We start from the raw sequence: 41,396 nt of genomic DNA, 5'->3' as shown, positions 1-41,396 counted from the left end.
TTCGAGCACTATAACGAGCATCATCCCCATAGCGCGCTGAAATACCGTTCGCCACGCGAATTCCGGCGCAGGACCGAATCATCAACTCAAGTGTGAGGCGGTGTCCGGAAGTACGGGGGCAAATCCACGTTTGCACGTCTCTTCCGGATACTCGTCAAAGATTTTCCTTACGTGCACTACGACGATGAACCTGGGCACGTTGTGCGAATCCACGACGACACCGTGCTCCTGGAAAACGACAGGAACGGTGACGTGGTCGCGAGGCAAGGGCTGAAGGTGCTCAGGCTTGAAACCCCAGATGACGGGACCCTACTCGCCTGGTACGACGAGCTTAAGGCGACGGTGGAGGCATAGTCATGACGACGTTCGTCGGAGGAGCTACCCGCACCGGTAGGTGCGGTAACCACTACCACGTTGACCGATGAGCGAAGCAGTTTTTGACGCCATCGCTGCGAAAATCACTGAAGAGCCGCGCTTGCACGGTGCGACCAAAGCCGTCCAGCAGGCAGCGTATCGCGCACGCCGAACTGGCCTGAAGGTACTGGAAAAAGCGGCCCGGGAGCGGGAGTTTGATGAATCCGTGCTCAAAGCAACATTCGCGCGCTATGGAATGCGCTTGGTTCGCAGCGCGAGTGAATACAGCATCGTCGCGGACGGCGACGGACTTGATATACGACGGAACATCGTGAAAGCGCTGCGCGTGTATTGTCGCTCGCGCTACATGAGTGCACACAATGCCGCCCGGCCGAGTGCGAATAGGGCTCGCGCGGACCGTCGCGCCGAGCTGGCTGCAATGGGCATTGACCTGGCTCGCTTTCGGGAAGTGTGCGAGGTCATCGACAGCACGCCGTAGCGTCGTCGCCAACGTCGCGGACCCATCGTCGACTGATGGTTCCGCAGGGTTCGTTCGCGTGCCTAGATTGCGACGGGGTTTTGATACTTGCGGTGAAGCCAGTAAGCAATCAGCGCTGCTTCGCACCTATCGATGCGGCACCTCGTGGGAATGGCATCGCCGAACAGCTCACGTGCACGCGTTCGGCTCGTAGTCTTGTCAGCCGTGACCCCGATGCTCCGCTTCCATACCGATGCAGTCGGAAACTCGACCGACGCCCCGAGCGCCACGGCTGCACCATAAGCACCTCCAGCTGCGAGACTGAGCGTCACGAGCGACGCGGCATTGTCGATGCGAAATGCCAGAGGCCGCTCGATAGCAACAGCAAGCCGCCCATGCGTTGATTCCTCTCGAATCACCCGAATGACGGCCCCCGCTCCTAGCTCTTCCTTGCTTCCGGCATCTACCAGTCTGATTAGTTCGCCAAATGCATCGAGCACCGCAACGGCACCCTTTCTTCCAGGGTCGACGGCTATGTATCGCTGAAAATCTAGAGGGGGCGAGCGGTAATCAGAAGGCTTGGGTGGCATACGGTCTTCGGCAAGCTTTTTCCCGTATAGGAACTCGTCGGGCGCCTGTGGGGACGATAGACCGAGCCGCTGTCAACCCGGCTGTTGCGTTGCGAATCGGGGCAAGCGTATGAACAACTAAAGCTGGTGCCCGTTATCCGTTTGTCCGGGGCGCTATGCCGCCAACATATGCTCGTAATACGGCCGCTCTCGGTCGTCCAGAATGGCGTACAGCGCCGCGAGGTTGCCTGCCTCCGGTTGAAGCCAGCCGTCGGCGTTCTCGGGCTTGATTGGAATGATGCAGCGGTCATGGCCGGCTGCGGCGACCTCGGGCGGAGGCTCATCGGTAATGGCGGCAAACGAAAGCAGGTCGGGCTCGCCTTTCCCCGACCAGCGCGACCACAAGCAAGCCACCAACATGTCTTCTGCCGGCCTCGGCTCGAATCGCAAGACGACGTTCTCGTCCTTTTCGCCTTCCTGGAGTGTCCGGCCCTCGAGCTTCGCCCGACTGACGTTCTCAAAAAATGCCGTGGCGACCAGTAGGCCGTGCGAGTAACCGAACAACTGCTTCCAAAATCCTTCGAGGTTGTCCCTACGTGCGTTGTACGTACCCGGAAACTTCTTGTCGTAGAAGGCGGGCTTGCCGGCAGGTCGGCACTGGTAGCGCATTGGCTTCACGACGCGCTCGCCGTTCTCCCTGACGATGACCGGGGCGTAGTGGCCTGGAAATATTCGAGCGTCTCGTTCCAGCAGTTCCGTTCGGCGCAAGTCATCGAGTCGGCGACGCAGCGCCTCAACTTTGTTGGTTGCAATTCGTTTGCTTTCTGTTGCGGCCTTCGTCACCTTCGCTAGAAGTGCCCGTTCAGCGTCGGCGAGGCGTGTGCGTTGCTTAAAGAGCTCTTCCTCGACCTTTGCTGCCTGCGACCGATTGAACCGCTCAATCATCTCCTTGATGCGCTGCTCGTCGGGTATCTGCGGCTCAAGGAACATTGCGTCGACGGCCTTTGGAATTAAAAGGGCGGTACCTTGCTCTCGCGCCCAATACAGCTTGGTGAACTCTTCGAGGTCGATACGCGCGCCATAGGTCCTGACGAAACTTCGGTAGTCCGCTTTGATTTGGGCCGAGTAGCACATCTTCGCCTCCCGCTCGTCGACTCCGTCATAGTACGGCCTTTACTGATACCCACACTAGGGCGGGGGTGGGGACAATCGGCACCGGCACCAGTATGGCACCCCGTGTCCATGTTGGGGCTGGGAGCCCCGGGGGATTAACATACCGGGGAGACATCGCGCCCTTACCGACGCGACGGGCGTTGGCGGCAGAAGAAAACTAAGCGAAAACCCCGCTTGGCGGGGCTCTCGAATCATCAAAGCAATGCCTGAACGCCATCCTTTTGGAGGGCTTGTCGCAGCTCCGGTGCAGCCGTCAGACTGATATGCATCGCGCCTGTGGTGCGGCGTACCGTATCGGAAATTTCCACAATCTGGCTTTCGTGCCCGTTGAACGCCGCGTCATAGCGCTCCAGGACCTTGCGGCACGCCTGCATCACGCCGTGAAAACCGTTTGCTTCAAACGCCTCTTGAATCAGCCCCTCGAGGCCCTCCAGCGCAACCCGTTCAGCGGCGCGACTCATGCCAGCCTGTTCTTCATCGTATTCCACGACCATTTCCCCTTTACCAGAAATAGCACAGTGAGCGTGCCAGTTCGTCGTTATCGACCGCTTCCTCAATTTCTTGAGGGCCGGGCCGTCCTATTTGTTCACAAGCGGAACGCCTGTGCAAAGTGTAGCCACGGTCTTGCGAAAAACCGTAGAACTGACTTTGCCCCTGTTCGAAGGCAACTACAGAGGTGCCGTGCAATAAACCTCCAAGGGGAGCGACGCTCGGCCAGCCTTCGTCGAGTATTGCTCCGCGATGACTGGCGGTGGGGCAATTACACCCGTATCCAAGTTGTTGGCGACGAACATCACGCTGCCCCTCAGCATTTGCGGGCCCGTTCGAGAAAGTGCGCGAATCCGCCAGGCACTTCCGAACAGAACTCTCCGAGCGCGGCAAGCGCGTCCGCATCCGTGGCGCCGGCCCCGAGGCGCGCGAGGCCATCAAGAAATACGAACAGGTCGCCTTCCTCCATTACATAGCCGGACTCAATCACTCGCTTGGCCCGTTGTCTCCAGACTTCGATTGCGTGCTCGATTGCCTTGCCGTAGGCTATATGCCGCTTAGCCCTGCCGAGTTTTTTGGCGGTGCTTCCTCGAACTAAGCCGTGTGCGGGGCCGACGTTACAAAGAAGGTCGAATCCATAGATGAGAGGCGCCGACGAGACAAACTCGATAATGATTTCGGCATCCTCTTCGTCGACGAATTGCATACAGCGGGCGACGAGCGCGGCGACTGCACGGCTAAGGCTCCGTATCGACGTCCGTTCCGTCCCTTCGTCATCTGCGCAATGAACCGTGAGTTGGTCGATGAACCCAATGGCATCAATCTGAGTGGCAACGTCCAGGTGACCGGCAAGTGACTCGATTATGCCTGCCGTTTCGGCGGAATCGAACTTGCTCAACAAATCTGCTAGTCCATCGGGGGCGCTTAGCAAGAGATGTATGTCCGCCTCTCTCAAATCATTGGCGCTTCGTTGAACACGCCTGCTGCTAACGCTCGCTGAGACCATGCTTACCCCCGGTGTTCGCTCGTTACGTCCTTGAAAACGGACTCACCATGATGCGAGCGTTGTACAGCTTACAATTGCCGCAGCGCAGAGGGCCAAGACAAGCCCTCTGCTTGCTTGCCGGTTCTCACATTTCGGGAAACTGAGCAACTCCGTACTAGTAACGCTCACCAGCTAACCATAGGTTCCCTCGACTACCGGAATAGTCGCGGATGAGCGCTCGCTTCGTGGGGAGTTCGCCTCGTTCGCTCGCCTATAGAAGCTCGGGCGTGTGATTGCGTGTAAGCGCTTCACCCACCGTTATTTCGTTCTGCCATCCGTCTAAGCTTCCGCAGTTCAGCCAAAGGCCCTTCTTATTGATACGCCCGAATACGACATCTCTCATGTTGTTATCGAAGATTTCCGTCGGTCCGAATCTATAGGGGTTGTCCATCAGCTCGCCACTGAGCATTTTATCGAGCACGTCTGGCTCACTAAAGGGAGCGTAATCGGGCGCATACCGCGTTGGAGTCAGTGTGGCCAGTACAAGTTCGCCACTGGCCCCGTAGCGAGCTCGTCTAAAAGCCGTCAGATGCCATCCGCCGGCGAGCAATCGGCTGGCGATTGCTGGCCAGATGACTTGTTCAATGACTTTCACGGGCATCCCGAATTGATACTCTATCTTCGCCTCGACCATCGACGAATCGATTTGACGTAATGCCTCTCTGACCGAGCTGACGGACCAGGTGTCCTGCTTAAACGGAAAAATGTATGCAATATGCTTCGCGGCCCAGGAATAGATGGGCTTTAAATCATTTTCTTTTGGCCATAGGTAAACGCGCACGTCTTCATGTGGAGTTCGATACCCAAAATCTGCGCTGAGCCAAATATTTCCGTTGCCAGCGGCATATCGAATTGCGGGAATCGGATTTTCGGAAAACTGAAACATGTCTTCCCCTTGCGCTTCCGAAACGAGCTCGTCGAGCCCGAATTCATTCGTGCTTGCGCGTTGCCACCCGGTCGCAGGGTGCCGTCGCATTCGACACCTGTGCCACTCGCGAAGTTTGCTGACAATCCACTTCTCCGTCTTGACCAGTTCGCCGGTGGTATAGCGGTTGATTATTTCATCTGGCTCGACGATGCGCTGTGTAAGCACAACGATTGGGGCGCTGCTAGTGCCGGAGAAACCTTGAACGCAAGGCGGTGGGCTGGCCTGTTCGCATTCGGCAGTCATTTCCAAGGTTATATCGTTTTGTGCATCTTTATTGCAGTCGTGTAGAGCAAAGCAAGAATCATGGGTCGCCCCCGCAGTTGTTGACGGCGCTTGCCGGACAATTTCCTTTGTCCTCACGTTGGGGCAAAAAAGTGATGCGCCGGTTTGTCGTACAGCGTCTCTAAAGACCGTCCTCGGCAACTTATGCCTGCCGTTCGCGCTGACTATGAAATGACGCGCCTTCAACCACGCCGAGACCTCATTGCATGCTATGTCGCGCTCGAAATATAGACGTCCCCCGTGGTGCGGAGCTTTGACGACGTCGCAATGGAGTCCATTCGGATACTTGCCAGCAAGATAGGTCCAGTTTTCCAGGTCGCCGGCGAGGAGGATTCTGCGGTAGTGCCGACCGTCCAAATTTGCGGTAATGCGCACAACGAGTGATGTGTCGTTCAGGACGGAATTTCCGAAAAATTCTGGCGCAACTCCAGTAGCCTTGACGAACTCATTTTTTATTTTTTGGGTTGCCTGAGGAGTCAATGGCACTATTGGAGGCAGTCGGGTTGCTTCATCGACGGCGACGTAGCCGGAGGCTAGCGTATGGCTTAATGCCGCAGGGACGATTTCACCATCATTTCCACCTTCAACCTCCGGGAGAAGCAGGTATTGCAACGGCATCGGTGATGTTTCAAACAGATGCCTCACGTCTTCGAAGCGAGGGGCAGTGAGGAGCTCACGTATCACGCGCCCCGGGGGGCTAAGCACTTCAATAAATAGTTTTCCGGTTGCGTCTCTAAGCGAAAAATTTTCGACCGGATTGATAATTGAGACTTGCTTTTCCCGAAGCTTGGCCTCGAGGTCGCCCGCGCGAGCAATTCCTTTGGCAACGCGAGCCTCGAACAGCCACTCATATCGCTTAAAAGCTGCCAGGCAGGGCCCCCAATAGGCGCCAATCTCAAATTTTTCTACGACCTCTTCCATGCCGCCAAGATGGTCGTCGTCCACATGGGTCAGAACGAGTAAGTCGATTTTGTGTGGTTTGAGGATAAGCTCATCCAGTTTATTGGGATATCTGGCCCCGGCATCTATCAGTATGCGAAATGGTGGATGCAATTCTGTTGAAAATTCAATCAGCGTGCATTCCCCATGCCCAACAGCGAGTGACTGTACTTTTACTTTATCCATGGTCTCTATCAGGGTTAGTTGCTAGGCGATACGCAAGACATATTAGCCTTGCCTTGCCATATCATCTACCAAAGACTGTCTTTCGAACAGGGAGCGCCCCTTTTCCATAACGGTCACCGCTCCATGAACTGTGGCACAAAGCCTTGGTCTACGAGTCTTACTTCGATAGCGTTTGCGAGCCTGATATGGTCGGGGTTGTCGGCCGAAAACGTTTCATCTGTGACGCTGACGATAACAGTGCCCTTTCTCTTCTTGCCATCCATTACGGGTACGAGCGCGCCAGCTTTCGGCACTTGGTCGACCGTCAACGTTTGGGGTAAATAGAGCATCCATGCAACCCCGAGGCGATGCTCGAAGACCTGTTGTTGCGAGAAGTACTTGTAGGGTCCCACCTGGATGCTTGAAGCGGGCCAGATGGAAGTAACATCGGCGACAATCTGCGCAACTGTATCCGACTCTTGCAGCCCGGGGATACCGTCCGGGTCCAACTCGCATGTGCATAAGCCGCCGACGGTCGGCATGTCCGTGAACACGATACCGCCATCGTCTTCGATACCGTTCCATGCCCCAAGGCTCCGGAGGCCCGGGTAGGTCTCCCCCTTTGCTGTTGCCATTGCCACAGCTGCAGCGGTTGGTCCAGCCGAGTTGAATGACTTATTCAACATGGAAGCTTTCGGAGTCTCGGCAGGCGGGTACTGACTCAGCTAACAGGTAGCGCATGCCTCGCGCGCCGTTTCGTGATGACGAGTAATCCGCGTACTCGATGCACTACATCCATTCGGACTTTGTCGCGCCCAAAAACGCTTCCAAAATTCGGGTCACGATGGGGCGTGCCCGCGCTCGGTAAAAGGGAAGGTGAACGGAGAAGAATCCGAGGATGTCCGAGCGCTTCTGAGGGTCCTGCTAGGATATTTTGCCGTCGAAGCTCCAGCTCGTGGTCATTTCGCCCTCGACATCGAGCAGTTCAGTTGCGGTACCGCGCCCGACAAGTGGGTCATCTAACCGAGCGAGGCGAAGGACGGCGCCGACCGATACACGCGATTTCGGGGCCTAACCGCAAACGAATTCGCGCAACAAATTGTCGCCGAGTGCGAGGCCAAAACTGGTTGCTCAGTCGAGACTTTGGTGCATGCCTCTCGCAGGGCCCTTCCTTACCACGAGCGGTACGGCGGAGCCGCAATGCGAAGGTTCGCACATGCACCGCTTTCGATTCATGCCTCAAAGCATTTTGGGGATGACTTCTCTTGAAACTTGGGAGAATGGAGTTGTAAGCCATCTTCAAGTAAAAAGTGCTTGATTCGACATGACCATTAAATGAACACGCTTTCATTCGGTATAAATTTCCGAGGAGGCGGTCGGCGGCTTTGGGATTGTTTGGAAACAAGCTATGTCACTGTAAATGCTTGGATTTTTAACTTATGATTCCCCTCTTTTAATTTGCCTGTGCAGTTTGAGAGGGGTTAATCGATATGGGTAGGTCCGCTCGCTCACTCATGCTCGAGACCGGAATCGAGCAAGCTAACAGAGCGCTGATATTGGAGTCTCCGTTGGGGTCCCAGGTGCTCTTACCACAGCGAGTCGTGGGCGAGTCGCGTATCGGGCGCGAGTTCGACATGACGGTCGACGTTGTGTCCCGCGAGCGAGCTATCGAGTTGAAGAAACTGATGGCGAAGTCCGTCACGTTATGGGTCCGCCAGCGTGACAACACCTACCTTCCCTATCACGGGTTCGTTTTCGCGACGAGAAAACTCGGTTCCGATGGGGGCATGACTTACTACCAGCTTTCGTTCTCGTCGTGGATGCGATTCTTACAGCATCGGAAGGACGCGAGAATCTTCCAAAACCGCACGACAGCGGACATTCTGGCCCAGGTATTTGAAGGCCACTCCCATGCGCGCGGGCACTACCGATTCGATTTGCATGGTCGCGGCGCGACGCATTCGTACTGCACGCAGTACGACAGCGACCACAATTTCGTCCATCGACTGATGGAGTCCGAGGGATGGTTCACGTACCTAGAGCAGGCAGAGGACGGGAAGTCGCATACGGTCGTCATCACCGACGACATGTTCCGCTTCAAACCGCTTGACACGCAGGACGTCGCTTTTTACCGCGCTGACAGGAGAACTGGCGCCGATGCTCTCGTGGAATGGAGCAGCGAGCGCATTCTCCAAAGCGTTGCCTACGGTATGCGCACGCCCGACTACAAGAGGCCGAGTTGGCCGAAGGAACGGTCGGGTAAATCGACGGACGAGCACGGCGACGTTCCTAGTGAACTTGAGGTCTACGAGTACGCCGGGCACTACAGCTTCCCTCCGGCAGAGGGGGGAAATGACCGGGGCTCGCTCGCGGTCCAGTACCGCCTTGAAGAGTATGAGTCGCGAACCAAGCGCTTCTTTGGCGTAGGAAGCGTGCTATGCATGGATGCGGGGCGGTGGTTCCACCTGAAGAACCATCCCGAACACGACTCGGATAAAGCACAAGACCAGGAATTCGCCACTATCGCGGTCGCGTGGTGCATTCAAAACAATCTGCCCTTGGGCAACAGTCGTCCGTTTCCGCACAGCTTGCAACGCCAAATGGCGCGCGTGAGAGCTGAATACAAGGACATGCAGTCGCTGTTCACGTCCAGAGACGAGAACGGCAACGAAAGCTTTTTCCTGGTCGAAATCGAGGCGCAACGCAGACGAGTACCGTATCGCAGTCCCTTCGAGCACACGAAGCCCGTTATGCATATGCAGACGGCCACCGTTGTTGGTCCCGCGAACGAAGAGATATTCACCGACGAACTGAATCGCGTGAAGGTTCAGATGCATTGGGACCGGCTCGGAAGCAACGACCAGTCGTCCTCATGCTGGATGCGGGTCGTCTCGCCGAATGCTGGGGGCGGATTCGGCGGCGTCTTCGTGCCTCGAGTCGGCCACGAGGTCGCAATTGATTACGTCGACGGCGATTGCGACCGTCCGGTTATCACGGGAGTGCTGTTCAACGGGCTCAACACGCCTCACTGGCATACGAATGGCCTGCTATCGGGTTTCAAGTCGAAGGAATACGGCGGACGAGGCTTTAGCCAGTTGGTTTTTGACGACTCGACGGGGCAAAATCGCGCGCAAATTTATAGTTCGACGGCCAATTCGTACCTGCACATCGGGTACCTCATTGACCACACCGGTAATACTCGCGGGAGCTATCTCGGCACGGGCTTTGACCTTAAGACCGACTCTTGGGGAACGTTACGGGCAGGACAAGGGCTTTACGTTTCGACCTACGCGCGGGGCGGCACATCTAGCCAACTGCTCGACGTCAATGAGGCCACTCAGCATCTAATCGACTCCGGCGGCGTCATTCAGCGGCGGTCGCTCGCAGCGGTCGACGCGAAAGCGGAAGGACTCGACGCAGCGCAAGGCGCTATCAAAGACTTCGCGTCGGCCACACAAAGCCAGGTTCAAGGTAGCCAGAGCGGCGGTCGCACGGCGGGCGGCGGTACCGGCGCAGCCAACGGTTTCTCGCAGCCCATCATGCTGCTAGCCAGCCCTGCGGGTATGGGCTTGTCGACTCAGCAGTCGCTGCATGCGGCGGCGACCGAACACGTCAATATCGTGAGTGGTTCGAGCACCTACATCTCGACCGCGAAATCATGGATTGCGAGCGTCGGCGAGAAGTTGAGCTTCTTCGTGCAGAACGCTGGAATAAAGTTGTTCGCAGGCAAGGGCAAGGTCGAGGTGCAAGCGCAGTCGGACAACATTGAAATCACGGCGGATAAGACGGTCAAGGTTGTTTCTACCGCCGATGCAGTGGACGTGATGGCGAAAAAGGAAATCACGCTTAGAGCCGGCGGCGCAACCATCCGGCTCTCGGGGGGAAATATTTACGTGCACGCGCCAGGGACGGTCGAGGTCAAGGGGGCGCAGCATGTCTTCGACGGGCCCGCTAGCGAGAATGCTTCCGCACAACTTGCACCGGCCAAGTCGTGCGCCCAGCAGATGGGCGCTGCTGCGCAGTCCGGCGCCGCACTCGTATAGGCCACCAATGGTTCATTACGTCATCGTTGAACCCCTCAACGGGAAGCTGGAGCTTTCCGATATTCCGGCGGTCTATCCCGTCGGCGAACTCGTGCCGGAAGAGAGACCGGAATTGGCCGGTAATGCACCGGTTCTTCATTGCGCCGAACATCCCGACGAACAACTGCCGACGCTGCGCGAGCGAGCTGAGCATGCTCTCACCTCGCGAGCACCGCCTGTTATCTGCGCCATCGTTGAGTGCGACAAGGCGACGCATCGGCTGCATGCCCATCTTTCAACTCGCCTGGCGCTGCCAAAGCATGATGGCGGGACGGCGATTTTCCGCTTCTATGACCCCCGTGTTTTCGCGCACCTCCGATGGATACTGAAACACGAGCAGTTGGGAGCGCTGATGGGCCCGGTCAGACGGTGGACCTATCTGGACCGTCAGGATGGATGGGTGACGGTGGAGGGCGCGAAGGTCCCGAGTGATGACTTTGCGCTGACTAGCGCACAGTACGCACAAGTGGGCCGCATCGAGGTCATCGAGCGTGCGCTCGAGACGCTACGCAGCAATGGTGCGGCAATCAAGCCCGATATGCCCTCGCTGATTGACGCCCAACTGGCGAAGGGGGAGACATACGGCCTGTCCGGTGGCGACCTGCTCGCTTTCGCCCTTCATGGCACCGTCGTCTCTCCATATTTCGACCGCCATCCGCGAGTGCAGGCCGTGCTGCAGCAACCGGAAAAGCAACCGTACGCGGAAACCGTCGCGCGTTGGGCGCAGCCCGACTGGGAAGCCATTGCGCGAGAGAGCATTCGGTACCAATGACCGCCGCGACGTCCAAAATGTGAATCGAAAAAGAAAATGGCCTACGACTTCGACTTCTCGAGTATCAGTCAACTGACCACATCGGCGTTGCAAGCGCCAACGCGTGAGTCTGGCAGCTGCAACATGTGCAAGAAAAAGGGTCTTCCCATCTTGCCGGTCCGTTACTCCGCATTCGCCGACACCAAGGCTCATAGTGCGTCCGGCGCGGTGCGGCTCATGGGCGGCAAATTCGGCGATGGCGTGATGAGCGTCGCATTGAAAAGGGCGAAGTACACGCTGCGCACGCTACGTTACGGGTACGTCTACGTGTTCTATCCGAAGACTGGCCGCTGGCAGGCGTATGCCGTTACGGCAGAAGGGAATCTGTACGAATTCCCGCCAGATATGAACATCGACCGTAGCCTAGAGCAGCCGTTTCACTGTAAGCAAGCAGGACACGCCCAGCTCGCGCAGTGCATAACCATCGAGGATGCGCAAAAGGCTGGTGTCGTCTACATCGCCTTCAGCGACGAGCGGTGGACGAAGAAGGTTCGTGACGCTTACGCGACAAACATCATGGGCTGCCGCGACAAACGGATGCAAAAATTCGACGCGGCAGGTTGGTTCAACGGAAACACAAAGCAGCCTCATGCTGACAATGTGACGAACGTTGCGGGCCTTCTGTGCGAGTACAAGGGAAGTCCACCGGACGCCTTGACGACTGCCTGTTTCGTATATCACGACCGCTCAGGGCAAGGACCAGACCTCAAGAAGGCGATGGACTCCATTACGCCCGACAAGGGGCTGATGTTTGCATTGTGGGACCCGGCCGGCATCACGCAGGAATTGAATTTTGAGCAACGGGCAGCGTTTGGCGCTGTCCTGGCGCCCTATGGCCACGGCATTTGGACGGCTAGCGCAATCGACGCGATGCGGAAATCCATCATCGCCTCAGCCAACGAAGACGTGGAAAGTGGCGCTCGTCTGATGGAGTTCGGTGCCTATGACGGACTAGGCAACTCCGCTGTATTCGATGGAGGTAAGCTACTCGAAAAGCAGCTGAAAAGCATCGAGGAGATGAAGAAGGCGGACCTCGTATCCGCCGGCACCGACGCATGGAGGCCATATACATATCACTACCGACCGACCGCGATTACCGATTTTCAAAGCCAGATGGCTGATGCGTTGAAGCAAGAGCAAACGAATACGCTTGTCCCTCTATCGCAGGACCATCAGGCATGGCTAACCAGTTCAGCGCTACTGGACGTCTTTCAGTTCGATTATGAGGCCGGAGATTGTCGCAGCGGTGTCGGTTACACAAACCTGCTTGCTAGTTGCATTGAAGGTGCGGCCGACCGCGCAGAGGCGGTCGATGTGCTTGTCAAATGGGCGAAAGGCGATGTCACAGACACTCGCAACCCGCTGCTGCGTGGGTTGGTCTTGAACCACCCGATACTAGCCGACAAGGTTAAAGAGGCGGCAAGCTATAGCTACAGCGACCCGTTACGAGAATTTGTTGCCAAGCTCATCGAGTCCTATAGTAAGGTGACCGAAGTCGCGAAACACGCAGACCACGGCATTGCACGCGCACTGTCCGGTTCATTCGCAAACCTCTTGCAAGAGGCGGGTGGCCCGATTGTCGAAACAGTAACTCAGAATGTGGATGCGGCGGCGGCAAAAGTCATCTACGCGGCAATGTGCATGCGAACGGGAAAAGCATTCGAGTGCAGGCCGGTGTATGGCTCACCCGCACAGTGGGTCAGTTACATCGCTCGGCAAATGCAGGTGATGTTGCCTGGACGACAGCAAGCCGATGTACAAGACCTGCAAAAAGGGCTACAAGAAAAGGCCGCACCCGCCGGCGAAACCGATTGGGAGGTCAAGGCGAAGCAGTTCGTTCCGGTCGAGACCCTTCCGGACGAAGCAGCCGCTATGGTCGGCATCAAAGTAGGCCCTGGAACGTCGACAAAAATGGCAGCAGCGACGCTGACGCCAGAAGTCGTCGAAAAGATTTATATGCCGAAGTTTCGGCTTTTTGCCCGAGGGGAGCCAGCTTATGCTGGCATTGGAGCAATATTCAACGCTATCAACTTGCGCCTTGCTCGCGCCGAGTTGAAAAAATCGAATAGCTTCAACGGAACCGAGAACGACATCAAATTCAAAAATGCGTGTGCGGGGCTTGTGGCAAGCGTCGCACAATACAGTTCGGCGACGATTGAGCAACTCGAGAAGGGCGGCATTAGGATTTCAGAGGGATTGCTGAAATGGGGTGGTCGCTTTCAGTTCGTGGGGATGTATGGCGGCGCAATCGTTGGGCTCGTTGCGGCCGCCATCGACGGATATCATGCGTACGACGAAGTCAAACATGGTAACGTGCTGCTGGCCGGTTTATACACGCTGTCAATGGGCGTAGGGATTGCGTTGGCGGTGACTGTATTTCTTCCCGCTGCAACCGCAGCCATCGTGGCCCTGCCGTTGCTTATCCTTGCGGCAGCGATAGGGGTGGCCATTAGCTACTTCAAGCAGCGAGAAGTCTACGAGTGGCTCGAGCAGTGTTATTTCGGAAAAAAGGCCCCAGAAGAGAGATTTCAGACTCTGGACGAGGACTGCAAAGCGCTCGTTGCGGTAGTCTCCTAGTGGAGTGAAGAGATGGCATTCGACGGACTGTCGTGGTATAGGCTTAATCGGCCAGTAACTGAGCGGGAGAGCGCTGCGCGCCTCTCGACCACAAAGTCGTGTTCCGAGACGGCGATGGATGGCGATACGGTCTTTTCGATGAGCGACGCCTGCCTAGAAGCTTCAGACGGCAACTACCGGGACAAGGGGCGAGGGCTTGTCATCTTCGCATTGCCGGGAATGGGGGCTTTCGCAGCTACTGCATTCGTGTTGTGGGTGATACTTTCTCCGCCGGAAGCGGTGAGGGAGCATGGGCAATCCGGCTACGTGTTGCCGGTGTTCGGTCCACTATTGCTGTTCATGCTTTGCCTATGCGCGGTTTGTGTGTGGGCGCTGACGAGAGCGTGCTTCGGCTACACGCGAAACCCCGTGCGCTTTAACCGCGCCAATAGAATGGTGTACGTATTCCGGCATAACGGCTCAGGAGGTGTCCTATCGGTCCCGTGGGACAAGGCGTTTTTCTACGTCGAAAGAGGGTCAAGGGCGGGGCTAACAAGAACTGCGCCGTACGTCGTTCGCTGTCTTGTGCTGGATGACAATGGAAAAGTCGTCGATACATTTTCGGTGGGACGGCGATTTGTGCTCGCAACGGATGAGAACAGCCCTCTTGGTCAGAGAGTGATGGGCCAGCTCTATGGCTGCTTTGAATACTACAGACGGTTCATGGAAGAAGGGCCGACCGCCGTACCACCAGTGACGCAGTATCTCGATACCAAAGTGTCATTGCGGAACTCGCTGAAGCTACAGTTCGAGGACGCGCCCGACATCGTCAAGTCAGGTCATCCTGCATTGTGGTTGCTTCTACTCGTCACTGCGCTTCCGAGTTTTATCGAGGGAACAACGCACTACATTGCCCAGCTGACCTGCCGGGAACCCCGCTGGCCGGAAGACGTCGAGCGCGCGTGCAATTCGTCGGCGACAGTGGCGCAGGGAGTTGCATCGTAAGCCGCTGTGACGATGGAGACGCGTCAAGCTCCTATGTAGAGTCCTACCAGCCGGAAAACAGAGAAATACGCGAGCCCCAACATGCCCGAGCCGCGTTGTTGTGACGGCAAAGAACCAAGGCGTTTTGGAACTCGGTGGCGGCTCGCTGGATGAACGCGCCGAGGACCCCCGATGCTGCTGAAACAAGAGATTGAAATGAAGCGACGATTCATCCGCAAAGGCGACACCACAGACCGAAACGGTGTTGTCATCGACGGCGTTGCACAGTCGATGTTCCAAGGCGAGCCCCTGGCTTATTTGGGCGCCTCGGTGCAATGTCCTGCCTGTGGGATGCAGGGGGTAATCATCAGCGACGGCTCGCCGCGCACTATGACCGTAATGGGAAAGCAGGTGGCTCTCGAGAACGACCTTTGCCAGTGCAAATGCGACCCGCTACCGAAGCTTATCGCATCACAGGCCATGGGTTCCATCACGACATAGTCTAGATTCGCTTCACCCAAGCCTTGAGAGCGCGTCCTTGTGGTGCAGAAAAAATGGCATTTGATGGACTATCTTGGTATCGGATGAACAGGCCGGTCGCAGAAGAGGAAGTGGCCGCGCGTCTTCAGACGTCCGAGTCGTGCTCTGATGCGCCCAAGGATGGCAACACTGTCTTTTCGATGAGCAACGCTTACCTTGAGGTTTCGGATGCCAACTTCAGGGAAAAGGGTTGGGGTCTCCTGGGATTCCTGTTGCCGGGCAGCTTCTCGTTAGCAGGCACCGCTGGCATATTGCGGATGATGACCCACATCCCGCCCGTGTACGAAGAGCGCGGACAACTGGGAATCATTCACGGACTCCTTGGCTTCTTTTTGGTGGTCATGCTTTGCCTGCTCGGGGTGGGTATCTGGGGCCTGACGCGTGACTGCTTCAACTACACGCGAAAGCCTATTCGTTTCAACCGACTGAATCAAACGGTGTATGTGTTTCGTCACAACGGCCCTGGTGGCGTACTGTCGATACCCTGGGACAAAGCGTTCTTCTACGTCGAGCGCAAACCACGCGCGGGGCTCGCACGGACCGCTCCGCGTCTCATCCGATGCCTTGTTCTGGACGGCAATGGACAAGTCGTTGATACGTTCTCGGTCGGACGGCGTGTCGTGCTGACTGCTGAGGAAACCAGTGCGGCAGGCCAGCAAGTAATGGATTTGCTCTATGGAAATTTTGAATTCTATCGGCGGTTTATGAAGGATGGTCCGTCATCTGTGCCTCCGGTGACCGAGTTTTTAAGCACGAAAATATCGTTCCGGAATTCCTTGAAGATGCAGTTTCAGGACGTCCCCGACATCATTCAGTCTCGAAATCCAGCATTTTTGTTGCTACTCGCCGTGACAGCACTTCCTAGCCTCATTCAAGCGACAGTGCACTACCTAGCGCAACTGACCTGCCGTGAGCCCGTGTGGCCCGAAGACGTCGAGCGCGCGTGCAATTCCTCCCGGAAGCAGGCAACAGGAGTCGCTTCGTGAATCGCCGATTCATTCGAAAGGGAGACAAGACGGACCGTGACGGAGTCGTCAAGGATGGTATCGGAAATTCGTCACTACAGGGCCAGCCCCTGGCCTATCTAGGAGCTCCAGTGGACTGCCCTGCGTGTGGTGCGGAGTGCGTCATCATCACTGACGGCTCGCCGCGCACGATGACGGTGATGGGCAAGCAAGTCGCCCTAGAGAACGACCTCTGCCAGTGCAAATGCGACCCGTTGCCGAAGCTCATCGCGTCACAGGCGCTTGGCTCGATAGCAACGTAATCGCCGCTACCCCGGGTCCGTGACCCATGTCGGGCGCGGCCTGCATGTGTCCGATAAGTAGAGTCGCCCGAAGGCGGCTCTAGCGTCGGAGCAGCGCGCCCGCAGTGTCCATTCAAAGCCGACACCGTAGGATTCGCGCGCCTAGTATCTGAGCGCCTCGATTCAGGTGGGAAAACAATTGCGGCCGTGGCATAGTGCATCGAAATCGTTTTCTTGAGAGGAACCCATGCCGACCTTGGAAGCAATCCAAGCAAAAATTCAGCGGTTGCAGGAACAAGCCGAAGCAATGAAAGCAAAGCAAGCCTCGGTGGTGCTCGGTCGTATCGCCGAGCTTATGAGTAAGAATGGGATTTCGGTGGAGGACATCGAGGCCTACGTCGGCAACAATAAAGATGGAGCAATACGCGGTAAGCCTGCCACCACGCAAACCTCATCCGTCGCTGCGAAATACCAGGACCCAAAGAGTGGCGCGACATGGAGCGGGCGTGGACGGGCTCCGAGTTGGATAGCGAATGCAAAGAATCGCGACCGCTTTCTTGTCGATGGAAATGTAGCGGGTATGCCGGCGTCTGCCGGCGACAAGGCTAAAAGCAAAGGCAACTACGTTCGAGGGCAGCAGCCCGCCAAGTACCGTGACCCGAAGACCGGCGCTACGTGGTCAGGTCGCGGTCGCGCGCCGGCGTGGATTGCGAATGCGAAGGACCGAGCGAAGTTTTCGATTGTAGCCGACGAGAACGCTGGGGCGGCCGTTGGGACGACGTTACCGAAGTCGAAAAGCAAGGCATCAGCGACTGCGACACTGCGTGTTCGAAAGGGACCGCCAAAGGGCAAGCAGCCAGCCAAATATCTCAATCCGGAAACCGGAGCAACTTGGAGTGGGCGCGGTCCGGCGCCTGCATGGCTCGCTGCGGCCGATGACCGCTCGAAGTTCTTAATCGATGCTGCTGCTATTGATGCGCCGACCGCCTGACGGATATAACTTGGCCAAGGCTGTCGAGCACTAGTCCCCCCTGGGTAAGGGGGCGACCTCTCGCTAGGTGATTACGGAGGCACGTACCAAAGGAGCAAGCTTCCGGTCCAACGGCGTTTCGCGACACGCAAGCCGACGGCTCACTTTTCGAGGGTTGCGGGATTGCGGCTCCCGTAGCGGCCGTCGAGTCGTGGTCCGTCGGTTAGTCGACTGCCCCGGGCATCGCCAACTATTTTTCTTGACGACATTTACCGTCGTCGGTTACCTTTTAAGCGTTCGCACTTCTTCGCGAGCTCTGTTACCTCGCTGCTGTCAGCGAATCCACATAAAGTTCCGAGCGACCTTGTCGCCGGCCGATGGATTCGTTCGCGCACAGCGCCGAGGTACACATGAAGCAGAGTTCCGCATCCAGCAGCAGAAAATCCCGTCGTCGTAATCTCTCGAGCGCCCCTGGCCGCAAGGTCATCTGGGCGAGCCACCCATTTCTCGGCCGCCTCGGCACGTACATCGGCATTGCCCTCGAAGCGTACCATCTGTCGGTGGCGGTGCACACGCCCGCTGGTCCACGGTGGGTACCGGCCGACGAAGCGCTTTCCGCTGCCGAGGCGGGCGCTTGGGCCGCGTCGGGATTCAACCGCACATGACACAGGCGCCGAGCCTCGCGGCATCGCTGCCCCAGGAAGCGGCTTGCCGGGCTGTCGGGACTGCCGGTGTCGTCGCGCCGGCCGTGGTCACGCACGTCCGCATCAAGCTTTGCGTTCCTATTGCGCTGTCGCGCCCGGCAACGCCCTCTCATTCCAATCGAAAACTTGAAAACGCGCTCCTGCCGGCCGTCGGCGGGAACTATCGCTCGAACCGAAGTGCATCCGCCGAGTTGCTATACGGTTCATACAGGCCAACTTTGAGGAAACTAGACATGCTGAAATTGACGTTCTTCCGGAACTGCCAGAACGTTTGGATTGGCGAACTGCTGTTGGACGAGGTCAGGTTGCTGGCGACGAGTCATCCGGCGACGATTGCTGCCGCCATCTTCGCCATGGACGAGTACAGCGTGCGTGTCGAAACGGAGAAAGGCAGCTTCGACATTGACTTCCCGCTGGACATGGCGGAGCTCCCTTCGTGGCTGCCAATCATGCTCGACGCCGAGATGGCTCAATGGATGTGCTCGCTGTACACCTTCTCGCAGTTCGACTTCGTCAAGCCTCACCCGTTGGACACGCGGGCGGACATTCATTTCCGTACGGCAATCCATCACCTCCCGTCGGAGCTTGTGAAGGTCCGCCCTACCAAGCCGGAGCCGAAGAGCTTCAAGAAGGAATTGAAGAATCGGAATAAGTACATTTACTACCCATGGTGCTAGAGTTGGTGCGCCCACTTCGGTGACGCGCGACTTCGACGTGATTCACGAAGCCCGTGCCGATGACTCGGCCGGGCTTTGTTCTCGTACCGTTGTTCGTCCCGTGATTCGGCGAGCGGCATGCGTGACAGGCATTCTGGCGAGCTAAAAAGGACCAATGATTCCGAGTCGATGTTGTGCGGGTACCTCGCCGACGACGGCGACCAACACCTACGCGACTTGCGCCGTTGCGAGCGCAGGGTAGGCAGGAACGCTCGGCGTCCGTAAGATATTGAGAACATGAAGAGCACCACAAAACTAATCAGCGTCGACATCGCGTTCCTGTACCAACTGGCGGGCATGACAGTCGATGACGAAACGCCTGCCGACCTACAGACGAAGGCGTTCTCCGCGTACCGGGCCGCGCACAAGGCAGTTGCAGCCGACTATGGAAAGAGGGCGTCGGCTCGAAAAGCGGACGGTTCATCTGCGTACCGCCTCGAAGCGATTGCTGGCTTGGCCGAGCCTCGAGACGGAGCCAAGGTCTTCGCCCTTTGGTTTTCAAGTGCTGAAGACTTTTCCCGTGATACGCGCGTTGAATTGACCGCTTTGTGCGGGCGGTGCATTTTCGATGCCGCATACGACCATGGCATCTCCAGCTATTTTATGGGGGCCCGTCAGGTGCGAAGGCTCGAAACAGAAGAATGGGCCGATATCTTGTAGCCCACGTTCAGCACAGCACCCCGTGATTCGCAAAGCGCGCGCCAGTAGCATGGCCGGGCTTTGTTCTCATCTAGATGTAGTGCGTCTGTTCTATTGCATCCATGTATGGCCGGACGTGTCGAAGCTGCTCGGGCCGTTGAGCATCGGGCAACCTGTTGATGGGTTTATCCAGACGGTCTCGGCGGCAGGCGAGCCGTAGGAGGGTGAGGGAGACGATAATTCCGCCTCGACTGTCGCCGATGTATGCGGGGGTCGTGACCCACCCAACCAATCGTCATCCGATGAACTCGTTTGCAGACCTGGCGAATGGCGGTTGGGAGCGACCACCGATGCTGTCGGTAGTCGCCCCAGGCAAATTGAGCAGAACTTACCCAAGGCTGCGATTGCGTAGCCCGCATGCAGCAGTGCGCTTGCATGGTATAGGCTGCCGAGCTGTGCTAGGAAGTTTGATTCTGCTAGGTCATCCAGGCGAAAGTAGGCACTCACGAAAAGAAATACTGCAGTGGTAGCCTCCAGTAGTAGAAGTCGAAGTAGCGCCTTTCGCATCGCGTAACGCATGGTCCCTCCTTTAAAGTCGAAGAAGCGCACGGTGTGTCCGGGTTTCCCAAACAAACGAGTTACTTAGCCACACTCGCACTGGTATCCGTCGTTGACGTTGTCACGGCTTGGACGCTTTGAACTGCATCGGTGTTTGCCGATGTCTCCCCGGCGGCCTTGCCGAATGCCACCGTGATGTCATCGGGGTACGCGTATTCCGCTCCGGTAGCATGGTCGATGGGTGCCGCAATGGCCGAGCCGATAAGTCCGAACATGATGAGATTGCCGGCGACGAATGCGCCCTTACGTGTTGACGACTTGACCGTTGTTGTCGCGTCTGCTTCCCCATCCTTTATGCACTTGATGTTCAACTCGTCTTTTGCACGATGTACGTTTACCTTGCCGGGTGTCGTAACCTTGTAAGTACCCCTCGAGTTGGAGAGAACGCAATCTGCTCCTGCGACGTCCGCCGTTTCCTTTTGTGTCTTCACCGACACCGTTTGTGTGGTTCCACCCGTTACCGTCGCGCAACCAGTGGTCAGCACCACGAGGCACATGGAGGCGGTCAGAGCCGTAATTCGCCCGTGTTTCATATGGTCTTATCCCTTTTAGAGAGTCTTATATTCAGTATTTCGCTCTAATTCATTACATGCACGACATATGGGGTTCGTCATCCGTTAGCGTTATGCAGTGAGGCTACGGATACGTCGACGCGCCGAAAGCAGCAGGCAGGCAACTCCAGTCGCTAGGCACGCAAACCCATACGGCAAAACGTGATAACGAATGCCGGAAATGGATATCAGCTCCCGCTGTTGGTCGGTTGCAAGTCTGTTTGTAACTGCAGAAAAATCGCGCCCGTAACTAGACACAAAAAGAAGCGTCTTCTGCTCGATGCCGAATTTAGTGCTGAGATATTGAAGAAACGCGTCCTGATTCGTTGCAGTCGAAAAACCAAAAGCTACCTCGTTTTCGAGATGCCAATCTCTCCACTGGTAGAGCACAAAGATGGAGTAACCGACCAGTATGATTCCCGCCCAGGATGCCGCTTGCAGCATAAGCCGTGCTTTGGAAGGTGATAGGCCAAAGTGCGCGACGTACGCTACCGAAGCTGCGGCAATATAGAGCCACGCAAGCTCATCGGGGTATCCACTCAGGGAGACAGTGGATAGACAGGTTGCCTGTGTTAAGGGGAGATTTAACGCTGCAATAAGCAATGCGATGCCACTGACAAAGAGGAAGTTCTCTGTCGTTCGATGCTTGGCATCTAGTTGCAGAAATTCTGGAATCTTAACCATGGGTTGATAGGCCGGAATGAGTGGAAATGAAGGCAACAAAAGAAAAAATCTGGCCGAAGCCGTGCGTGTCTGCGCGGAATCGAACCAGATTTTTCTGTCTGTGGGAACGTAGCGAAATGCGTCAGTGGACGGAGACCTTGTCCATCTGCGATTGGTCGCCAGCAATTTTCCGCTGCCCAAGCTGCACGACCTGAGCATGCGACGCCGATGCGGTGTCGCGGACCGAAGTCTCGTTGACCCGATGGTCCGTGGTTCCGACTGGCCCGTCGGCGACAGTTTGCTCGACCCCGGTCAGCCCGCCGGAGCTCCCGCTGAGCGCGGATGGAGCAGTTGCGGAACCCCTCGTGTCATTCATTCTTTCCCCGTCTGTTTGTTTTTGGCCGGCGCCGCGCGCTACGAGTACTGAGCGCGCCGCTGATGCCGATATATACACAGTATGTCTTATAACCATATTCTATGACGTTACGTAGCTCGGGCGCTAGTACCACACTGCATGTCGTTTTGCGACAACAGACGTGGACATGGCGACACAGACGGCCGGGGTGGCCAAGAGGCTGGGAAAGAAGATTGCGCGGGAACGGGTTGCCCGCGAGCTGACCCAGGAGCGGCTCGCGGAACTGCTCGGCGTCGAACAGGAGACCATCAGTCGTTTCGAGCGCGGCCTCACGCTGCCGCCGCTGCCTCGGCTGATTCAGCTGGCAGATGTCTTCGAGTTGCCGCTCGAGGTGCTGCTGCGCGGGACGACTAATCGCGCGGCCGATGAGGCCGCAGACATCGCGGACATGCTTGCAAAGCTGGGCGATAGCGACCGAGACCTTATCCGGCGATGGGTGACGGAGATGTGCGAGCGTCTGTCGCGGAAGCGGTAGGGAGGGGTATGGCTAGTCCGGTAGAGGAGGACATGGATGTCGCCCGACTGTCCAGCCCGCATCTCATCTCGGACGGAAGGTCCGAGTTGCCATGAAAAAAGCCGCTTCTGCGAACAGAAGCGGCGCTGGAAATCATTTCTCTGGTGCGCGCGCGATGTCGAGCAGCTCGTGCCCCACCGGTTCCTCCTTGGAGCCCTTGATGTAGTCGGGGACGTCGTCTTCGTCGACTGGAAACAGCCAAACCAGTCGCGAGTCTGGGTACGCGAGCTCGGTGCCCTTCCTGGCTAGGTGGAAGTTCTCGGCGACGCAAAAAATCGTCTCGCTCGCTATGTTATTGTGTGCAATCAGGGCTTTGAAGTACATGGGTCCTCGTCGTTGCGTTGTCCTTGAGCGGGGTGCTCAAGACGTATAGCAACGAGTCCCGGCAGGTGCTCGAAACCGGTGCGACTCCGCGCATAAGCCACTTCTAGCCGGTTGGTCGTGCAACGCTCCATTTAGCGCGACCGCGTCCGCCAACGATGCGTACAAGTCATCTAATCGTCGGTGGGCGCGGGCAGCGATGGTTGTGAAGCTGCGCGCAGCAGCCTCCTTTCACGTTCTAAGTCGGGGCTTTTTGAGTGGCGGTGCTTTGGGTGAGCGTGCGACGCTCGAAAAATCCGGTGTACGTCGTTGGAACTCCGCCCAGGTAGGAAAGCCCGATGGGAGCCGATGCATGACCCTGTCAAGCTGTGCCACGGCCTCAAGCAGCGGCTTGGCCGGATACCAGCGTGCGCCATAGTAGATTTCGCCGGCGTTCTTATTGCGGTGGTCTCCTTCCCTATGCCCGACGAGGGCATCTCGGACCTCCTGTGCAATACCGGCCTCACGGGCTTCGTCAATTATCGTATGCCGGAGGCTATAGGTAACGTATTGCCCGTCCATGATGCCCAGCGTCACTTTCCGATAATCCCCCAGCCCGTTTAGCACGTACAATGCCCGTTTTCCGGGTTTTTCGGTAGGGACCTTCATGGGCAACAGCCATTGACCGCGCGGGACGCTTCGTACGTAGTCGGCGAAACCCAGGTCAAGGAGCACCTGGGGCACGGGAAAGCGTCGAAGACTGACGCCAGTCTTGAGGGGCCGTGCGAGCCCGCCCACTCCAGGAGTGTCGGAAAAGATATATATCCAACTCGCGTCACCATGACCTGCAAGCAAGCGGGCTTCCGTGGTGCCGTCTTCGGCTAGCACGATGTCATCGCGCATCAGGAACGCAAGTTCCAAGGGGCGTGCGCCGGTGAATCTGAACAGCAGGGGAAACCAGTACGCAACGGGTGGCGGCAGGCGCCGGTCGAAGCCGGGCCCGTCATAGAGTGGTCCCGAGAAGAAAGAGTCCATGACGGATGCGGGCAGAGGGCTTCGTGCTTCCTTGTTGCCCTTGCTTTTCTCCGCTGTGGTGCCACGCAGCTGCAGGCTCGTGAGCTTGAAAGAGAACGGATTCACGTCTGTCATGCCATTGTCGATGGCGACCGCGAACAGTGTTGACATGGCGCTGCGGTACTTTTGTAGCGTCTTGCGCTGAACGCCCTGGTTGTTGGCCACATGCTCAAGCCAGCACCGGCCGATTTGACGTTCGCGCGTCAGTGCGGCGAGTATCTCAAGCGGTGCGCGTTCTAGCGGCGCGTCCAGGGCGAAGCGGGCGAACCGCTCGGCAAACGCACGGTATTCGTTGTCGGTCTTGCCTTCACCGGCGCGGGTTCGTTGATTCGACCACTTGGTGAAGGCGTCGAGCAGGGTGGGGCCCTGCTTTACTCGGTCTTCTTCGTCAAATGGACCGTCCGGCTTGGGTGGCGTCGGACGAAACTTGCTGCCCGATAGCCGGCCGAGACTGAGTTCGAGCGCCTCAATGTCGGCCGCCGCGAGGCGGAAGAGGAAGTCGTTGCGCTCCGCGCATTCCGGGTGCAGCAAGATGCCCGTCACCTCGCCCAGCTCAGACATCTTGTCTTCGACCCAGGATTCCGGGAGCTGCATGCGGCGCATGGCTCCCTTCAGTTCCGCGAGCTCATTTTTCAGGTCCTGCTCGAACTCATCGAGCTCGTTAAACGACGTCTCTTCGCCCGTGCTTTGGCGTTCCTCGTCGTTGGCCGCTATGGAGGGAACTTGGACGTCGTGAGCTTCCGCGCTGCGGTACACCCAGCTGTCGACAAAGTTGTCCAGCAGCCTGCGCTGGCGGGCGGTCAGGTATTTGTATGTAACGGGCGGGATATAGTTGTCGTCGATGGCGGGACCATCTGCGCGAGCCGATTCTTCCAGGCTCTGGCGCAACTGGAGCCATGTGGCAAGCGCCTGATGGTAGCGCTCCATCGCCGCCTGGTAGGTCGGCCCCAGTGTTTCCTTGAATTCGCGTCGCCTCGGCTTTGTATAGGCCCGGAGGCGTAGCGGGATGACGACCCGGAAAACCCAGCCACTCCGGTCTTTGGGTTGATGCAGGTAGGGATGTTTGGCCACGTCTTTTTCCATGAAGGGCATGGTAAGAGCGCGGGCGGTTTTGTACCAGCGCTTTGTACCAGGATTGAACCGTTGTACAAAGCGCTCGTGGCGGAGAGGTAACTGTAAATCCTTTAAAATCAAGGATTTACATTTTCTTTTCGAGAAAAGAAAAAGCCGCTGAACCTTGCGGAACAGCGGCTTTTTTACAACTGGTGGCGAATCAGGGATTCGAACCCCGGACCTGCGGATTATGATTCCGTCGCTCTAACCGACTGAGCTAATTCGCCGAAGAAGATCGATTATGGTGAAGGCGGGCCGGGCTGTCAAGTCCTTTCTGCTGCGGCCCATAAAAACCGTGGCCGCCCAACCCGCCCGTTCCCTACCTCAGTCCTGCGCGTAGATGTTCGAGTCCTTGGTTTCCTTGACGAACAGCATCCCGATCACGAACGTACCCAGTGCGATCGCCACCGGATACCAGAGCCCGGAGTAGATGTTCCCCCGCGCCGCGACGATGGCGAACGCAGTGGCCGGCAAGAACCCGCCGAACCAGCCGTTGCCGATGTGATAGGGCAGCGACATCGACGTATACCGAATCCGCGTCGGGAACATCTCGACGAGCATCGCCGCGATCGGCCCGTACACCATCGTCACGTAGATCACGAGCACCGCCAAAATCGCCACGGTCATCGGCCAATTCAATTGCGACGGATCGGCTTTCGCCGGGTAGCCCGCGCTCTTGAGCGTTCCCGAAAGCGTCTTGGTGAATACCGCTCCTTTCTCCTTCGCGTCGGCGGCCTTGCCGTCATAGGTGTCGATGACCGTATCGCCGACCTTGATCTGGGCCATCGTCCCAGCCGGCGCTGCGACGTTCGAATAGTTCAGGCCCGACTTGGCCAGCGCGCTCTTGGCGATATCGCATGAGCTCGTGAACTTCGACGTACCCACCGGGTTGAACTGGAACGAGCATTCGTCGGGGTTGGCGATGACCACGATCGGTGCTCTCTGCTCGGCGGCTTCGAGCGTCGGGTTCGCGTAGTGCGTCAGTGCCTTGAACAGCGGGAAGTACGTCACGGCGGCGATCAAGCAACCGACCATGATCACCGGTTTGCGCCCGATCCGGTCCGACAGCGAGCCGAAGAACACGAAAAACGGCGTGCCGATGAGCAAAGCGAGCGCGATCAGGATGTTCGCGCTTGTGCCATCCACCTTCAGCGTTTGCGTGAGGAAGAACAGCGCATAGAACTGACCCGTGTACCAGACCACCGCTTGGCCGGCCGTCAGGCCGATCAACGCGACGATCACGACCTTCAGGTTTTTCCATTGGCCAAAGGCTTCCGTGAGCGGCGCCTTCGACGTCTTGCCCTCCGCCTTGATCCGCTCGAACGCCGGCGACTCGCTCAGTTGCAGGCGAATCCAGACCGAAACGGCCAGCAAAATCAGCGAAGCGACGAACGGAATGCGCCAGCCCCAGGCGCCGAACGATTCTTCGCCCATCGCCGTGCGCACACCCAGAATCACGAGCAGCGAGAGGAACAGCCCGAGCGTGGCCGTCGTTTGAATCCAAGACGTGTAATAGCCGCGGCGGTTAGCCGGCGCATGCTCCGCGACGTACGTGGCCGCGCCGCCGTACTCGCCGCCGAGTGCCAAGCCCTGCAGCAGCCGCATGGCGATGAAGATCACGGGCGACGCGAAACCGATCGAGGCGTAGCCCGGCAGGAACCCGACGATGAACGTCGAGAGACCCATGATCATGATCGTGATCAGGAACGTGTATTTACGGCCGACCATGTCGCCGAGCCGCCCGAACACGAGCGCGCCGAACGGACGCACCGCGAAGCCCGCGGCAAAGCCGAGCAGCGTGAAGATGAATGCGGCGGTCGGATTGATCCCGGAGAAAAAGCTCTTGCTGATGTAAGCCGCGAGCGAGCCCGCTAGATAAAAGTCGTACCACTCGAACACGGTGCCGAGCGACGACGCGAAGATCACGCGTTTCTCGTCGCTGGTCATCGGCGCGTGCGAAACCTGCCCGCCAAGGGTTGCCATCGTTCGTCTCCAATAATTTTGATAATGCGTTCGCAGGCGGCGACAGTCCTTGCCCACCCGTGGAAGATTATTGGAACGAAAACTTACGGCCTACTGACGCCGATGGTGTATCCACTGGATATTCCCTGAAAGAGCGAATGTCGGCTTCATGATCGCTTCTTGCGGCAAAAACTCGCAAAATAGATGCAAGTTCGCTGTGGCGTCGATTTGATGGCCGGAAAAATGCGTGGCCGGGCACCCCTCTCAGGGTAAGTTCGGGGTCTCTTCCGAAATCGGCAGGCTGATGCGCACGAGCGTGCCCGCAAGACGAGGCGATTCTTGATAAACGTGGTCGTCGATCGTGAGCGTGCCGCCGTGCATCACGGCAATCTCGCGTACGATCGCAAGACCGAGGCCGCTGCCGTCGCCTTCTCGCCCAAGGATTCGATAAAACCGCTCCACCACCTTCGGCCGTTCGGCCGCCGCGATACCCGGGCCGGTGTCTTCGACTTCGATCAGGACGTGGCCGATCTCCCGCCGTGGACGCACGCGCACGGTAATGCGGCCGCCGGCCGGCGTGTAGCGGATCGCGTTATCGATGACGTTCGACAGCATTTCCCGCAGCATGATGGGGTTGCCGTCGACGAAAACCGGCTCATCGGGGCCCTCGTAGCCCAAATCCATCTGCTTGGCGAGCGCCGCCCGCACCCAGTCGCGCACGGCAAGCCGGGCGAGATGCGCGACTTCGACGTGCGTGAACACCTGGCCGGAACTGCGATTCTCGGCGCGCGCGAGCGCCAGCAGTTGCGTGACGAGGCGGGCGGCCTGATCGGCGCCGGTCGCGATCTGCTCGAGCGAGCGGCGAACGTCGGGCGAGACGTCGTCGCGCAGGGCGAGTTCGGCCTGCGTGTGCAACCCGGCGAGCGGAGTCTTCATTTGATGCGCCGCGTCGGCGATGAAGCGCTTTTGCAGTTCGACGTTTTGTGCGAGGCGGGTCAGCAAATCGTTGAACGAGGTGACGAGCGGCTCGATCTCGGGCGGCGCGCTCGAGGCCTCGAGCGGCGAAAGGTCGTCCGGCCGGCGCGCGCGTAAGTTCGCCTGCAGCGTCGTCAGCGGCGCGAGCCCGCGCGACAATCCGAACCACACGAGTACGATCGCCAACGGCAAGATCACGAACTGCGGCAGGATCACGCCTTTGATGATCTCGTTGGCGAGCGCGCTGCGTTTGTCGAACGTCTCGCCCACTTGCACGAGCACCGGCTGCTCGTTGCCGCCGTTCGGCGCAAGGGCCACCGTCGTATAGGCGATGCGGATGTCGTTGCCCGCGAGCGTCGCGTCGCGAAATTCCACGAGGCCGGGCTGCGGCCGGTCGTCGTCGTTCGGCAACGGCATGTCGGGCACGCCGGCCACGAGCTCGCCACGCGTGCCGATCACTTGATAGAAGACCTTATCGACATTGTCGCCGGTCAAGAAATCGCGAGCGGCCTCGGGCAGCGTCAACGCGGCCACGCCGTTTACCGGGTGGATCTGCCGGGCGAGCACGTAGGCGTCCGTTTCGAGGCCGCGGTCGAACGGGCCGTTGGCGATCGTTTTGGCGACGAGATAGGTGACGGCGATGCTCATCGGCCAGAGCAGCAACAGCGGCGCGAGCATCCAATCGAGAATTTCACCGAACAGGGAACGAGGCCGGGTAGGGGGCGCCGGCTCGCTTTCGTCGGGCGGGGCGAACGGATTGGCCGCGTCGGCCTCGGCGCGCATCGTCGCGCTGGAGGGCGAGAGCAACGTAGGTGGCGCGCTCTGGTCGGACGGGGGCGAGTCGGACGCGTGCGGCACGCCGTCGTTCGCGGAAGCGGGGGAAGCCACGGCGGGCCTACTTGGGCCGGGCGTTCGCGGCAACGTCGGCTGACGGGGGTGGAACGGGCACGTTCGTCACGGGCTCGGCCGGTGTGTTCGTGGCGCTGGGGCTCGCGCTGGCAGGCGCGGCGCAATTGGTCGCGGGTTTCTCCAGACAATAGCCTAGACCCCGTACGGTGATGATGCGCACGCCGCTCGGCTCGATTTTCTTGCGCAGGCGATGAACGTACACCTCGATCGCGTTATTGCTGACTTCCTCGCCCCACTCGCACAGGTGATCGACGAGTTGTTCCTTGGAGACGAGGCGCCCGATGCGCTGCAAGAGGATCTCCAGCACGCCAAGCTCGCGCGCCGACAGTTCGAGCACCTGATCGTTGACCGACGCCACGCGCCCCACCTGGTCGTACGCGAGCGAGCCGTGCCGTACGAGGGCGGGGCCGCCGCCGCTGCCGCGCCGCGTCAGCGCGCGCACGCGCGCCTCGAGTTCGTTTAGATGAAACGGCTTGCTCATGTAATCGTCGGCGCCGAGGTCGAGCGCTTTCACGCGCTCGTCGACGCTGTCGACGGCCGTCAGAATCAGTACCGGCAAGGCCGAGTTGCGCGCGCGCAGCCGACGCAGCACTTCCAGCCCGGACATGCGCGGCAGGCCGAGATCGAGAATGAGAAGGTCGAACGTCTGCATGGAGAGCGCGGCGTCGGCCTCGTTCCCGCTCTTCACGTGATCGACGGCATAGCCCGATCGGCGGAGTGATCGGACGAGGCCGTCCGCGAGTATGCTGTCGTCTTCGGCAATGAGTATTCGCATGATGCACCGCACGGCAGGCCGGCGCTTTCGGGCCGGTGTCGGGCGGGTGTCTCCGGTGGTCTTGTGGAACCGACGCGGGAAGCGGCTTCGCGAGGCGCCGCTCCGATACTTCGTTGCCGCAACGCAAATTCGCCCGCATCGGGCTTGCAAAGAACCCTGTTTTTTTATACAGTATCTGCGTTTCGAGCGCCAGCCGGCGTATGGCAAAAAGCGGCCTCGGTTTGAACCGGGGTTGCGCAGTCATCGGCGCCTCATCGCCCGGCCCGCCCGCCGCAGATGCCCGCTCATCATAGCAAAGGACGATTCATGGAAGAAAGCAAGAAAGGCTCGGCTGGACTGACGGCTGAAAAGAGCAAGGCGCTGGCCGCCGCGCTCGCGCAGATCGAGAAGCAGTTCGGCAAAGGGTCGGTCATGCGGCTCGGCGACGGCGAGGTGGTCGAGGACATCCAGGTCGTGTCGACGGGCTCGCTCGGTCTGGACATCGCACTGGGCGTGGGCGGCTTGCCGCGCGGCCGTGTGGTCGAGATCTACGGCCCGGAATCGTCGGGTAAAACCACGCTGACGCTGCAAGTCATCGCCGAAATGCAAAAGATCGGCGGCACCGCTGCGTTTATCGATGCCGAACACGCGCTCGACATCCAATACGCGCAGAAGCTCGGTGTGAACGTGAGCGATCTGCTGGTGTCGCAACCGGACACGGGCGAGCAAGCACTCGAAATCGCCGATGCGCTCGTGCGCTCGGGCTCGATCGACATGATCGTGATCGACTCGGTCGCAGCGCTCGTGCCGAAGGCCGAAATCGAAGGCGAGATGGGCGATTCGCTGCCGGGCTTGCAGGCACGGCTGATGTCGCAGGCGCTGCGTAAGCTCACGGGCACGATCAAGCGTACGAACTGCCTCGTCATCTTCATCAACCAGATTCGGATGAAGATCGGCGTCATGTTCGGCAACCCGGAAACCACCACGGGCGGTAACGCGCTGAAGTTCTACGCGTCGGTGCGGCTCGATATCCGCCGGATCGGCTCGATCAAGAAGAACGACGAAGTGATCGGCAACGAAACGCGCGTGAAGGTCGTCAAGAACAAGGTGTCGCCCCCGTTCCGCGAAGCGATCTTCGACATCCTCTACGGCGAGGGTATTTCGCGTCAGGGCGAAATCATCGACCTCGGCGTGCAAGCGAAGATCGTCGACAAGGCGGGCGCCTGGTATAGCTACAGCGGAGAACGGATCGGCCAAGGTAAGGACAACGCGCGTGAGTTCCTGCGCGAGAATCCCGAAATGGCGCGCGAGATCGAGAACAAGATCCGCGAATCGCTCGGCGTCAATGCGATGCCGGCCAGTACCGGTAGCGACGTCGAAGTAGCGGACGAAGAAGAGTAAGCCGCTCGTGATGCGCAAAGGGCGGGCGCCGCGGCGCTCCGATCCGCTCGATCCGCAATCCGATGACGAGGCGTTCGATTCATCGTCGGCCGCTTCGGAAGAATCCGACGAGGCCGGCCGTTCGCGCCGGCCTACTCGCCCGCTGAAAATGCGGGCAATCGATTACCTCTCGCGGCGCGAATACAGCCGCGCCGAACTCACCCGCAAGCTTGCTCCGTTCGTCGAACCCGGCGACGAACTCGATCCGCTGCTCGATTCGCTCGAACGGGAAGGCCTGCTATCCGATGCGCGCTTCGCCGAAAGCCTGATGAATCGGCGTTCGTCGAAGTTGGGGGCGAGCCGTATCGTAGGCGAGTTGCGCCAGCATGGGCTCGACGACACGCTGGTCCAATCGGTCGGCGCGCAACTGCGCGACACCGAACGGGCTCGTGCTCAGGCGGTGTGGCGTAAGAAGTTCGGTCAGCTTCCGGGCTCGCCCGCCGAGCGGGTGAAGCAAACGCGCTTTCTCGCGATGCGCGGGTTCTCGCATTCCACGATTTCGCAGGTTCTCAAAGGCGACGACGACTGGAGCGACGAATAAGGCGAGCGGGGCGGGCTCGCGGCGCCTGTCATACTCAGTATGGTAAAATCCATCGGTTTTCCTCTCCAGCCGTTCCCCTCGCATGCCGCTTTCGCCGCCCGCCTCCCGCCAGTTGCGCCATCGCCGCGCAATCCGAGCGGAAGCCTTCGAGCGCGACGACGGTCTGTGGGATCTCGAGGCGTGTCTGACCGACCATAAGCCGCGCGATGTCGCATTGGCGCCCGGTGTCCGGCCCAAGGGCCTACCGATCCATGAACTCTGGCTTCGCATCACTATCGACCGCAAGCTCACCATCGTCGACGCCGAAGCGTCGTCGGAATGGGTGCCTTACCCCGGTCATTGCGAAGCCGCCAATCCCGCCTACCGCGCCCTCATCGGTCTCAACCTCCTCAACGATTTCCGCCGCCAAGCACGGCGCTTGCTCGCCGGAACGGCAGGCTGCACGCATCTCACCGAACTCTGCTCCATTTTGCCGTCCGCCGCGATCCAAGCATTCGCCGGCGACGTTTGGAGCACGCGCGACAGCGCGACGGATACCGCTGAAGGCGACTCCGACAGCCCCGGCGCACATCGCGAACCGCCATTCCAGCTCGATCGCTGCCACGCGCTGCGCTTCGACGGCGAAGCGGTGCGCCGCTTTTACCCGCGCTGGCACGGGCACGTACCGCGCAGCCTCAAAACGAGCGACGCATCGGCGGGTCAGGCACCGGCATCGGTAAGCGACCCGGCTGGGCCTGACGCGCCCGGCTCGACGACGAAAAACCATAACGAAGTTCAATCTAACTCTCACTCAGACTGAAGGGAATCACGCATGAAGATTCACGAGTACCAGGGTAAGGAAATCCTGCGGAAATTCGGCGTCGCGGTACCGCGCGGCAAGCCGGTGTTTTCGGTGGATGACGCGGTCAAGGCCGCTGAAGAGCTGGGCGGCCCGGTGTGGGTCGTCAAGGCGCAGATTCACGCGGGCGGTCGCGGTAAGGGCGGCGGCGTGAAGGTGGCCAAGTCGCTCGAGCAAGTTCGCGAGTACGCGAACCAGATCCTCGGCATGCAGCTCGTCACGCACCAAACCGGTCCGGAAGGCCAGAAGGTGAACCGCCTGCTGATCGAAGAAGGCGCGGACATCAAGAAGGAACTCTACGTCGGCCTCGTGATCGACCGCGTCTCGCAACGCGTCGTCGTGATGGCGTCCAGCGAAGGCGGCATGGACATCGAGGAAGTGGCCGCGAAGACGCCGGAAGCGATCCACAAGGTCGCCGTCGATCCGTCGAAGGGTCTGCTCGATTCGGAAGCCGACGACCTCGCGAAGAAGATCGGCGTGCCCGACGCATCGATCCCGCAAGCGCGCGCGATTCTGCAAGGTCTGTACAAGGCCACGTGGGAAACCGATGCGTCGCTGGCCGAAATCAACCCGCTGATCCTCACGGGCGACGGCAAGGTGATCGCGCTCGACGCCAAGTTCAACTTCGATTCGAACGCGCTGTTCCGTCATCCGGAAATCGTCGCGTACCGCGATCTGGACGAAGAAGATCCGGCTGAAGTGGAAGCGTCGAAGTTCGACCTGGCCTACATCTCGCTCGACGGCAACATCGGCTGCCTCGTGAACGGCGCCGGTCTGGCCATGGCGACGATGGACACGATCAAGCTGTTCGGCGGCGAGCCGGCGAACTTCCTGGACGTCGGCGGCGGCGCGACGACGGAGAAGGTTACCGAAGCGTTCAAGTTGATGCTGAAGAACCCGGGTCTGAAGGCGATTCTCGTGAACATCTTCGGCGGCATCATGCGCTGCGACGTGATCGCGGAAGGCGTGATCGCCGGTTCGAAGGCGGTGAACCTGAACGTTCCGCTCGTCGTGCGCATGAAGGGCACGAACGAAGACCTCGGCAAGAAGATGCTTGCTGAATCGGGCCTGCCGATCATCTCGGCGGACAGCATGGAAGAGGCTGCGCAGAAGGTCGTCGCGGCAGTCCAGGGCAACGCGTAAGCGGCCCGGACGCAACAGGATACGAACAGAGGTCAATACATGTCGATTCTGATCAACAAAGACACGAAGGTCATCACGCAGGGCATCACCGGTAAAACCGGCCAGTTCCATACGCGCGCATGCCGTGAGTACGCCAACGGCCGCGAAGCGTTCGTCGCGGGCGTGAACCCGAAGAAGGCCGGCGAAGATTTCGAAGGCATTCCGATCTACGGCAGCGTGAAGGAAGCGAAGGCCGAAACCGGCGCGACCGTCTCGGTCATCTACGTGCCGCCCGCAGGCGCCGCAGCGGCGATCTGGGAAGCGGTGGAAGCCGATCTCGACCTCGCGATCTGCATTACCGAAGGCATCCCCGTTCGCGACATGATCGAAGTGCGCGATCGTATGCGCCGTGAAAACCGCAAGACGCTGCTGCTCGGACCGAACTGCCCGGGCACGATCACGCCGGACGAGCTAAAGATCGGCATCATGCCCGGTCACATCCACCGCAAGGGCCGCATCGGCGTCGTGTCGCGTTCGGGCACGCTGACGTATGAAGCCGTGGGGCAACTGACGGCGCTCGGCCTCGGCCAATCGTCGGCGGTCGGTATCGGCGGCGACCCGATCAACGGTCTGAAGCACATCGACGTCATGAAGATGTTCAACGACGATCCGGATACGGACGCCGTGATCATGATCGGCGAAATCGGCGGTCCGGACGAAGCGAACGCGGCTTACTGGATCAAGGACAACATGACCAAGCCGGTCGTCGGCTTCATCGCCGGTGTCACGGCGCCTCCGGGCAAGCGCATGGGCCACGCCGGCGCGCTGATCTCGGGCGGTGCCGATACGGCCGAAGCGAAGCTCGAAATCATGGAATCGTGCGGCATCAAAGTGACGAAGAACCCGTCGGAGATGGGCCGTCTGCTGAAGTCGGTGCTGTAAGTTGCCGTGATCGCCGCGCCCGGTGCGATCGCACTGGGCGTGGCCGATGAGCCGTTTTTGGTATCCTTGCGAAATTCTTTCGTAAGGCTTCCGACAGACGCAAAAAAGCGAGGGAGCGTATCCGTGCTCCCTCGCTTTTTTATGGCTGTCGCCTTTGGTTGCTCTGGAACGGCGATTGCCCCATGCTCGACGCTATGCTCGAATTTCTAACGACGCTCCATTGGGCGGCGGTCTTTCAGATCGTCGTCATCGATATTTTGCTAGGCGGCGACAACGCCGTCGTCATTGCGCTCGCGTGCCGCAAGTTACCGGCCTCCCAGCGCATGCAAGGCGTGCTTTGGGGCACGGCGGGCGCGATCGTGCTGCGCGTCGTGCTCATCGTGTTCGCCGTTGCGTTGCTCGACGTGCCGTTCCTCAAATTCGGCGGCGGCCTATTGCTGCTTTGGATCGGCGTGCGGCTCATGGCACCGTCGCACGAGGCCCACGAAAACATCAAACCCGCCGATAAGCTGTTGGCGGCGATCAAAACGATCATCGTCGCCGATGCCGTGATGAGTCTGGACAACGTGATCGCGATCGCGGGTGCGGCCGAGACGGCCGATCCGGAGCACCGGATCGCGCTCGTGATCTTCGGCTTGGTCGTGAGCATTCCGCTTATCGTCTGGGGCAGCACACTCGTGCTGCGCATGCTCGACCGCTTCCCCGTCATCGTGACCTTGGGCGCGGCGCTGCTCGGCTGGATCGCGGGCGGGCTCATCATCAACGATCCCGCGGGCGATCGTTGGCCGTTGCTCGATACGCCGCTCGCCGAGTACGGGGCGCACATCGCCGGCGCGCTGCTCGTCGTGCTCGTCGGATATTGGCTCAAGCGCCGCCTGTCCCGCCGCGCGGCGGCGAATACGACGAGCTCGCGCCAAACGCACTGATGCCCGCCGATACCTACCGATTCACGCTGCGAGCCGGCGCCTAGCCGATCGGCCGACTGTCGCCGTTAGCGCGGCGTGGATACGCTCCCCATTGGTTGCCCGCCCATTTGCCGGCGGGCCGTCCTTCGAGGAGCGTGTTCGCGATGTCCGCCGTTTTTTTCAACCTAGCGCGCCGGCTCGTGTCGGCCGCCGTGCCGCCGCGCCGCGCCAAACGCGGTTTCACGCTAATCGAGTTGATGATCGTGCTGGCGATCGTGGGGATCGTCGCCGCCTATGCCGTGCCGGCCTACCAGGATTACCTCGGTCGCAGCCGGGTGGGGGAAGGGTTGGCGCTCGCCTCGGGGGCGCGCCTTGCGGTGGCCGAGAACGCCGCCGCGGGCAGTCCCTTCGGCAGCGGATACGTCGCGCCGCCCGGCACCCGCAACATCGACGCCATCGCGATCGACGATACGACCGGAGAAATCTCCGTCCGCTTTACGGCGCGGGTGTCCCCGGCGGGCACCGATACATTGGTGCTCGTTCCGTCGGTACCCGACGCGTCCGATCCGCCCACCGCGCGCGTGGCGCTGGAAGCGGGCGCCGTCCAGGGCGGGGTCATGTCGTGGGAATGTTTTGCTGCGGGTAAGCAAGGGTCTTCGCTTCCGGCGCCCGGCTCGGGACCGGCTCCGCTCGAGCCGGCGACGTTGCCGGCCAACCTCGCGCCGCCGGAATGCCGGGCTTGATGGTGCGCCGGGAGTAAACGGCTTCGCACAGTGAAAGGAAATTTTTGTATAGTGCGCCGGTTGCCGACGCTCCCATACTCATGACTTCTCCATCTGCCCGTTATTTGTCGTTTGCGTCCCTGGCTTTCGCGGCGCTGCTGCCGTACGCGGTCACCAACCATACGTACCCGGTCCCAACTTTCTACGCGGAGTTCACGGCGCTCTCGCTGTATTTGCTGGTCGGCGCTTCGGTGCTGCTGCTGGTGCTGTCGGAGCGGCAGGGGGCGCAGTACGCGATGCCCACCGTGGCGCTGGTCCCGCTCGCCTTCGGGGCGCTGTTGGTCTTACAGACATTCGTGCTGCCTCTCGCGCAGCCTTCGATGGCATGGCTCGGCGCGGGCTTCCTCTTGGCGGGCTTCATGGCCGTGCAAACGGGGTATGGCCTTGCGCGCGTAGGGGCGGCCGATACGGCGTTGCGCTGGATGGCGACCGCGCTCGTCGTGGGCGGTCTGTTCGCCGTGTTTTGCCAGGTGGTGCAGCTTTTTCATGCGGAAGCGAAATTCGCCCCGTTCGTGGTGGCTTATAACGTCACGACCGACCGGCGGCCGTTCGGGAACATGGCGCAGGCCAACCACCTCGCCACCGTGATCGCGTTCGCGCTGGCCGGCGCCATGTACCTCGTGCAGACGCGCCGTATAAACGTCCTCGTTTGGGCGGTCGTATCGGCGATTTGTGTTCTCGGGCAGGCGCTGACGGTGTCGCGCGGGCCTTGGCTGCAAACGGGCGTCATCGTCGTCGCGGGATTTTGGATGGCGCTCGTCGCGCCGCGCGCGAACGTTTTTTCCGGGCGCCGCACGCGGGAGTGGATGATTCCGGTTCTGCTCGTCGTGTTGTTCATCGCGGTGAATATGGCCACTCGCTGGGCCAACGCGCGTTACCAGCTCGGATTGGACGTGTCGGCCGCACACCGCTTTCAGGACAAGGGGCAATTCGTCCTGCGGCTTGCGATGTGGAAGTACGGCTGGACGATGTTCAAGGGGCACCCGTTGCTGGGCGTGGGTTGGGGCGAGTTTCCGCGTTTCGAATTCGCGCTAGTGAAGCAATTGGGCGACGTCGAAATCGCCAACAATTCGCACGACATCGTCATCGATTTGCTCGCTAAAACCGGTGTGCTCGGTTTTGGCGTCGTGTTGCTGGGGCTGCTGACCTGGTTGTGGCGCGTGCTGCGCGCGCCGCATACGGTCGAGCGCGTTTTCGGCCTTGCCCTCATCGGTGCGTTGCTGATGCACGCGCTGGTGGAGTATCCGCAGCAGTACATGTTCTTCCTGCTGCCTGCGATGTTCATCTTCGGCATCTTGGAGACGAAGCCGTTGACCTTCGTGCCGGGGCGGTTTGCGTTGGGGCTGCAATGGCTCGTCGTATTGGGCGGATTGGCGGCGCTCTTGCCGATTTATCGCGATTACGCGCGCTCGGAGGTGCTGTATTACGGCGCACACCCCGCCGAGCAATACCGGGCGGCGCCGTCGACGCTGTTCGGGGCGTGGGGCGAGTATGGGATGGCGACGTTGCTGCCGATCGATAGCAACGATCTGCGCACGAAGATCGACATGCATGAAAAGGCGCTGGCGCTACTGCCAGGCGAGACGGTGCTGCGTCGATACGCGGTGTTGCTGGCGCTCGACGGGAAGCCGGATCAAGCGTTCGATACGGTGGAGCGGCTGAAGATCTTCGCGCTGGTGTTGCACGATTGGCCGTCGCAGCTCTCGGCGCTGTATGACTTGTGCGACGACGAACCCAAGCTGGCGTCGTTCAAGGCGGAATTGGTCAAGCGCTATGGGGCTGCGCCGAAGTCGTCGGATGACGAGGAGGATAGCGGCGATTGACCGGCAGGAGGGGCGCGGACGCTGAGCGACATACCGGCGAGCGTCCGAGGTTGGCGTTGCTTCACGGAGCCACCCAATCCCCCGACTTCCCCCCATGCTTTTCCATCACCTTCACATCGGTGATGACCATCCCGCGGTCCACGGCTTTGCACATGTCGTAGACGGTCAGCAGGCCGACTTGCACGGCGGTGAGCGCTTCCATCTCCACGCCCGTGCGGCCGAGCGTTTCGACCTGGACCTTGCAGTGCACTCCAGGCATCGCCTCGTCGAGCGCGAAATCGACTGCCACGCGCGTGAGCGCGAGCGGATGGCAAAGCGGGATCAAATCGGCCGTGCGTTTAGCGCCCTGAATCGCGGCAATGCGGGCGACGCCGATCACGTCGCCCTTCTTCGCATTGCCGTCACGGATCAGTGTAAATGTCTCGGGCTTCATTCGGATCGAGCCGCGCGCAACGGCGATCCGCTTCGTTTCGTCCTTGCCGCCGACGTCCACCATATGAGCCTGGCCGGCTGCGTCGAAATGGGTCAATTCAGGCATGTCGTGCTCCTTCGAGGGGCGCTTATCTTAGCAGCCTGCCGACGGGCTGCCGGTACGCCCTGTGCGCCCCGGTCGCGCTTAACGTAGCGACATTCTGCGCCAAAGCGAACCCCGCCCGCGAGCGTCGCGACATGCTCTCCGCCCAATACTGGCCGGTTATGCGAAACCGAACAGGCGAGCCGGCGTATCGACGAGCACGGCCTGCCGCGCCCGCTGCGTCGGGAGCAGCTTGTTTGCCAGCGCATACGCGCAATCGTAATCGTGGCCGCGCTCATGTTGGGTGTGTGGCCAATCGCTGCCCCACACGAGCCGGTCGAGCCCGAAGGCAGTTTCCAACAAGGGCATCGCCGCCAGTGCCGTGCCCTCGAGCGAGCCGGCGCTCAGCGGATCGGCATTGCGATACGCCGCGGACAACTTGACCCATACGCGTCGTGTCGCGCCGAGCGTCAGCAAATAGCCGAAGCCGGGATCGGCAATCCCGAGAGCCGGGTCGGGGCGTCCGAAGTGATCCACGACAATGTCGATCGCTTCGCCGGTCTGCGTGAGCAGCCCTCCCAAGACATTCGGCAACCGCTGAGCCTCGCAGTGCACTTCGATCTGCCAGCCCAGCGCGACGATTTTGCGCAGCGTCGTTTGCCACGCGGCACCGGCAAGATCGGGATCGGGCAGGCCGAACAGATTGAACCGGATGCCGACGATACCGCCGAGCGCGAGGACGTCGAGCGAGCTAGGATCGGTCGCTACGGCCTCCGGGTCGATCATGGCGATGCCACGCAAGCGGTGCGGTGCCCGCGCGATAGCGCCCATCAAATAACCGTTGTCGGTGCCGAGAAAGCTCGGCTGCACGAGCACGCCGTGCGAAATGCCGTGTCGATCGAGTTGCGCGAGATACCGGGTAAGCGGGGCGTCATACGCGGGCGCATACCGGCGGGCCGCCGCGAGCGGAAGAGCCCTCGAAAAAACGTGAGCGTGAGTATCGATTGCCGTGATCGCGCCGGTGCTTGCCCCGTGCAGCGTATCCGCGCCCGTAGCGCGCGCGGCGTTTGTCGACATAGCCAAAAATCCTCGGTTCCAATGACTGCGGTAGTGGTGCTACCGGGCTCGTCGTTATCGCTGTCGGCGCGCCCGACGCCGATCAATGGCCGGCGGTCTGTACATCGGGCGATGCGCGATGTCCGGTCGCGCCGGCTTCGTTCTCCGCGAGGGCGCGTCCGCGCGTTTCCGGAAGCATCAACACGGCGAAGACCACGATTGCGTACGCGATCGCGGCGTCGGCGCCGATGGCGAAGCCGAGCGAGGTTGTCTGGGCCAGGTGCCCGACCATGACGGGGAAGCCCGCCGAGACGATGCGTCCGAAGTTGTAGCAAAACCCGACGCCGGTTCCGCGCATGCCGCGCGGATAGAGTTCGTTGAAGAGCGCACCCATGCTGGCCGGAATGCCCGCAGCGAAAAAACCGAGTGGGAATCCGACGACGAGCATCGCTGCGTTCGTCAGCGGTACGAACAGATAGACGAGCACCGTGGCGACGCAAGCAATCGAGAACAGCAAGATGGTGCCGCGGCGCCCGATTCGGTCGAGCAGTTGAGCGCTTGCCACGCAGCCGCAAAAGAATGCGACGATGATCACGGCCAGATAACCGCCGGTTCCCAACACCGACAAGTGACGCTCGGTCTTCAGATACGTGGGTAGCCACGTCATCAGCGCGTAATAGCCCCCATGCGCGCCCACGCCGAGCAGCGCCCCGATGAGCGTCATGCGCAGCACGCTCGGCGAAAAGATTGCAAGCAACGGCATGCTCGGCGCGGCACCGGCCTGCGAAGCCGGGCGCCCCGCGGGTGCTTCCGGCTCCGGCACGCCGCGCCGCAGATAAAGCACGAGCAAGGCCGGCAACAGGCCGAGTGCGAACATCGTGCGCCATGCCATCGCACTCGGCATCAGCGAGAACATGACCGAATACAAGACGACGGCGGCTGCCCAGCCGATGGCCCAAGCGCTTTGCACCGTGCCCATGGCCTTGCCTCGATGCTGCGCGCGAATCGATTCGGCCATGAGAACCGCGCCTGCTGCCCACTCGCCGCCGAACCCCAACCCTTGCAATGTCTTCAGTACGAGAAACTGCTGGAAATTGTGCGCGAACGCGCAGGCGAACGTGAATACGGAGAAGAACGCGACGGTGAACTGCAACGTGCGAACGCGGCCCATGCGGTCGGCGAGCGCGCCCGCGATCCACCCGCCGAGCGCGGACGCGACGAGCGTCGCCCCACTCACGAGCCCGGCCTGCGTTTTACCGATGCCCCACTCGGCGATGATCGCCGGAATCACGAGGCTGAAGATTTGAACATCGAGCGCGTCGAGTGCCCAGCCGCCGAAACAAGCCCAAAACGTGCGTCGCTCGACCGGGGAGATATCTTTGAACCAACTGAACATCGCATGTCTCCTGTGGGGCCGCTTTCGTATGGATTGGGCCCATGTATTACCGTTCATCGGTGCGCGCGTCGTCCGCGAACCCATGCGTCGATCGCGCGCGTCCGCATGCCTTTAGCGGATCTCCACCTGATAGAGGAACTCGCTTGCCGGCCCACGCGAGCGACGCCATTCGAGGGGGCGGCGGTCGTAGCCGTAAGCGAGCCGCTCGATGACGACGACGGGCGTACCCGGGGCGATGCGCAGCATCCGCCCATGCATCGCGTCGACCGTTTCGACGGTCAGGGTTTCGCTGGCCGATGCGACGACCTGATTGCAATGCGCCTCGTAGACCGGATAGAGCAGGTCGCCGATTTCCTCGGTGGGCAGCTTGGCAAACGCCTCGAAGCGCTCATACGGTAGCCATATCTCCTCGGCGAGGATCGGATGATCGTCGAGGAGACGAAGCCGCGACATACGGATGACGCGCGCATTGGCGTCGATGCCGAGCGCGGCGCTGACGGCCGAAGGCGCCGGCACGAC

The 41,396-nt window shown here is 59.9% G+C and carries 37 protein-coding genes and 1 tRNA gene (1 of these 38 running past the window's edge); 21 read left to right on the top strand and 17 right to left on the bottom strand.

Translation table 11 applies throughout. The annotated features are described in order from the left end of the window. The first annotated feature begins 421 nt into the window (after positions 1-421). Positions 422-853 (top strand): hypothetical protein, encoded by a 432-nt coding sequence (locus tag C0Z18_RS20630; RefSeq protein ID WP_102647283.1) that lies wholly within the window; start codon positions 422-424, stop codon positions 851-853. A gap of 722 nt (positions 854-1,575) precedes the next feature. Here C0Z18_RS20630 and C0Z18_RS20620 read toward each other — a convergent pair. From C0Z18_RS20620 to C0Z18_RS20600, 5 genes are all read right to left on the bottom strand, one after another. Beyond that, positions 1,576-2,535, bottom strand: coding sequence for an SOS response-associated peptidase family protein (locus tag C0Z18_RS20620; RefSeq protein ID WP_102647281.1), 960 nt, complete (start codon positions 2,533-2,535; stop codon positions 1,576-1,578). Between the two features lie 233 nt (positions 2,536-2,768). Next, the gene (locus C0Z18_RS20615) at positions 2,769-3,062 is read right to left on the bottom strand and encodes a hypothetical protein (RefSeq protein WP_146014058.1); all 294 of its coding nucleotides are present in this window, start codon (positions 3,060-3,062) and stop codon (positions 2,769-2,771) included. Between the two features lie 317 nt (positions 3,063-3,379). Then, entirely contained in the window at positions 3,380-3,961 is a 582-nt protein-coding gene (locus C0Z18_RS20610; RefSeq protein ID WP_146014057.1) for a hypothetical protein, read from the bottom strand. A gap of 358 nt (positions 3,962-4,319) precedes the next feature. Further along, complete coding sequence (locus C0Z18_RS20605) at positions 4,320-6,443, bottom strand: ComEC/Rec2 family competence protein (RefSeq protein WP_102647278.1); 2,124 nt, start codon at positions 6,441-6,443, stop codon at positions 4,320-4,322. Between the two features lie 113 nt (positions 6,444-6,556). After that, positions 6,557-7,108: an Imm52 family immunity protein gene (locus tag C0Z18_RS20600; protein ID WP_102647277.1), complete on the bottom strand. Its 552-nt coding sequence runs from the start codon at positions 7,106-7,108 to the stop codon at positions 6,557-6,559. Between the two features lie 804 nt (positions 7,109-7,912). On the opposite strand from C0Z18_RS20600, the gene C0Z18_RS20595 reads away from it, so the two are divergent. The 11 genes from C0Z18_RS20595 (at position 7,913) to C0Z18_RS20545 (ending at position 19,691) form a co-directional block, all read left to right on the top strand. Further along, complete coding sequence (locus C0Z18_RS20595; protein ID WP_102647276.1) at positions 7,913-10,465, top strand: type VI secretion system Vgr family protein; 2,553 nt, start codon at positions 7,913-7,915, stop codon at positions 10,463-10,465. A gap of 7 nt (positions 10,466-10,472) precedes the next feature. Next, a complete protein-coding gene (locus C0Z18_RS20590) occupies positions 10,473-11,276 on the top strand; it encodes a DUF4123 domain-containing protein (protein WP_102647275.1) in 804 nt (267 codons plus the stop codon). Between the two features lie 36 nt (positions 11,277-11,312). Continuing rightward, positions 11,313-13,892, top strand: a complete 2,580-nt coding sequence (locus C0Z18_RS20585) for a T6SS effector BTH_I2691 family protein (protein WP_102647274.1) — start codon at positions 11,313-11,315, stop codon at positions 13,890-13,892. A 114-nt stretch (positions 13,893-14,006) separates the two neighbouring features. Then, positions 14,007-14,876, top strand: coding sequence for a DUF6708 domain-containing protein (locus C0Z18_RS20580; RefSeq protein ID WP_332888216.1), 870 nt, complete (start codon positions 14,007-14,009; stop codon positions 14,874-14,876). A 195-nt stretch (positions 14,877-15,071) separates the two neighbouring features. Next, positions 15,072-15,356 (top strand): PAAR domain-containing protein, encoded by a 285-nt coding sequence (locus tag C0Z18_RS20575; protein ID WP_102647299.1) that lies wholly within the window; start codon positions 15,072-15,074, stop codon positions 15,354-15,356. A 53-nt stretch (positions 15,357-15,409) separates the two neighbouring features. Next, positions 15,410-16,381, top strand: a complete 972-nt coding sequence (locus C0Z18_RS20570) for a DUF6708 domain-containing protein (RefSeq protein ID WP_102647272.1) — start codon at positions 15,410-15,412, stop codon at positions 16,379-16,381. Further along, positions 16,378-16,662: a PAAR domain-containing protein gene (locus tag C0Z18_RS20565; protein ID WP_102647271.1), complete on the top strand. Its 285-nt coding sequence runs from the start codon at positions 16,378-16,380 to the stop codon at positions 16,660-16,662. The genes C0Z18_RS20570 and C0Z18_RS20565 overlap by 4 nt, the downstream gene beginning before the upstream one ends. A 226-nt stretch (positions 16,663-16,888) precedes the next feature. Further along, positions 16,889-17,632, top strand: coding sequence for an H-NS family nucleoid-associated regulatory protein (locus C0Z18_RS33790; protein WP_102647270.1), 744 nt, complete (start codon positions 16,889-16,891; stop codon positions 17,630-17,632). Between the two features lie 389 nt (positions 17,633-18,021). Then, positions 18,022-18,276 carry a hypothetical protein gene (locus C0Z18_RS20555; RefSeq protein ID WP_146014056.1) on the top strand — a complete coding sequence of 85 codons (255 nt, stop codon included), beginning with the start codon at positions 18,022-18,024 and terminating at the stop codon, positions 18,274-18,276. Beyond that, complete coding sequence (locus C0Z18_RS32755) at positions 18,273-18,992, top strand: hypothetical protein (protein ID WP_146014055.1); 720 nt, start codon at positions 18,273-18,275, stop codon at positions 18,990-18,992. The genes C0Z18_RS20555 and C0Z18_RS32755 overlap by 4 nt, the downstream gene beginning before the upstream one ends. Positions 18,993-19,268: 276 nt before the next feature. Further along, positions 19,269-19,691 carry a hypothetical protein gene (locus C0Z18_RS20545; RefSeq protein WP_102647267.1) on the top strand — a complete coding sequence of 141 codons (423 nt, stop codon included), beginning with the start codon at positions 19,269-19,271 and terminating at the stop codon, positions 19,689-19,691. Between the two features lie 617 nt (positions 19,692-20,308). On the opposite strand, the gene C0Z18_RS20540 is transcribed toward C0Z18_RS20545, so the two are convergent. Further along, positions 20,309-20,821, bottom strand: coding sequence for a hypothetical protein (locus C0Z18_RS20540; protein WP_146014054.1), 513 nt, complete (start codon positions 20,819-20,821; stop codon positions 20,309-20,311). Positions 20,822-20,911: 90 nt separating this feature from the next. After that, positions 20,912-21,523 (bottom strand): hypothetical protein, encoded by a 612-nt coding sequence (locus tag C0Z18_RS20535; protein ID WP_102647265.1) that lies wholly within the window; start codon positions 21,521-21,523, stop codon positions 20,912-20,914. 521 nt (positions 21,524-22,044) lie between these two features. On the opposite strand from C0Z18_RS20535, the gene C0Z18_RS20525 reads away from it, so the two are divergent. Then, positions 22,045-22,392: a helix-turn-helix domain-containing protein gene (locus tag C0Z18_RS20525; protein WP_102647263.1), complete on the top strand. Its 348-nt coding sequence runs from the start codon at positions 22,045-22,047 to the stop codon at positions 22,390-22,392. Positions 22,393-22,524: 132 nt separating this feature from the next. Here the strand turns inward: C0Z18_RS20525 and C0Z18_RS20520 are convergent, their stop codons facing one another. The 6 genes from C0Z18_RS20520 to C0Z18_RS20495 all read right to left on the bottom strand — a co-directional run bounded on the left by C0Z18_RS20520 (position 22,525) and on the right by C0Z18_RS20495 (position 29,539). Beyond that, on the bottom strand, positions 22,525-22,755 hold the full coding sequence (locus C0Z18_RS20520; RefSeq protein ID WP_102647262.1) for a hypothetical protein: 231 nt from the start codon (positions 22,753-22,755) through the stop codon (positions 22,525-22,527). 228 nt (positions 22,756-22,983) lie between these two features. Beyond that, positions 22,984-24,888, bottom strand: a complete 1,905-nt coding sequence (locus tag C0Z18_RS20515; protein ID WP_102647298.1) for a site-specific integrase — start codon at positions 24,886-24,888, stop codon at positions 22,984-22,986. 180 nt (positions 24,889-25,068) lie between these two features. After that, positions 25,069-25,145 (bottom strand) — tRNA-Met (locus C0Z18_RS20510). A gap of 97 nt (positions 25,146-25,242) precedes the next feature. Then, positions 25,243-26,901: an MFS transporter gene (locus C0Z18_RS20505; RefSeq protein ID WP_102647261.1), complete on the bottom strand. Its 1,659-nt coding sequence runs from the start codon at positions 26,899-26,901 to the stop codon at positions 25,243-25,245. Between the two features lie 243 nt (positions 26,902-27,144). Then, positions 27,145-28,638 (bottom strand): sensor histidine kinase, encoded by a 1,494-nt coding sequence (locus C0Z18_RS20500; RefSeq protein WP_102647260.1) that lies wholly within the window; start codon positions 28,636-28,638, stop codon positions 27,145-27,147. 112 nt (positions 28,639-28,750) lie between these two features. Further along, on the bottom strand, positions 28,751-29,539 hold the full coding sequence (locus C0Z18_RS20495; RefSeq protein ID WP_102647259.1) for a response regulator transcription factor: 789 nt from the start codon (positions 29,537-29,539) through the stop codon (positions 28,751-28,753). Between the two features lie 306 nt (positions 29,540-29,845). On the opposite strand from C0Z18_RS20495, the gene recA reads away from it, so the two are divergent. The 8 genes from recA (at position 29,846) to C0Z18_RS20455 (ending at position 37,911) form a co-directional block, all read left to right on the top strand. Next, on the top strand, positions 29,846-30,919 hold the full coding sequence (gene recA, locus C0Z18_RS20490) for a recombinase RecA (protein WP_102647258.1): 1,074 nt from the start codon (positions 29,846-29,848) through the stop codon (positions 30,917-30,919). Between the two features lie 10 nt (positions 30,920-30,929). After that, positions 30,930-31,499 carry a recombination regulator RecX gene (recX, locus tag C0Z18_RS20485; protein WP_102647257.1) on the top strand — a complete coding sequence of 190 codons (570 nt, stop codon included), beginning with the start codon at positions 30,930-30,932 and terminating at the stop codon, positions 31,497-31,499. 82 nt (positions 31,500-31,581) lie between these two features. Further along, positions 31,582-32,298: a DUF2889 domain-containing protein gene (locus C0Z18_RS20480; RefSeq protein ID WP_102647256.1), complete on the top strand. Its 717-nt coding sequence runs from the start codon at positions 31,582-31,584 to the stop codon at positions 32,296-32,298. 12 nt (positions 32,299-32,310) lie between these two features. Then, a complete protein-coding gene (gene sucC, locus C0Z18_RS20475; protein WP_102647255.1) occupies positions 32,311-33,480 on the top strand; it encodes an ADP-forming succinate--CoA ligase subunit beta in 1,170 nt (389 codons plus the stop codon). A gap of 39 nt (positions 33,481-33,519) precedes the next feature. Continuing rightward, the gene (gene sucD / locus C0Z18_RS20470; protein ID WP_102647254.1) at positions 33,520-34,401 is read left to right on the top strand and encodes a succinate--CoA ligase subunit alpha; all 882 of its coding nucleotides are present in this window, start codon (positions 33,520-33,522) and stop codon (positions 34,399-34,401) included. Positions 34,402-34,595: 194 nt separating this feature from the next. Then, positions 34,596-35,327 (top strand): TerC family protein, encoded by a 732-nt coding sequence (locus tag C0Z18_RS20465; RefSeq protein WP_102647297.1) that lies wholly within the window; start codon positions 34,596-34,598, stop codon positions 35,325-35,327. A gap of 143 nt (positions 35,328-35,470) precedes the next feature. After that, complete coding sequence (locus C0Z18_RS20460; protein ID WP_102647253.1) at positions 35,471-36,049, top strand: pilin; 579 nt, start codon at positions 35,471-35,473, stop codon at positions 36,047-36,049. Positions 36,050-36,129: 80 nt separating this feature from the next. Beyond that, a complete protein-coding gene (locus C0Z18_RS20455) occupies positions 36,130-37,911 on the top strand; it encodes a PglL family O-oligosaccharyltransferase (protein ID WP_102647252.1) in 1,782 nt (593 codons plus the stop codon). Positions 37,912-37,972: 61 nt separating this feature from the next. Here the strand turns inward: C0Z18_RS20455 and moaC are convergent, their stop codons facing one another. The 4 genes from moaC to C0Z18_RS20435 form a co-directional block, all read right to left on the bottom strand. Next, on the bottom strand, positions 37,973-38,449 hold the full coding sequence (moaC, locus tag C0Z18_RS20450) for a cyclic pyranopterin monophosphate synthase MoaC (protein WP_102647251.1): 477 nt from the start codon (positions 38,447-38,449) through the stop codon (positions 37,973-37,975). Positions 38,450-38,605: 156 nt separating this feature from the next. Then, positions 38,606-39,502 carry an amidohydrolase family protein gene (locus C0Z18_RS20445; RefSeq protein WP_102647250.1) on the bottom strand — a complete coding sequence of 299 codons (897 nt, stop codon included), beginning with the start codon at positions 39,500-39,502 and terminating at the stop codon, positions 38,606-38,608. 82 nt (positions 39,503-39,584) lie between these two features. Continuing rightward, positions 39,585-40,877, bottom strand: coding sequence for an MFS transporter (locus tag C0Z18_RS20440; RefSeq protein ID WP_102647249.1), 1,293 nt, complete (start codon positions 40,875-40,877; stop codon positions 39,585-39,587). 111 nt (positions 40,878-40,988) lie between these two features. Beyond that, positions 40,989-41,396, bottom strand: the 3' portion of a protein-coding gene (locus C0Z18_RS20435; protein ID WP_102647248.1) for a GntR family transcriptional regulator. The gene runs 315 nt beyond the window's last position; only the last 408 of its 723 coding nucleotides appear in the window; the start codon falls outside the window, past its right edge — the gene reads right to left on this strand; it ends in the stop codon at positions 40,989-40,991.

Source organism: Trinickia dabaoshanensis (genome assembly GCF_002879885.1).
GTDB classification, from domain to species: domain Bacteria; phylum Pseudomonadota; class Gammaproteobacteria; order Burkholderiales; family Burkholderiaceae; genus Trinickia; species Trinickia dabaoshanensis.
This window is presented reverse-complemented; position numbering and strand designations above follow the sequence as displayed.

Bases quoted from the DNA above. Each gene is read 5' to 3' on its own strand.
- C0Z18_RS20630 (WP_102647283.1), top strand. From the start codon at position 422: ATGAGCGAAGCAGTTTTTGACGCCATCGCTGCGAAAATCACTGAAGAG.
- C0Z18_RS20620 (WP_102647281.1), bottom strand. From the start codon at position 2,535: ATGTGCTACTCGGCCCAAATCAAAGCGGACTACCGAAGTTTCGTCAGG.
- C0Z18_RS20605 (WP_102647278.1), bottom strand. From the start codon at position 6,443: ATGGATAAAGTAAAAGTACAGTCACTCGCTGTTGGGCATGGGGAATGC.
- C0Z18_RS20600 (WP_102647277.1), bottom strand. From the start codon at position 7,108: ATGTTGAATAAGTCATTCAACTCGGCTGGACCAACCGCTGCAGCTGTG.
- C0Z18_RS20595 (WP_102647276.1), top strand. From the start codon at position 7,913: ATGGGTAGGTCCGCTCGCTCACTCATGCTCGAGACCGGAATCGAGCAA.
- C0Z18_RS20590 (WP_102647275.1), top strand. From the start codon at position 10,473: ATGGTTCATTACGTCATCGTTGAACCCCTCAACGGGAAGCTGGAGCTT.
- C0Z18_RS20585 (WP_102647274.1), top strand. From the start codon at position 11,313: ATGGCCTACGACTTCGACTTCTCGAGTATCAGTCAACTGACCACATCG.
- C0Z18_RS20580 (WP_332888216.1), top strand. From the start codon at position 14,007: ATGGATGGCGATACGGTCTTTTCGATGAGCGACGCCTGCCTAGAAGCT.
- C0Z18_RS20575 (WP_102647299.1), top strand. From the start codon at position 15,072: ATGAAGCGACGATTCATCCGCAAAGGCGACACCACAGACCGAAACGGT.
- C0Z18_RS20570 (WP_102647272.1), top strand. From the start codon at position 15,410: ATGGCATTTGATGGACTATCTTGGTATCGGATGAACAGGCCGGTCGCA.
- C0Z18_RS33790 (WP_102647270.1), top strand. From the start codon at position 16,889: ATGCCGACCTTGGAAGCAATCCAAGCAAAAATTCAGCGGTTGCAGGAA.
- C0Z18_RS20555 (WP_146014056.1), top strand. From the start codon at position 18,022: ATGAAGCAGAGTTCCGCATCCAGCAGCAGAAAATCCCGTCGTCGTAAT.
- C0Z18_RS32755 (WP_146014055.1), top strand. From the start codon at position 18,273: ATGACACAGGCGCCGAGCCTCGCGGCATCGCTGCCCCAGGAAGCGGCT.
- C0Z18_RS20545 (WP_102647267.1), top strand. From the start codon at position 19,269: ATGAAGAGCACCACAAAACTAATCAGCGTCGACATCGCGTTCCTGTAC.
- C0Z18_RS20540 (WP_146014054.1), bottom strand. From the start codon at position 20,821: ATGAAACACGGGCGAATTACGGCTCTGACCGCCTCCATGTGCCTCGTG.
- C0Z18_RS20535 (WP_102647265.1), bottom strand. From the start codon at position 21,523: ATGGTTAAGATTCCAGAATTTCTGCAACTAGATGCCAAGCATCGAACG.
- C0Z18_RS20525 (WP_102647263.1), top strand. From the start codon at position 22,045: ATGGCGACACAGACGGCCGGGGTGGCCAAGAGGCTGGGAAAGAAGATT.
- C0Z18_RS20520 (WP_102647262.1), bottom strand. From the start codon at position 22,755: ATGTACTTCAAAGCCCTGATTGCACACAATAACATAGCGAGCGAGACG.
- C0Z18_RS20515 (WP_102647298.1), bottom strand. From the start codon at position 24,888: ATGGAAAAAGACGTGGCCAAACATCCCTACCTGCATCAACCCAAAGAC.
- C0Z18_RS20505 (WP_102647261.1), bottom strand. From the start codon at position 26,901: ATGGCAACCCTTGGCGGGCAGGTTTCGCACGCGCCGATGACCAGCGAC.
- C0Z18_RS20500 (WP_102647260.1), bottom strand. From the start codon at position 28,638: ATGCGCGCCGAGGCCGACGCGGCCAATCCGTTCGCCCCGCCCGACGAA.
- C0Z18_RS20495 (WP_102647259.1), bottom strand. From the start codon at position 29,539: ATGCGAATACTCATTGCCGAAGACGACAGCATACTCGCGGACGGCCTC.
- recA (WP_102647258.1), top strand. From the start codon at position 29,846: ATGGAAGAAAGCAAGAAAGGCTCGGCTGGACTGACGGCTGAAAAGAGC.
- recX (WP_102647257.1), top strand. From the start codon at position 30,930: ATGCGCAAAGGGCGGGCGCCGCGGCGCTCCGATCCGCTCGATCCGCAA.
- C0Z18_RS20480 (WP_102647256.1), top strand. From the start codon at position 31,582: ATGCCGCTTTCGCCGCCCGCCTCCCGCCAGTTGCGCCATCGCCGCGCA.
- sucC (WP_102647255.1), top strand. From the start codon at position 32,311: ATGAAGATTCACGAGTACCAGGGTAAGGAAATCCTGCGGAAATTCGGC.
- sucD (WP_102647254.1), top strand. From the start codon at position 33,520: ATGTCGATTCTGATCAACAAAGACACGAAGGTCATCACGCAGGGCATC.
- C0Z18_RS20465 (WP_102647297.1), top strand. From the start codon at position 34,596: ATGCTCGAATTTCTAACGACGCTCCATTGGGCGGCGGTCTTTCAGATC.
- C0Z18_RS20460 (WP_102647253.1), top strand. From the start codon at position 35,471: ATGTCCGCCGTTTTTTTCAACCTAGCGCGCCGGCTCGTGTCGGCCGCC.
- C0Z18_RS20455 (WP_102647252.1), top strand. From the start codon at position 36,130: ATGACTTCTCCATCTGCCCGTTATTTGTCGTTTGCGTCCCTGGCTTTC.
- moaC (WP_102647251.1), bottom strand. From the start codon at position 38,449: ATGCCTGAATTGACCCATTTCGACGCAGCCGGCCAGGCTCATATGGTG.
- C0Z18_RS20445 (WP_102647250.1), bottom strand. From the start codon at position 39,502: ATGTCGACAAACGCCGCGCGCGCTACGGGCGCGGATACGCTGCACGGG.
- C0Z18_RS20440 (WP_102647249.1), bottom strand. From the start codon at position 40,877: ATGTTCAGTTGGTTCAAAGATATCTCCCCGGTCGAGCGACGCACGTTT.